This window comes from Nocardia sp. NPDC056000 (assembly GCF_042269265.1).
GTDB lineage: Bacteria > Actinomycetota > Actinomycetes > Mycobacteriales > Mycobacteriaceae > Nocardia.
Window position 1 is genome coordinate 230,687 of sequence record NZ_JBHJXS010000016.1, and the last position, 46,066, is coordinate 276,752.

40 protein-coding genes, 3 tRNA genes and 1 riboswitch (1 of these 44 only partly in view) are annotated in these 46,066 nt (G+C 67.8%); of the genes, 20 read left to right on the forward strand and 23 right to left on the reverse strand.

The window, feature by feature from the left end; genetic code table 11:
• Nucleotides 1-816 carry the 3' portion of an AI-2E family transporter gene (locus tag ACFC4D_RS39315; protein ID WP_375966105.1) on the forward strand. It extends 351 nt beyond the left edge of the window, so only the last 816 of its 1,167 coding nucleotides appear in the window; its start codon lies off the left edge, out of view; the stop codon is at nucleotides 814-816.
• Here ACFC4D_RS39315 and ACFC4D_RS39320 read toward each other — a convergent pair.
• Nucleotides 749-1,624, reverse strand: coding sequence for a DMT family transporter (locus ACFC4D_RS39320; protein WP_375966102.1), 876 nt, complete (start codon nucleotides 1,622-1,624; stop codon nucleotides 749-751). The genes ACFC4D_RS39315 and ACFC4D_RS39320 overlap by 68 nt on opposite strands.
• Before the next feature lie 41 nt (nucleotides 1,625-1,665).
• Nucleotides 1,666-2,022: an Imm51 family immunity protein gene (locus ACFC4D_RS39325; RefSeq protein WP_375966100.1), complete on the reverse strand. Its 357-nt coding sequence runs from the start codon at nucleotides 2,020-2,022 to the stop codon at nucleotides 1,666-1,668.
• 74 nt (nucleotides 2,023-2,096) lie between these two features.
• On the opposite strand from ACFC4D_RS39325, the gene ACFC4D_RS39330 reads away from it, so the two are divergent.
• A complete protein-coding gene (locus tag ACFC4D_RS39330) occupies nucleotides 2,097-3,449 on the forward strand; it encodes a DUF2252 domain-containing protein (protein ID WP_375966097.1) in 1,353 nt (450 codons plus the stop codon).
• A gap of 13 nt (nucleotides 3,450-3,462) precedes the next feature.
• Here the strand turns inward: ACFC4D_RS39330 and ACFC4D_RS39335 are convergent, their stop codons facing one another.
• A complete protein-coding gene (locus tag ACFC4D_RS39335; RefSeq protein WP_376071151.1) occupies nucleotides 3,463-5,409 on the reverse strand; it encodes a BTAD domain-containing putative transcriptional regulator in 1,947 nt (648 codons plus the stop codon).
• A 109-nt stretch (nucleotides 5,410-5,518) separates the two neighbouring features.
• The gene (locus ACFC4D_RS39340; RefSeq protein WP_375966092.1) at nucleotides 5,519-6,301 is read right to left on the reverse strand and encodes an SDR family NAD(P)-dependent oxidoreductase; all 783 of its coding nucleotides are present in this window, start codon (nucleotides 6,299-6,301) and stop codon (nucleotides 5,519-5,521) included.
• Nucleotides 6,302-6,396: 95 nt separating this feature from the next.
• On the opposite strand from ACFC4D_RS39340, the gene ACFC4D_RS39345 reads away from it, so the two are divergent.
• The 6 genes from ACFC4D_RS39345 to ACFC4D_RS39370 all read left to right on the forward strand — a co-directional run bounded on the left by ACFC4D_RS39345 (nucleotide 6,397) and on the right by ACFC4D_RS39370 (nucleotide 15,501).
• Complete coding sequence (locus ACFC4D_RS39345; protein WP_375966090.1) at nucleotides 6,397-7,032, forward strand: TetR family transcriptional regulator; 636 nt, start codon at nucleotides 6,397-6,399, stop codon at nucleotides 7,030-7,032.
• A 63-nt stretch (nucleotides 7,033-7,095) separates the two neighbouring features.
• Nucleotides 7,096-7,274: riboswitch (M-box (ykoK) riboswitch) on the forward strand.
• A gap of 349 nt (nucleotides 7,275-7,623) precedes the next feature.
• Nucleotides 7,624-8,328: a hypothetical protein gene (locus ACFC4D_RS39350; protein ID WP_376071154.1), complete on the forward strand. Its 705-nt coding sequence runs from the start codon at nucleotides 7,624-7,626 to the stop codon at nucleotides 8,326-8,328.
• 36 nt (nucleotides 8,329-8,364) lie between these two features.
• Nucleotides 8,365-10,122, forward strand: coding sequence for an ABC transporter permease (locus ACFC4D_RS39355; protein WP_376071156.1), 1,758 nt, complete (start codon nucleotides 8,365-8,367; stop codon nucleotides 10,120-10,122).
• A 38-nt stretch (nucleotides 10,123-10,160) separates the two neighbouring features.
• Nucleotides 10,161-11,444 carry a nitrate/sulfonate/bicarbonate ABC transporter ATP-binding protein gene (locus ACFC4D_RS39360; RefSeq protein ID WP_375966082.1) on the forward strand — a complete coding sequence of 428 codons (1,284 nt, stop codon included), beginning with the start codon at nucleotides 10,161-10,163 and terminating at the stop codon, nucleotides 11,442-11,444.
• A 106-nt stretch (nucleotides 11,445-11,550) separates the two neighbouring features.
• A complete protein-coding gene (locus ACFC4D_RS39365) occupies nucleotides 11,551-12,939 on the forward strand; it encodes an SWIM zinc finger family protein (protein ID WP_376071159.1) in 1,389 nt (462 codons plus the stop codon).
• 171 nt (nucleotides 12,940-13,110) lie between these two features.
• A complete protein-coding gene (locus ACFC4D_RS39370) occupies nucleotides 13,111-15,501 on the forward strand; it encodes a hypothetical protein (protein ID WP_376071162.1) in 2,391 nt (796 codons plus the stop codon).
• Nucleotides 15,502-15,512: 11 nt separating this feature from the next.
• Here the strand turns inward: ACFC4D_RS39370 and ACFC4D_RS39375 are convergent, their stop codons facing one another.
• Nucleotides 15,513-16,304 carry an SAM-dependent methyltransferase gene (locus tag ACFC4D_RS39375; protein ID WP_375966074.1) on the reverse strand — a complete coding sequence of 264 codons (792 nt, stop codon included), beginning with the start codon at nucleotides 16,302-16,304 and terminating at the stop codon, nucleotides 15,513-15,515.
• Nucleotides 16,305-16,383: 79 nt separating this feature from the next.
• Nucleotides 16,384-17,202, reverse strand: coding sequence for a TetR/AcrR family transcriptional regulator (locus tag ACFC4D_RS39380; RefSeq protein WP_375966072.1), 819 nt, complete (start codon nucleotides 17,200-17,202; stop codon nucleotides 16,384-16,386).
• A gap of 160 nt (nucleotides 17,203-17,362) precedes the next feature.
• On the opposite strand from ACFC4D_RS39380, the gene ACFC4D_RS39385 reads away from it, so the two are divergent.
• Both ACFC4D_RS39385 and ACFC4D_RS39390 read left to right on the forward strand, forming a co-directional pair.
• Nucleotides 17,363-18,139, forward strand: a complete 777-nt coding sequence (locus ACFC4D_RS39385; protein WP_376071165.1) for an ABC transporter ATP-binding protein — start codon at nucleotides 17,363-17,365, stop codon at nucleotides 18,137-18,139.
• Nucleotides 18,136-19,473 (forward strand): FtsX-like permease family protein, encoded by a 1,338-nt coding sequence (locus tag ACFC4D_RS39390; RefSeq protein ID WP_376071167.1) that lies wholly within the window; start codon nucleotides 18,136-18,138, stop codon nucleotides 19,471-19,473. The genes ACFC4D_RS39385 and ACFC4D_RS39390 overlap by 4 nt, the downstream gene beginning before the upstream one ends.
• A 23-nt stretch (nucleotides 19,474-19,496) precedes the next feature.
• Here ACFC4D_RS39390 and ACFC4D_RS39395 read toward each other — a convergent pair whose 3' ends face one another.
• Both ACFC4D_RS39395 and ACFC4D_RS39400 read right to left on the reverse strand, forming a co-directional pair.
• Nucleotides 19,497-20,870, reverse strand: coding sequence for a cutinase family protein (locus ACFC4D_RS39395; RefSeq protein ID WP_376071170.1), 1,374 nt, complete (start codon nucleotides 20,868-20,870; stop codon nucleotides 19,497-19,499).
• 194 nt (nucleotides 20,871-21,064) lie between these two features.
• Nucleotides 21,065-21,138, reverse strand: a tRNA-Met gene (locus ACFC4D_RS39400).
• 150 nt (nucleotides 21,139-21,288) lie between these two features.
• Here ACFC4D_RS39400 and ACFC4D_RS39405 point away from each other — a divergent pair.
• Nucleotides 21,289-22,290 (forward strand): AraC family transcriptional regulator, encoded by a 1,002-nt coding sequence (locus ACFC4D_RS39405; protein ID WP_376071173.1) that lies wholly within the window; start codon nucleotides 21,289-21,291, stop codon nucleotides 22,288-22,290.
• A gap of 130 nt (nucleotides 22,291-22,420) precedes the next feature.
• Nucleotides 22,421-23,542, forward strand: a complete 1,122-nt coding sequence (locus ACFC4D_RS39410; protein ID WP_376071241.1) for an acyl-CoA dehydrogenase family protein — start codon at nucleotides 22,421-22,423, stop codon at nucleotides 23,540-23,542.
• Here ACFC4D_RS39410 and ACFC4D_RS39415 read toward each other — a convergent pair.
• The 4 genes from ACFC4D_RS39415 to ACFC4D_RS39430 form a co-directional block, all read right to left on the reverse strand.
• Nucleotides 23,523-24,080, reverse strand: a complete 558-nt coding sequence (locus ACFC4D_RS39415) for an ion channel (protein ID WP_376071176.1) — start codon at nucleotides 24,078-24,080, stop codon at nucleotides 23,523-23,525. The genes ACFC4D_RS39410 and ACFC4D_RS39415 overlap by 20 nt on opposite strands.
• 59 nt (nucleotides 24,081-24,139) lie before the next feature.
• Complete coding sequence (locus tag ACFC4D_RS39420) at nucleotides 24,140-24,571, reverse strand: hypothetical protein (protein ID WP_376071179.1); 432 nt, start codon at nucleotides 24,569-24,571, stop codon at nucleotides 24,140-24,142.
• Nucleotides 24,572-24,695: 124 nt separating this feature from the next.
• Nucleotides 24,696-25,946 carry an AI-2E family transporter gene (locus ACFC4D_RS39425; RefSeq protein WP_376071182.1) on the reverse strand — a complete coding sequence of 417 codons (1,251 nt, stop codon included), beginning with the start codon at nucleotides 25,944-25,946 and terminating at the stop codon, nucleotides 24,696-24,698.
• A gap of 103 nt (nucleotides 25,947-26,049) precedes the next feature.
• A complete protein-coding gene (locus ACFC4D_RS39430; protein ID WP_376071185.1) occupies nucleotides 26,050-26,637 on the reverse strand; it encodes a TetR/AcrR family transcriptional regulator in 588 nt (195 codons plus the stop codon).
• An 88-nt stretch (nucleotides 26,638-26,725) separates the two neighbouring features.
• Here ACFC4D_RS39430 and ACFC4D_RS39435 point away from each other — a divergent pair, with 88 nt between their 5' ends.
• The gene (locus ACFC4D_RS39435) at nucleotides 26,726-27,262 is read left to right on the forward strand and encodes an anthrone oxygenase family protein (RefSeq protein ID WP_376071188.1); all 537 of its coding nucleotides are present in this window, start codon (nucleotides 26,726-26,728) and stop codon (nucleotides 27,260-27,262) included.
• On the opposite strand, the gene ACFC4D_RS39440 is transcribed toward ACFC4D_RS39435, so the two are convergent.
• The 3 genes from ACFC4D_RS39440 to ACFC4D_RS39450 form a co-directional block, all read right to left on the reverse strand.
• Entirely contained in the window at nucleotides 27,169-27,696 is a 528-nt protein-coding gene (locus ACFC4D_RS39440; RefSeq protein WP_376071191.1) for a DUF779 domain-containing protein, read from the reverse strand. The genes ACFC4D_RS39435 and ACFC4D_RS39440 overlap by 94 nt on opposite strands.
• On the reverse strand, nucleotides 27,696-29,219 hold the full coding sequence (locus tag ACFC4D_RS39445; protein ID WP_376071193.1) for an aldehyde dehydrogenase family protein: 1,524 nt from the start codon (nucleotides 29,217-29,219) through the stop codon (nucleotides 27,696-27,698). Before ACFC4D_RS39445 ends, ACFC4D_RS39440 begins: the two co-directional genes overlap by 1 nt.
• Before the next feature lie 94 nt (nucleotides 29,220-29,313).
• Nucleotides 29,314-30,543 (reverse strand): transcriptional regulator, encoded by a 1,230-nt coding sequence (locus tag ACFC4D_RS39450; RefSeq protein WP_375966485.1) that lies wholly within the window; start codon nucleotides 30,541-30,543, stop codon nucleotides 29,314-29,316.
• A 428-nt stretch (nucleotides 30,544-30,971) separates the two neighbouring features.
• On the opposite strand from ACFC4D_RS39450, the gene ACFC4D_RS39455 reads away from it, so the two are divergent.
• Nucleotides 30,972-31,619 (forward strand): SDR family oxidoreductase, encoded by a 648-nt coding sequence (locus ACFC4D_RS39455; RefSeq protein ID WP_376071196.1) that lies wholly within the window; start codon nucleotides 30,972-30,974, stop codon nucleotides 31,617-31,619.
• 217 nt (nucleotides 31,620-31,836) lie between these two features.
• Nucleotides 31,837-34,323 (forward strand): ABC transporter substrate-binding protein, encoded by a 2,487-nt coding sequence (locus tag ACFC4D_RS39460; RefSeq protein WP_376071199.1) that lies wholly within the window; start codon nucleotides 31,837-31,839, stop codon nucleotides 34,321-34,323.
• An 8-nt stretch (nucleotides 34,324-34,331) separates the two neighbouring features.
• Here the strand turns inward: ACFC4D_RS39460 and ACFC4D_RS39465 are convergent, their stop codons facing one another.
• Complete coding sequence (locus tag ACFC4D_RS39465; protein ID WP_376071202.1) at nucleotides 34,332-36,983, reverse strand: AAA family ATPase; 2,652 nt, start codon at nucleotides 36,981-36,983, stop codon at nucleotides 34,332-34,334.
• Between the two features lie 204 nt (nucleotides 36,984-37,187).
• Here ACFC4D_RS39465 and ACFC4D_RS39470 point away from each other — a divergent pair, with 204 nt between their 5' ends.
• The gene (locus ACFC4D_RS39470) at nucleotides 37,188-38,246 is read left to right on the forward strand and encodes an AraC family transcriptional regulator ligand-binding domain-containing protein (RefSeq protein ID WP_376071204.1); all 1,059 of its coding nucleotides are present in this window, start codon (nucleotides 37,188-37,190) and stop codon (nucleotides 38,244-38,246) included.
• Between the two features lie 32 nt (nucleotides 38,247-38,278).
• A complete protein-coding gene (locus ACFC4D_RS39475; RefSeq protein WP_375966019.1) occupies nucleotides 38,279-38,710 on the forward strand; it encodes an SRPBCC family protein in 432 nt (143 codons plus the stop codon).
• A 52-nt stretch (nucleotides 38,711-38,762) separates the two neighbouring features.
• On the opposite strand, the gene ACFC4D_RS39480 is transcribed toward ACFC4D_RS39475, so the two are convergent.
• From ACFC4D_RS39480 to ACFC4D_RS39490, 3 genes are all read right to left on the reverse strand, one after another.
• Nucleotides 38,763-38,836, reverse strand: a tRNA-Met gene (locus tag ACFC4D_RS39480).
• A 63-nt stretch (nucleotides 38,837-38,899) separates the two neighbouring features.
• On the reverse strand, nucleotides 38,900-39,370 hold the full coding sequence (locus ACFC4D_RS39485) for a nuclear transport factor 2 family protein (protein ID WP_376071207.1): 471 nt from the start codon (nucleotides 39,368-39,370) through the stop codon (nucleotides 38,900-38,902).
• Between the two features lie 18 nt (nucleotides 39,371-39,388).
• Entirely contained in the window at nucleotides 39,389-39,781 is a 393-nt protein-coding gene (locus ACFC4D_RS39490) for a carboxymuconolactone decarboxylase family protein (protein WP_376071209.1), read from the reverse strand.
• 97 nt (nucleotides 39,782-39,878) lie between these two features.
• Between ACFC4D_RS39490 and ACFC4D_RS39495 the strand changes: the two genes are divergently transcribed.
• The gene (locus tag ACFC4D_RS39495) at nucleotides 39,879-40,727 is read left to right on the forward strand and encodes a helix-turn-helix domain-containing protein (protein ID WP_376071212.1); all 849 of its coding nucleotides are present in this window, start codon (nucleotides 39,879-39,881) and stop codon (nucleotides 40,725-40,727) included.
• Here ACFC4D_RS39495 and ACFC4D_RS39500 read toward each other — a convergent pair.
• The 3 genes from ACFC4D_RS39500 to ACFC4D_RS39510 all read right to left on the reverse strand — a co-directional run bounded on the left by ACFC4D_RS39500 (nucleotide 40,712) and on the right by ACFC4D_RS39510 (nucleotide 42,596).
• Entirely contained in the window at nucleotides 40,712-41,503 is a 792-nt protein-coding gene (locus ACFC4D_RS39500; RefSeq protein WP_364639356.1) for a protein phosphatase 2C domain-containing protein, read from the reverse strand. The genes ACFC4D_RS39495 and ACFC4D_RS39500 overlap by 16 nt on opposite strands.
• 143 nt (nucleotides 41,504-41,646) lie before the next feature.
• Nucleotides 41,647-42,414, reverse strand: coding sequence for a trans-aconitate 2-methyltransferase (locus ACFC4D_RS39505; protein ID WP_376071216.1), 768 nt, complete (start codon nucleotides 42,412-42,414; stop codon nucleotides 41,647-41,649).
• A 108-nt stretch (nucleotides 42,415-42,522) separates the two neighbouring features.
• Nucleotides 42,523-42,596 (reverse strand) — tRNA-Met (locus ACFC4D_RS39510).
• Between the two features lie 534 nt (nucleotides 42,597-43,130).
• Between ACFC4D_RS39510 and ACFC4D_RS39515 the strand changes: the two genes are divergently transcribed.
• Complete coding sequence (locus ACFC4D_RS39515) at nucleotides 43,131-43,670, forward strand: transglycosylase family protein (protein WP_375966001.1); 540 nt, start codon at nucleotides 43,131-43,133, stop codon at nucleotides 43,668-43,670.
• A gap of 111 nt (nucleotides 43,671-43,781) precedes the next feature.
• On the opposite strand, the gene ACFC4D_RS39520 is transcribed toward ACFC4D_RS39515, so the two are convergent.
• Nucleotides 43,782-44,633, reverse strand: coding sequence for an SDR family oxidoreductase (locus ACFC4D_RS39520; RefSeq protein ID WP_376071219.1), 852 nt, complete (start codon nucleotides 44,631-44,633; stop codon nucleotides 43,782-43,784).
• A 144-nt stretch (nucleotides 44,634-44,777) separates the two neighbouring features.
• Between ACFC4D_RS39520 and ACFC4D_RS39525 the strand changes: the two genes are divergently transcribed.
• Nucleotides 44,778-45,821 (forward strand): Lrp/AsnC family transcriptional regulator, encoded by a 1,044-nt coding sequence (locus ACFC4D_RS39525; protein ID WP_376071222.1) that lies wholly within the window; start codon nucleotides 44,778-44,780, stop codon nucleotides 45,819-45,821.
• The last annotated feature ends 245 nt before the right edge of the window (nucleotides 45,822-46,066 follow it).

Below are 46,066 nucleotides of genomic sequence, written 5' to 3' on the forward strand. Positions count from 1 at the left end.
GACGAATTGGTGTCCTGGGTCAATCACACCTTTCACCAGGATTTCACCGTGCATCAACTCCGGGACCGGCTTTTCAAGGACTCCGACGTCATCAGCTCGTACGCCGAGCGCGCCGCGAACAATGTCTGGGGACTGTCCAATACCGTGCTCGGCGGCTTCGCGCGGGTGGTCACCATCGCGCTCTTCAGCGTCTACATGACCGCGGACGGACCCAAGCTGCGCCGCTCGCTGTGCTCACTGCTGCCGCCCGCGAAACAGGGTGCGGTACTGCACGCTTGGGATCTGGCCATCGATAAGACCGGCGGCTATCTCTACTCCCGGGCGCTGCTCGCGGTCATCTCCGCCGTCACGCACGGGGCGTTCCTGTGGTTGATCGGATTGCCGAACGCTTTCGCCCTGGGCATCTGGTTCGGCGTCGTCGCCTCGTTCGTGCCGACCATCGGCACCTATATCGCGGGCATTCTGCCCGTGCTGGTGGCGCTGACCATCCGGCCCATCGACGCGGTCTGGGTGGTGCTGTTCGTCGTTGTCTACCAATGGATTCAGGACTATGTCCTGCAACCGCGCATCACCGCGCGCACGGTCGATGTGAACCCGGCCGTGGCGCTGCTGTCGGTCATCGTAGGCGGCGCGCTGCTGGGCGCGGTCGGGGCACTGCTGGCGATTCCCGCGACCGCGACCCTGCAGGCGTTCCTGAGCGAATACGTGACCCGGTACGACGTCACCGAGGATCCGCGCATCGATCGCGTCAGGCGGGGGCAGGCTCCCGCGCCCGATCCCGCGAACGCGCCGTCCCCAGAATCGAACCCAGAATGACCAGCGGGAAGCCGATCGCCATTCCGGCGGTCAGCGGCTCGCCCAGCAGGCTCACACCGATCAGCAGGGCCACCGCCGGATTGATGTAGGTGATGACGGTGGCGCGCGCCGGGCCGACCTCACCGATCAGCGCGAAGAACACCACGAACGCCAGCGCGGTGCACAGCAGGCCCAGCCCGACCACCGACCAGGTGGCATCGGCCGGGAAGTGAGACGGCCTGCGCCACACAGCGAATGGCAGATAGATGATCGCGGCGAACACCAGCGAGGCGGTGACCACGCCGATCGGCGGTAGCTCCTTGAGCTTGCGATCGATGATGATGGGGCCGAAGGCGTAGCCGACCGCGCTCACCGCGATGGCCGCCAGCGCACCGATATTCGACACATCGATATCGAGACCGACCAGCGCCGCCACACCGCCGATGCCGATCACCAGACCGGTGACGCGCCGCGCGTCCAGGCGCTCATGACCCAGGCCGGTCACCACCACGACCGCGATCAGCGGTACCGCGGCGAGCAGCAGGCCGACCGTGGAACTGGTCAGCGTGGTCTCGGCGGTGCCGATCAGCAGCCAGGGTCCGGTGATCTCCACGACGGTGTAGACCAGCACCCACTTCCACTGCCGCAGCACCGGTAGCAGCACCTTGGCGTACAGCGCCACCGGCAGCAGCACCAGCGCGCCGATGGCGGTGCGGCCGAAGGCCACCACCACCGGATCGAAATCACCGACGGCCACCCGGATCATGGCGTAGGGGACGCCCCAGATCACGCCCATGGCGAGGAACAGCACCCAACCGCGCTTACTCACCGCTCACCTCCGCCGCACCGGTACCGCATGGCGAACACCTCTCAGTCGAACCACTCCGGGTCGCCGCTCGCGATCAATTCGGCGAGCACGGCCCGCTCCTGGAAAGCCTCCCGGAGCAATAGGCCCAACCGCCGCAGGGCCTCCGCGTCTTCCCCGTACGCGACGAAAGTTCCGGCCTCGGGATCCAGGCCGAATTTTCCGTCGAGTTCGGGAGCGCGGGTGGCCACCGCGGACCGGGCGACACCGGCCCAGGCGTAACCGCCGCACTCGTAGCCGGACTCGGCGAAAACCTCTTCGAGCTCGACCATATGACTGTCCGACAGCATGAGGCAGTAGTTGCCGGGGTTGTGGTCGTATTCGAAGAACACCAGCGGGGCGAAGGTTTCGCGATCGGTCATAGCGGCGAACCTAGCGGGCGACACCGACAGGCGAGATGCGACGGTACGCGCCGCGCGCGCACTAAAGTTCGCACATGTCGACTTCCGAGCGGGTGGACGGTGCAGATGCGGCCGAAGCGGGGCGGGCCGCGCGTAAACAGGCGACGCGCACCCAGCTCGGCGAATGGCGACCCGGACCCGATCGCGCCGATCCGATCGGCATTCTGGAACAGCAGGCCACCACCCGCGTGCCGGAGCTGGTGCGAATCCGATACGCGCGCATGGCCGCCGGGCAGTTCCCGTTCTACCGGGGCGCGCCCGCGATCATGGCGGCCGATCTGGCCGCCGGACCCGATACCGGGCTCACCGTGCAGCTCTGCGGTGACGCGCACCTGTCCAATTTCGGGCTGTTCGCCTCACCAGAGCGCGCACTCGTGTTCGACCTCAACGATTTCGACGAAACCCTGCCCGGACCGTTCGAATGGGATGTGAAGCGGCTCGTCGCCAGCGTCGCGGTGGCCGCGCGCGCCAACGGCTGCTCCGATGCCGAGGCGGGGACCGCGGCCATGGCCGCGGCGACCGCGTACCGCGAGGCCATGGCACAGCTGGCCACGCTCGGCGAGACCGAGGTCTGGTACGAGATGGTCAATGCCGAGGACGCCGCCGCGGTGCTGCGGCCGCAGGACCGCAAGACCGTCGAGAAGGTGATCAACAAGGCCAAGACCCGCACCAGTCTGCAGGCCCTGGACAAACTCACCGAACCCGGGCCGGACGGTCAGCCGCGCATCAAAGCCGATCCGCCGCTGGTGCTGCCGATCTCGGAAATCGAAGAGGCGGACCTGGATTCGGTGCTCGCGGACTATCGCGCCAGCCTGCCCGAGGAGCGCCGGGTGCTGCTGGATCGCTATCAGCTGCGCGATCTGGCCATGAAGGTGGTCGGCGTCGGCAGCGTCGGCACCCGCTGCTTCATCGCACTGCTCACCGGGCACGCCACCGGCGATCCGCTGTTTCTACAGGTGAAGCAGGCCGAGACCTCGGTGTTGGCGAATCATCTGCGCGCCAGCGTATTCCGGCATCAGGGCCACCGCGTGGTGCACGGCCAGCGGCTCACCCAGGCCGCCGGTGACATCTTCCTGGGCTGGGCCACCGGCCCGAACGGACTCTTCTACTACTGGCGGCAACTCCGGGATATGAAGGGCTCCATCACCATCGACGATATGAGCGCCGAACAGCTGGCCAAATACGCCAACCTGTGCGGGCGCACCCTGGCGCGCGGCCACGCCCGCTCCGGCGACCGCATCGCGATCGCCGCCTACCTCGGCAGCGGTGACGTATTCGACCGCGCCATGGCCGATTTCGCCCTCGCCTACGCCGACCAGACGGCCACCGACTACGCCGCCCTGCTCACCGCCATCGATCTGGGCCGCATCGACGCCGCCACCGCCTGACGCCCGGCGGGGCTCAGGCGGCGGGAATCGCCCGGGGCATCAGGTGTTTGGCGAAGAGCCGGTGGATTTCCAGCATGACGTACTGCGGGCGCGCGCCGTCGTGGTCGGCGACGGTGAGCAGGTGGGCTTCCAGGAGTTCCTCCAGCGCGGCGGCCGGATCGGCGAGGCCGGGCAGGGTGACGGTGCTGAAACGCTCGCGCGGGGACAGGGTTGCGCCCAGATGGTGCAGCGCCCGGGTGGCGGACGGGCCTAGGCGGCGCACGGTCGAGGTGATGCCGTCGCGGATATCGGCTGTGCCGTAAGCGAATTCGCGCAGGCGGCGCTGTTCCTCGGACATCCTCCCGAGCTGCTGGGTGATGGTCCAGTCCGGGCGGGCGGCCAGCCGGGAGCCGACCGCGTGCAGGGCCAGGGGGATGCCGGAGCAGCAGCGGATGAGCGCGGTGGTGGCCCATTCCTCGGCGGCGACCCGGTCCGGGCCGACAATGGCGGACAGCATCTCCAGGCTCTCCGCCATCGGCAACTCACGCAGTACGACGGTGCGAAAAGACTTGGCGGGCAGCATGAAACGGCTCGTAATCAGCGTCGCGCTGCCGGGGCCCGGTGCGAGCAACGGAGCCAGTTGCGCCGTCGAGGCCGCATCGTCGAGCACCACCAGCACCCGCCGCTCGGCGAGTTCGGCGCGATAGCGGGCCGCGCGGGCGGGCAGATCGGCCGGTAGCGCGGCCGCCGGTACGCCGAGCGCGTCCAGCAGCAGCGCCACGATCTGCGCCGGATCCGCGGGTGTGGCGGTCGAACCACCGAGTTCGGCTCGCAGTACGCCGTCGGGGAACTGCTCGGCGACCAGCTCGGCGACGCGCACGGCCAAGGCGGACTTGCCGATTCCGGGACTTCCGGTGATCAGGACCGGTCGCGCTGTCGTACCGGAACGCTCGGCCAGCGCACAGCGGACCTGTTCGATCTCGGCGCTTCGGCCACGGAAACCGTTCGAGGCCAATATATCCGGGCCGTGCGTCGCTCCCGATGCGGAGTCCTCGGCGACCGCGCGATCCGGCCCGGGCGCTGATGTCGCCTCGGGTGCGGGGGTCACCTCGGCCGCTGATTTCACTCCGGGAGCGACGGTCACCTCGGCTGCGGACGCGGTGGACTCGGCCCGGGGTGCGGACTCCGATCTCGGCGCGGCGGTCTCGCCCCGCGAAATCGCCTCGCCCGGAGCGGTTTCGGTGGCGCGCAGCAATTGTGCGTGCAGTTCTCGCAGGCGTGGGCCCGGATCGACGCCGAGTTCGGTGGCCAGGGTGCGGCGCAACCGGTCGTAGTGCGACAGCGCTTCCGCGCCGCGGTTGTCCAGGTGATACGCCCGCAGCAGCCGCTCGTGCAGATCCTCCGCCAGCGGATGCTCCAGCAGCGCCTTGCGCAGATCGGCGGCCACCGGTTTCGGATTGCCCAGGCGCAGTTCGGCATCGGCCCATTCGGCGATCACCTCGTGGCGCAATTGTCGCAGGCTGTCTCGAAAGCGCCGCACCCAGTCGCTGTCCAATCCGGCCAGCGGTTCCCCGCGCCACAGCGCGAGCGCCCGGCTCAGAGTTTGCGCGCGGGCGGGATCGTCGAGGGCCAGCGCCCGGGCCCGGGCGACCAGATCGCGGAAGACGGACAGATCGATGCTGTTCGGCGGCGCCTCCAGCCGATAGCTGCCGTGCACCCGGCGAATCTCCGGGGTCGCGCCCGCGCGGCCGCCCGCGGTCCGCAAAATACGCCGCAACCTGGTCATATAGGTGTACACCGAATTCCGGATGGTCTCCGGTGGAGCGTCCCACACCCGCGCGACCAGGGTGTCGGTCGAGATGGTCTGATCCGGCTCGGCCAGCAGCGCGGCGACGATCCCGCGCTGTTTGGACGGCCCCAGATCGACGATGCGGCCATCCACCAGCAACTCCACGGAGCCCAGCAACCTGAATTCGATCATATCCTCCGCCGTGCCCCGAAACCCGTGGTGAGGTGCAAAAACTAACAGCCCCACGGGTGTTCGGCAAAGCCCCCACATCACACGGCAGTGCCGGGCGCGACGGCGCGGACTAGGTGTGCGCGGCGCCGTCGATGCGAATCTCGGTGCCGCTGATGAACTTGCCGTCATCGGAGACCAGCATGGCGATGACGCCCGCGACATTCTCCGGTCCCGCCATCTCGGCCGGATTATCCTGCGGCACAACGGCGATCAGACGGCTGAACAGCGACCAGTCCGAATCCTGTGGCAGGTAACCGGGAGTCGCGTCGGTGATACCGGATTTGATGCCGCCCGGCGCGACGCTGACCGCGCGCAGACCGCGCTTGCCGTATTCCAGGGCGAGCACGTGGGTCAGGGTCTGGATACCGCCCTTGCTCGCGGAGTACGCCGCCATGTACGGGTGCGCGAAGTTGGCGGAGGTGGAGCTGAAGTTCACGACGGTGCTGCTCGGGTTGGCCAGCAGTGCGGGCAGCGCCTCCCGGATGACCAGAAAGGTACCGGTGAGGTTGACGGTGATGATCTGGTTCCACAGGTCCAGCGAGGTCTCGTGGGTGTGCGCCGCGCGCAGGATGCCCGCCGCGTTCACCAGCGCGTCCAGCCCGCCGAGCGTGTCGACGGCGCTCTTGACGCCCGCGACGACATCGGCTTCCTGGCCGATGTTCATCTCCAGCGTGGTGAGGCGATCGGCCGAACCCGCCTCGGCGGCGTGCTTGCGCGTGAGTTCGAGGCCCTCGGCGTTCACATCCGCGCCGACGACGACCGCGCCTTCGGACAGCAGGCGGAGGACGGTGGCCTGCCCGATACCGGATCCGGCGCCGGTCACCAGGATGCGGCGCTGTTCGAGACGGTTCATTAGAGCTCTCCTGATCGATGCGAGTGTTTCTGACACAATATGCCGCAAATGGCACATTGCGCCATTAAATGTTTCCGGCTCGGTAGAGTCCCCCTGTGACCAGCGACCGAGACCGTACCGCGCCCGCACCCGGCCGTCCCGCCCTGAGCGCGACCCGCCGCGCCGCCACGCGCCGCGAAGTCGCCATGGTCGCCGCCCACCTCTTCGCCGAAAACGGTTACACCGCAACGACGGTCGACGATATCGCCGCCGCCGCAGGTATGGGCCTGCGCACCTTCTACCGCTACTTCGCCGGTAAAGAGGACGTGGTGGCCCCGCTGCTCGCCATCGGCACCCAGGCGTGGTCCGACGAACTCGCCTCCTGCCCACCGGAACTCCCGCTGCGCGAGGCCCTGGGCCACTCCTACCGCACCGCCACCGCCGCCGCCCTCGCCGATGAGGGCATCGCCGAATCCCTGCTCCGGCCACTGCTGCGCGCGGCCACCGAACTGCCCGCGCTGCGCGCCACCTGGCTACGCGTACAACACGATTGCGAACTCCGGCTCATCCCCATCATCGCCGCCCGCACCGGCCGCTCTCCCGACGATCTCGACGTGGCCCTGGCCGCCGCCATGGCCAACACCGCGGTCCGCCTGGCCAATGAACTCTGGGCCACCGGCAACCATCCCGGCTCCCCCGCCGACGCCGTCGACGCCTGCCTGGCGCGCCTGGCCGCGCACACCCTGCTGTAGCGGCGGAATTCCGCGGCATTTCTCAGGGAATTGACAATTTCGTAATGGGTTACTAGTTTTGGGCACGCACCTCGATAGGCGAGGCTCCTGCACGAACACAGGCCACTGATCTGACGACGTCGAGAGACGCCCAAGGTTAGGACAGATTTCTCCGGATTAAGGGGTTATCCGAAGTGGCTTTCCGATCCGCCCGGATCGGAACACGTCGTGCAGTGCCGAAGCTTTGACGAGAGGGGTGTCTGCCCGGATCGTTTCCGGGCGTTCCTCCCAGGTGCGCTGACGTATCGCGTTCTACCCGTTGGGAGGTGAGGCATCCGATGACCAGTGACGACGTTCCGGGATCTCCGGACCAGCCCCCTCCTGCGCGGGGCCGGTAACCAGCACACCACATCGCGTCCGATGATTCGGCGCGCATAATTCACACGCGCTTCGGCAGCGAATTCGGCTGCCGAATTATTCGCGTGCGCAATTCCGGGTGAATTCGTCTATTCGGCACCCGAATCCGAGCCGTCCGCATGACCGGTGCGCGACGGTGATCACTGCTGCCCCGGCAATTCCGCGGGCAACGATATGCAGAGGCATACCCTTCTCATGAGAACTCGTCTCATCACCCTGGCCGCGACCACGACCACCGCCGCCCTGGTGGGCATTTCGGCCACCTGTCTGGCCGATCCGGCGCAGGCCGCGCCCGTCCCCGCCGCGACCGGCGTGCACGGTCAGGCCCGCATCGACGGACAGTCGGTGCTGCTGCACACCGATCTCGGATCGCTCCGGGTCGTCGATCGGCGGCTGGAGATCGTCGATCCGAACAGCCTGGTGCTCGGCGCGATTCCGCTGACCGTCGTCAAGGACGGCACCGCGTATCCGGTGGACGCGCACGTCGACGGCGAAAATGCCACTCTCACACCACGATTCGATCAGGCTCGGCCGATCAACGCGGAAGAGACGCCCATCGCGGCCGGGGACAGCCCCGAGGATCGGCTCAATACCGCCATGGGGAACGTGAACAACGAGCTCACCGTGGCTCTCGCGGTGGGCACCTTGCTCGGCGCGATCATCGGCGCACCCCTGGGCTGCGTGGCGCTCGGACTGCTCGGCGGCGGGGCGGCCGGGGTGGCCACGGGCGGTCTGGCCGCGATCCCGGCCGCCGCCGTGGGCTGTCTGACCGGCGCGGTCACCGGCGCGGGTATGGGCGTGGTGGTGTTCAACCTGCTCATCGGCGTGCCCGCGCTCATCGCGTCCGCGGTCCACTTCTACAACGTCATGACCGCACCGCCCGCCGTCGCGAACGGCTGAGTCGCGGCGACGCAGTTCGGATACAGGAAATCAGCAATGACTGTCGATCTCGCAATTCCCAAGACCCCCAACCTCTCTCCCGGCGCACCGCGCGTCCGCAATCGGCTCCGGCCGGTCGACTATCTGCTCATCGGCGCGGGCGTCCTGCTGATCGTGGTGGTGCTCAGGCTCTTTCGCGATATGTCCGTGCCCTGGGTGCCGGGCGATTCCGCCGAATCGGTCTCGACCGATCCGTCGAATCTGCCGTACTACGCGGCGCGCACCACGCTGCGCATGTTCCTCGGCCTGGGCGCCTCGCTCATCTTCACGCTGATCGTCGGTCAGTGGGCGGCGCGGTCCCGGCGCGCGGAGAAGGTCATCATTCCGGCGCTGGACATTCTGCAATCGGTGCCGGTGCTGGCGCTGGTCTCGATCACGGTGACCGCGTTCATCGCCATGTTCCCCGGCTCGTATCTGGGCGCGGAAGCGGCGTGCGTTTTCGCCATCTTCACCGCGCAGGCGTGGAATATGAGCTTCGCCTATTACCAGGCGCTCCGGAATATGCCGCGTGAGCTGGATGAATCTGCGCGCATGATGCGGCTCACACGCTGGCAGCGACTGTGGCGGCTGGAGGTGCCGACCGCCATGGTGCCGTTGATCTGGAACGGCATGATGAGTTTCGGCGGCGGCTGGTTCATGCTCGCCTCGTCCGAGGTGATCAGTGTGTCCGGACGCGATCAGGCGCTGCCCGGCATGGGTAGTTTCATCGCGGCCGCCACCTCCGAGGCGAATGTCGGCACGCTCATGCTGGGCGCGCTGGTCATGGTGCTGACCATCGTGCTGGTGAACGTGCTGTTCTGGCGGCCGCTGACCGCCTGGTCGGAGCGTTTCCGGGTGGAGCACACCGAAAGCGCCTCCGCGCCACGCAGTCTCGTACTGGATCTGCTGCGGCACAGCACATTGCCCCGGCGCATCGGGCGCGCACTGCGACCGGTGTCGGAGGGAATCGACCGTGCCATGCGGGTTTTCGGGCGCAGCACCAAGCCCGCGTACTGGGACAACTCCGGAACCAATGCCGGCGATATCGTGTTCTTCGGCCTGCTGTTCGCGGGTATCGGCTGGGTGATCTGGCGGCTGGCAACGTATTTCGAGAGCACCGTGGGATTCGCGGAATTCGGCCCTACCTCGCTGATGGGCCTGGCCAGCCTGAGCCGGGTGGCGGTACTGCTGGTGTTCTCGACCATCGTCTGGGTGCCGATCGGGGTGTGGATCGGCATGAATCCGCGCATCTGCCGATTCGCACAGCCGGTCGTGCAGGTGATGGCCAGCTTCCCGGCGCAGTTCCTGTACATCTTCGTCATCGCCGCGCTCACCTACACCGGGATCTCGCTGAACTTCGGCGGTGTGGTGCTGATGGCGCTGGGTGCGCAATGGTACGTGCTGTTCAACGTCATCGCCGCCGCCGGGCAGATTCCGACGGATCTGCGCGAGGCCATGGACGATCTCGGCGTGCACGGCCGCGAACGCTGGAAGTCGTTGATACTGCCCGCGATCGCGCCCGGATACCTGGTCGGTGCGATCACCGCCTTCGGCGGCGCGTGGAACGCCACGCTGGTCGGCGAGGTCGTCGAATCGGGCGGCAAGCATATGGAGGCGTACGGGCTCGGCGCGTACATCACCGAGGCCACCACCAATGATCTGTTCGCGAAAGTGCTGCTGGGCACGGTGGTGATGAGCATTGTCACCGTCTTCATCAATCGCCTGGTGTGGCGACGCCTGCAGCGCATTGCCGAGAAGCGCTTCGCACTGCTCTGACCCCCTGTCTCATAACAGCTTTCGAAGGAGGACAGCCCATGTCCACCCCCATCGTCACCGTGGATCGCGTCACCAAGAACTTCACCAATCCCTCGGGCGAGCAACTGCCGGTGCTCTCCGATGTCAGCCTGGAATTGCGCGAGGGCGAAATCGTCGCGCTGCTGGGCAAATCCGGCTCCGGCAAGTCGACCCTGCTGCGCATAATCGCGGGACTGGTATCGCCCTCGGCCGGGGCCGCGCGTCTGCGCGAAGCGGATATCACCGAGCCGAATGCCGCCACCGCCATGGTCTTTCAGAGTTTCGCACTGCTGCCGTGGCTGACCGTGCGGCAGAATGTCGAACTCGGCCTGCGCGCCCAGGGCGTGCCCGAACCCGAGCGCAGCGAGCGGACCCTCGCGGTGATCGACATGATCGGCCTGGACGGCTTCGAAAACGCCTATCCCAAGGAGCTTTCCGGCGGGATGCGGCAGCGCGTCGGCTTCGCCCGCGCCCTGGTGGTGCAGCCCGAGGTGCTGCTCATGGACGAGCCGTTCTCCGCACTGGACGTGCTGACCGCCGAGAATCTGCGCGGTGAACTGGTTCGGCTGTGGGATCAGACCGCCTTCCCCACCAAGACCGTGCTCATGGTCACCCACAATATCGAGGAGGCGGTACAGCTCGCCGATCGAATCCTGGTGCTGGACAACAATCCCGGGCGCATCAAGGGCGAATTGCAGGTGCGGCTGGAGCGGCCCCGCGATACCCGGAACCGGCATTTCCTCAATATCGTGGATCAGGCGTACCGCATGCTCACCGATGGCGCGTTCGACGGCGGCCACGCCATCGCGCCCACCCCCACCACCCGGCCGCTGCCCGATGCGGGCGTGGACGGTATCGGCGGCATGCTGGATCTGGTTGCCGCACAGGGTGGTCACGTCGATCTGCCGGAACTGGCGGGCGATCTGCGTTTCGAACTCGATGACCTGATGCCGCTGGTGGACGCGGCCGCCATGCTCGGGCTGGCGACCGCGTCCGGCGGCGATCTGGACCTCACCCCGGACGGCCGCAATTTCGCCGAGGCCGATATCGATGCCGCCAAGCGGATTTTCGCCCGCCTGGCCCGTGCCAACGCCCCGCTGGTCGGCACCATCGATCACGCCCTGAGCACCGCGCCCGACCATCGCCTGTACGACGGCTTCTTCCTCGATCTGCTGCGCCGCGGCTTCACCGAGGAGGCCGCCCAGCGTCAGCTGCGCACCGCCGTCGACTGGGGCCGCTACGCCGAGCTCTACGAATACGACGCGGCCGAACGCCTGCTCACCCGCGATTCGGCGGCCGCTTAGGAGGCGTTGGCACGGAACGGAATTCGGCCGTCCGGCGGGCACGGATTCCGGTGCACCGGTGCGCGCCGACACCGGATTGTCGGTACCCGGCTCTACCGTGCGTCGCATGAGTTCGACCGCACTGCATTCGCTCACCTACCTCCGCCCGTCGGGGCTCGACCGCTCCGGCGGGCGGGCGCTGCTGGGCCTGCAGACCAGCGGCGGCCGCACCCCCGCCGGGGCGGTCGCGAATCCCACCTTCTTCCGGGGATTCGTGACCCGGCCCGCGGTGGCGGCCGCCGGACTGCTTGCCGTGGCCGATGTGGCGGCGGCGCGCTACTACGATCCGCGCCGAATCCGTTCGGCGCTACTGGATCCGGTGGTCACCGCCAATGGCGATCGATTGCGGTTCGAATCGTTCTCCGGCTGCTGCGGCGTGCACGCCCGGCTCGATATCCTGGCCGCCGGACTCGACGGCGACACCGGGTACGGCACCACGAATGTGGATGTGAACACGCCACTGCGCGATGCGTTGAACGGCGTCACCGCCGGGGATCCGCTGCATTTGACCGTCGGTCCGGATGAGCTGGCGGTGGCGACCCTCGGTGACCGGGTGGTGGAGAAGAAGGTGCCGCTGCCCGACCGCTGGCTGCGCGGATTCGCCGAAACCCAAACCATCGCTGCGGAATTCGACCTGCGCGCCGAGGTCGGCGCCGCCGAGGCGGTGCGCTTCCTGCGCGCGCTTCCCCGTACCGGCGGCACCGCGGCGCGCGGCGGGCAGTGGGTGGTCGCCACCGCCGGGCGGCTGCGGCTCACTTCGCGACCGGTCCCCGGTGCGGTATGCCTGCCCGGACCGCAGCGGCTCGACGCTCTGCATCGTGTACTGCGGCAGGCGGATTCGCTGCGCCTGTACGGCCCGAAGGTCACCGCGGGCAGCCCGCTGCTGGCCTCCGCCTGGGAGATCGGGCTGCCCGGCATGCGGCTCACACTCACCCTGTCCCCCGAAGCCGGGCGCGGATTCTCCGGGGAGGGAACGGTTTTGAACGCGCTCGCGCACGAGGACACCGAATCCGATGCCGAACTGCTGTCGGTGCTGCTGGCCTGGGATCCGCGCATCGAGCTCGGCGAACTGGCGGCACGCTCCGGACTCACCGCCGAGCGGGTGCGCGCGGCGCTGATCCGCCTCGGCGTGGACGGCCGCATCGGCTACGACCTGGCCGAGGCCGCCCACTTCCATCGTGAACTCCCCTATGCCGCAGGCCGAGTCGAGCGGCACAATCCGCGATTGAAGGCGGCCCGTGAGCTGGTCACCGCCGGAAACGTGCGACCGGATCCGGAAGACGCGGACGCGGCCACCGTGACATCGGGCAGCTACACGCATCGCGTCCGGCTCGGCACGGACGGCCGCTTCGTCTGCACCTGCGACTGGTGGGCGGAGACGCGCGGCACCCGCGGCCCGTGCCGACATGCGCTGGCCGCCCGCATAATCCGCGCCACGGCGCGCACCGCCCTCTGATCCGAGCGCCACCGCGCCTTCACACGACCGCCGCGCTGTCAGCACGGTCGACACGCATCCTCAGCTCCGCCGTGCGGCTGGTTCGACCGCCGCAGGTCGCATGCCCGCCGCCGCTCGGCCCTCATACCGCCGCGCGTTCATCGTCGATAACCGTTGTCCCCAGGGGAATTCATGACCGAAACCATCGCCGCCACCACGCTGCCCGATCTGCGACCGGCGACCATCTCCAAGCAGATCGCCCTGTTGACGGTCGCTCAGCGCCGGGCCATGGGGCCCACACTGAAGCAGGCGCGCGCGGAGCTGACGCGGCGCAGTTGGTGGGAACCGGCCACCCGGAAGGACCGCGCGGTACAGCTGTGGGGCCTGGGCTGTCTGTCCACCCCGACCGCCGTGGCCCGCTGGCTGATGACCGGCGCGACCCGGCTGGCCGATACCCGGCCCGATCTGTTGATCGCGTGTCTCGAAGCGGGCGAACGGGATAGCGCGTGGCGGGCCGAACTCGCCGGACAGCTGGCGGCGGGCCGGGCCGAACGCTGGGGCGGGCTGCCGTACTTCCCGCTCATCGTGCATCTGGTGCGCACCTCGGACGCGGCGGTGCCGGATACCGATGAATTCGTGCGCGCCTGGATCAGCAGCCGAACGGGTCACGAGCACGTGGCCATCCCGTGGCGGGCGGCGCAACTTCCGGGCGGGGAGAATCTGCTGGCACGGTTGCGCGTCGACCCCTTCCTGCCGACCCTGGCGCGCCGGGCCGTCGAGCTGACCGGTATCGCGCTCGCGAACGATGCGGACGATCCGGAGAACTCATGGCCGTACGCGCTCGGCGTGCTGTCCGGGGAGGGCATCGTCGATCGCGAAGCACTGCACACCTGCACCCTGAACGCCCTGCTGCGCGGTGACGGCACCCCGTCCGACGCGGTCGGCCGCCTGAGCGTGCTCACCGCACTGCACGCCGAGTCCGCCGAATGCGCCGGCCGGATACCGGCTTACACCGAACTGCTGGTGCGCGGGCGCTCCACCGCGGCCGCGCACGCGCAGGGCGTGCTGATCGCACTGCACGGCGAGGGCCTGCTGCCCACCGCCGAGGTGGTGGTGCTGTCCGATGAGGTATTCGCCCGGCCGGAGAAGAAACTCGTTCGCGCCCAACTGAGTTGGCTCGAACGAGTGGTGCGCGCGGAGCCCGGGTTCACCTCCGACGCCGTGCGCGGCTGGGCGAGGGCTCTGCCCGCCATCGAGGACGCCACCCTGCGCGCCCGGTTCGAAAAACTGATCACCCGGTACCTGCCCGGGGCGGATGACGAGACCCGGATTGATCTCGCGGCCGCACCCGAACCGGAGCTCGAACCCGAAGTCCCACTGCCGATTCCGCCCGTACCGAATGCGCTCGAGGGTGTGCCCGCAAGTCCCGCCGACACCGCCGAGCTGTACCACTGGCTCAGCGCCCAGCCCTGGGGCGAGCCGATGCGCGGCGAACTCTTCTTCGACGGGCTGGTGCGCTTCACCCATTCCGATCGCGCCGCGCTGACGGCGGTGCTGCGCCCCGCGTTGGAGGTCGAACTGAGCGCCGATGATGCCCCCGGCCGGTGGCGCGCACACGGCTGGACTCCGCTCGTCACGGCGTCGATCGCCGTCGGCCTGCTCCGGGAGCAGCCGGGCGAGCGCACCGCACCGGACAGGTTGTCCGAGCGCATGATCGAATGGGGTGATCTGGTGCTCACCGGCGCACCGCTGCCACCCTGCGCGCTCGCCACCCCCACGTTCGAGAACGGGCAGATCGCCGCCGCCACCCTGCTGGACCGGCTGCGCGGCTACCGCGATGCCGGAATACGGCCCGGGCCAATCGAATTCGCGCAAGCCCTGGTTCGCCTCGCACCGGACGCCGATCGCGGGATACGCACCGGCGCGGCGGATCTCGGCACACCCGAGGGCCTGCGGCTGGCGGCGGCACTCGATGGCGAACCGTTCACCGACCTGCCCGCCGCCTTGGCGCTGACCTACGCCGGTCCCGAGGACGCGTGGAGTCTGCTTCCCATCGAGCCCCACGAATTCCCGAATCCGGAAGTGCTTGCGCAATGGCAGCTTTGGAGCGAATGGCGGGAAAGCGAGATACCGGTGCGGCTGGCCGAATTGCCCGGGCCGAAGGATCTCGCCGTGCACGGTCACGTGATGCGCGCGCTGTGTGCGGATAAGGCTCCGGAACGCGTCGCGGGTGTGGACGCGCTCGCGATATTGGCGAGCACGGGTCAATTGCGGACGGATCTGCTGGTCGCGGCGCTCCCCGCGCAGGTGCCGCTCAAACGCCTGGCCGGATCGCTCCGCGATACCGTGCTGGCGATCGGACCGCATCACGCCTGGCCGGTGATCGACGTACTGCTCACTCCACTTCTGTTGCGCGACAATACAACCGGGCTCGCGGATGTGCTGGCTGTGGCGGCCGACTGCGCCCGGCGGCACGGGGCCGCGGCGCATTACCCCGCGCTTGTTCCCCTCACCGAACGCCCGGGCTCGGGTCGTCTGGTCACCGAGGCCAGAACCTTGCACTCGGCGCTACGACATCCCTGATGGAGGCCGGATCAGGGTTTGCGGCCCACGGCGCAATAGCAGGACACCTTGGCATCCAGGGCGGCAGGAAGATCGGTCGCCCCCAGCAGTCGCCACCGATGTGGCGGCACCACACCAGGTTCCACCAGGTCGAGGTCCGCGAACCACGCGGTCACCTCCTCATGGGTGCGGACCTGCGCGGGCAGCTTGCGGACGCGGTAGACGTCCTGGCTGGCCAGCACCTGTTCGGGCGCGAAATCCGAGGTGATGGTGCAGATCACGAGATAGGAGCCGGGCGCCATGGCGTCCAGAAATGTTCGCACGATTCGCAAGATGTCGTCTTCGACGAAGTGCAGTAGCGCGATCATGCTCAACCCGATCGGCTGGCTCAGATCGAGTATCTCGGTCAGCTCCGGATCGCGCAGAATCGCCGCCGGATCGGTGACATCGCCATGGATGTAGGTGGTGGCCCCCGGCATACCGGCGGTCATCAGCGCGCGGGCATGCGCCAGCACCACCGGATCATTGTCGACGTAGACCACCCGGGCGTCCGGTGCGGTCTCCTGCGCGATCTGATGCAGGTTGGGCTCGGTCGGGATACCGGTACCGATATCGAGGAACTGCCGAATTCCGGCCTCGGCCAGGAACTTCGTGCTGCGGTGCATGAACTGGCGGTTGAGCCGGGCGGCGGTGCGGATATCCGGCCACACCTTCAGGATTTCCGCCGCTGCCCTGCGGTCGACCTCGTAGTTGTCCTTGCCGCCCAGGAAGTAGTCGTACACGCGAGAGGTATGCGGCTGATCCAACTGATGTTCGCTATCCATTCAATCACCGCCCCTTTCGCCTGTTCGAGGACACACCCTTCGGCATAGGCTAATCGGCCAACGGCCATACCGAGTAGTTTCATGGCGAAGCGTGCGCACTCCCGCCGGACACGATCCGCGCCACGCCATCCAGCAGACAGCCCAACCCGAAGTCGAAGATGCTCTGCGGTTCCGACGCCGCCAGGGCATCCGGACCGAAACGAGCGATCATCGGCAGGTTCCCGGCGGCGAACAGCGCGCGGGCCGGACCGTCACTCGCGGTCATCCACTGTTCGCGGGTGGTGTCCGATTCTCGCTCGCGCGCCAATTGATATGCGGCGCTTTGCGTATGTGTGGACAGGGTGATCGCGATGCGGACCATGGTGGGGAAATCGAGGCCGAGGCCGTCGATGGCGCGCAGTCGCCAATCGGTGTAGGCCATCATGGCGGGCGCCACCGGCGGACGCGTCGTGATCGCGAACAGCTGTGGCACCCAAGGATGTTCGAGATAGATCTGCCATTCCGCGCGCGCGGACAGCTCCAGTTTCGCGCGCCAGTCCGGCGGGCCCGGATCCGGGAGCGGATGATCACCGAACACCGCGTCGACCATCAGCCCGCCGAGTTCTTCCTTACCGGGGACGTAGCGGTACAGCGACATCACCCCGACGCCGAGTTCGGCGGCGGTGCGGCGCATGGACAGTCCGGCGCTGCCGTCACGATCCGCCAGCGCGATCGCGGCGCGCACGATGTGCTCGGTGGTCAAGGCCGCGGCCGGATCGGCGGCGGGATCGGCGATGCGCTGCTTATCGGCGACTCGTTCGCGATAGGCGCGCGCCCGGCAGGCTCGGGAGCAGTACTGCGCGGGACGGCCGCGCGGCGTCGGCTCCAGGGCGCGGCCGCACATCTGACAGTTCGCCATGGGAGCCTCTTTTCGTCACGATATTGGAGTTTCGTGACGAAAGCTTACCCGAAGTCTATTCGTGTCGATAATGCACCCCTGAGCGACCTTTAAAGCCGCTTGAGCTGGTCATTAGAAATTCATGTCGCGCGTCATGAAATTCGTCAGATACGGTGTATTTATGACTCGTACATCGTATCTGGAAGAGCCGCGACCAACGGCACTCTCCCCACATGCCGTGGCCCTGGCAGGTCTGGTCAAAACCTATGGAACGGGACCCGCGCGCACGACCGTGCTCGACGGCGTATCGCTGACCTTCCCGCATCGTTCGTTCACCGCGGTCATGGGTCCGTCCGGTTCCGGTAAGAGCACGCTGCTGCAGTGCGCGGCCGGACTGGACCGGCCGGACTCCGGTTCGGTGACGATCGACGGTATCGAATTGACCGCGCTCGACGAGGTCGCGCTCACCCGGCTGCGCCGCGATCGGCTCGGCTTCGTCTTCCAGTCCTACAACCTGATGCCGACCCTGACCGTCCGGCAGAACGTCACCCTGCCCGGTGAGCTCGCCGGGCGGCGGGTCGATGCGGGCCGGGTGGTCGAGCTGCTGACCCGGCTCGGGCTCGCCGCGCATCTGGACGACCGGCCCGCGAACCTGTCCGGTGGTCAGCAGCAACGGGTTTCGATCGCGCGGGCACTGCTGAGCGATCCGGCGGTGATCTTCGCGGACGAGCCGACCGGAGCGCTGGACAGTCGGGCCGGGGCCGAAGTGCTCGCACTGCTGCGCGAAGCGGTCGATACCGGCGGCCGGACGGTCGTCATGGTCACGCACGATCCGATCGCGGCCGCGGTGGCCGATGCGGTGGTCTTCTTCGCCGACGGGCAGGTCGCGGACTTCCTGTACCGGCCGACGGCCGAGACGGTGGCCGCCCGGATGGCAGCGCTGGGCGGTGTCCGATGATGGGGCGGCTCGCGCTGAGCGCGGTGCGCGCACACCCCTCGGCCTATCTGGCGGCGGCGGGCGTCATCGGCGTCGGCACCGCACTGCTCACTTCGTTTGCGGCACTGGCCGAAACGGGGCTGGCCGCGCCCGCGAACCAGGGTGAGTCGATGACCATGCTGGCCGCCATCATGGGCGGCTGGTCGGTGGCGATCGTGGTGTTCGGGATCGCCTCCACCGTCACGCTCGTGGTGCGGCAGCGCGGTCGCGAACTCGCGCTGCTGCGCACCATCGGGACCACGCCGCGACAGGTACGGCGCATGGTGCTGCTGGAAACCGGCATCGTGGCGCTGCCCGCGCTGGCGGTGGGGGTGCTGCCGGGTATCGGGCTCGGCGCGTTCCTGCTGACGCGAATGGTGGACGCGGGGGTGGTCACCGAGCCGGTCGATTTCGTAACCACATGGCGCACAGTTGTTTCCGGTGCGGCGATCGCGTTGCTGGCCGCCGTCGCGGCGGCGGTGATCGCGGGCGGGCGGGCCGCGAAGATCGCGCCGACGCTCGCCCTGGCCGAATCATCGGGCGGGACAGCGCAATCCGTGGTGTCCGCGCCGAAACTGGGGTTCGGGCTGCTCTTCCTGCTCATCGGACTCGGCTCGGGGATCGGCACGCTGTTCATGGCCGACGGACCGCTGCTGGCCGCTGCCGCCGGACCGGCCTGCGTCGGCGTCGCCATCGGACTCGCACTGCTGTGCCCCGTCCTGGTCGGCTGGCTCGGCCGGATCTCCGCCGTACTGCCGAACGCCGTGGCCCGCTTGGCGATTCGCAATCTCGCCGCCCGGGCGGCGGCATCGAGCACCGTGGTCGGCCCGCTCGCCATGCTGGTCGGCATCGCCACCGGGACGCTGTACATGCAGTACACCGAGAACGGCAGTCCGAAGATCGCGGGTGACGATATCGGCGCGCAATTCGCGGTCGCCAACTATCTGGTGGTCGGCATGATCATCGCGTTCTGCGGTATCGCGGTGACCAATTCGCTGATCGCGGCGACCTGGGAGCGGCGGCGCGAATTCGCGGGTCTGCGGCTGACCGCGTCCACGCGCGATCAGGTCCTGGGCATGATCACCGCGGAGAGCGCGCTGGCGGCGGCGCTGGCGATTCTGCTGGGGACGGTGGCGGCCGCGACCACCGTCATCCCGTACGCCCTGGTCAAGACGGGCTCACCGGTTCCGCACGGATCGGCGCTCAGCTACCTGGCGATCATCGGCGGCACCGCCGCGATCGCCTGCGTCACAACGTTTTCCACAGCTGTCAGGGCTACCCGGCCGCGTCCCGCGCTCGTACTCGCCACGGCGTGAGGCGCGGTACGCGAACCGCGGACCTACGAATTGACCTGGGAATCCAGGAAATTCAGCAGAATCTGGGCGTCGTCGCCGTAGTCCAGGTGCGCCTTCGAGGCGTAGAAGGTGGCCATGGCCGCACCCTGCCTGCTCAATTGCAGCAGATCGTTGATGGAGTCCGGGCCGCCGATGCTGATCAGGGTCTGCGCGGCGACCCGGAGGTCACCGCGCACGGCATCGGCGAAGGGGCCGATGACCGCACCGGCCAGGTCGATGGTGAGCGGGGCGAGCGCCGACGCCGTGGCGGCCGCGGCCAGCGGTCCCGAATGATCCATGGATTCGACGGCGCGCCACAGGGTTTCCTGCATCTGGCCGACATCCGCGGCGATGCGCAGAATATCGATTCCGGTCATGGCGTCGGCGATGACTCCGGCGGCGGCCGTCCACCCCGACGGGTCGACAGCGGCGGCAGCACGGATCACCGAGGCGACGAGCGGCAGATCCACCCCGGCGGCGGCCTTGACCAGCGGGGCCAGCGCGGCGTTCAAATCGCTCGCGACCTGATGCGCGGTGCGCAGATCACCGGATTCGATGACACCGGGCAGGCCGGTGAGACTGTCCAGAATCGCGGGCAGATTCGCGGCGGTGGCCGCCCAGCCCGCGCCGACCTGCACCACCTGCGCCATCAATTGGCCCGGATCGGTGGCTCCGGGCAGCAGCGCGGCGATCGGCGCGGGATCACCGCTGATGACACGGCCCAGCGCTGCGAGAAACGGTGAGGTGGCGGCATTGAGCGAGCAGTACAGATCACCATCGGCACACAGGGTGCGCACCCGATCGGTGAGCGCCCCGAAATCCTGCTCCCGGGATCCGGCGATCCCGTGCCCGGGCTGCGGATTACCAAGGGACAGCGTGGTATTCGGATCCCGATGCGGATCGGCCAGCAGTCCGACCCCCAGCACCCGCTCCGCGCCGATCGGCCCCGCGCCGTGCCCGATCTCGGTGGCGAAATCACCGATCCCGTCGGCCCCCTGGCTGTATCCGGCCAGCAGCACCCGAGTCGAGGCGCACAGCCCGCTCACCATCTGCCGCAACCGCGATTCCAGCGTGCCCAGCGACTGCGCATAGGTCAGCCCCTGATCGAAAGCACTCGCGGCATACGGCGCGTACAGCACCGTGATATCGCCCCCGAGCTGCCGCTGCAACCCATCCCCGATCGGCCTGAGCATCCCCACCGGCACCGTCGGATCCGCATCCGGCCGCGTCTCCCACGTCCCCGGCGCGAAAATCGCGGTGTACGGCGTGCACCCCCGCGTCCCCCGAGGCTGCGCCCCGGCGTCCCCTGCCACCACGGTCCCCGCCATGACTGCCACGGCCATCGAGATCGCCGCGCACGAGGTCGCCAGCCTGCTCATCGTCCAAATCCTCTGCCACCGAAGGGTTTCCGACCCACCCGGCAGGTCCCGAAACCCACCGCGCAGTTTCGGCCCATTCTCCCGGCCCACCCCCGGTTCCGCAGGCTTTTCAGACACATACCCGTTTCAAACCTTCGGGCGACTCATAACGAGAACGGCCCCGGAACCAGTGGTTCCGGGGCCGTTCCGTGTAGTAGCGGGGACAGGATTTGAACCTGCGACCTCTGGGTTATGAGCCCAGCGAGCTACCGAGCTGCTCCACCCCGCGTCGGGTGAAATGAACAGTACAGGGGCGGGGTGGATATACCAAAACGGGCGATTGGGGTCGGTGAGCTATCCGAATGGATACCGGTAGCGGGCGGTCGAATTCGCCGCCGCGGCGTCAGCGCGCTTCGGGCAGGTTGATACGGTCGGGCGGATGTCTGCCGAGGCCGGAAGCACCCTGCCCATCCAGCGAGTTCGGGCCATTGTCGAACTCGCCGGATTGCGTGGGTGGGATATCAGCGGCATGCTCGCCGATGCGGGGATTTCGCCGGATCTGTTGTCGGAGGGGCGATCCCGGGTCACCATCGATCAGGCGGTGCGGGTGGTGCAGCAGCTGTGGCGGGCCACCGATGACGAATTGCTCGGGCTCGGACTGCAACCCATGCCGCGCGGCACGCTGCGGCTGGTGTGTTTCGGGCTGATGGGCGCGCCGACGCTGGGGGCGGCGATTCGCCGGTTCGAGAGTTTCCGGCGGTCACTGCCCGGCCTGCCGCGGGCCTCGCTCACCGAGCGGGACGGGGAGGCGCGGGTCGGGTTCGATATGAGTGGGGCGGATCGCGCGCCCGGCATTGTCATCGACACCATGCTGGTCATCACGCATCGCTTTCTGGCGTGGCTGATCGGCGGGCGACTCCGGCTGCGCCGCGTCGAACTGCCCTACGCCCGCGATCCCGAAGTCGACGACTACGACGTGGTTTTCGGTGCGCCCGTGGTGTTTTCGGCCGCAGAACCGACGTTGATCTTCGATGCCGCGCTCTTGGATCATCCGATCGGGCGCACCGAGGAGGAGTTGCTGGAGTTCCTGCGCAACGCACCGTCGGGGGTGCTCGGCCCACGTGACTATTCGATCTCGCTGGCCGCGCGGGTGCGGCATATCCTGCAGCGCGGACTGGACGGCGAATGGCCCGGGGTCGAGGACATCGCCGCCGAACTGTCCATGAGCCCGCCCACCCTGCGCCGCAAACTGCGTGAGGAGCACACCGCGCTGCGCGAGATCCGCGAACAGATCCTGCGCGACGCCGCCATCGCGAGCCTGGTGCGCGGGGAGGAAACGGTGGCGACGCTGTCCCGGCGGCTCGGCTTCTCCGAGCCCAGCGCCTTCTCCCGCGCGTTCCGGCGCTGGACCGGCAGTCCGCCCGGCTCCTATCAGCACTGAGCGGCTGAGCGTTCCGGTCAAGAAGTCGAGCGAGGCGGTCATTGGGAAACCGGGCATATCGCCTTACCGTCACGGCAGAGCCTACTTAGAACAGAGGAGTTCACTCGTGGCCCTGCACCGCTCGCCGTGGATGGACGAGGACCTGGACGCGCTGTCCGATCTCGCGCGCAAGTTCTTCGAGAAGGAATGCGCCCCCAATGAGGACCGGTGGGCCCGCCAGCACCATGTCGACCGCGAACTCTGGAACCGCGCGGGCGAATTGGGCCTGCTGTGCCTGAGCATCCCGGAGGAGTACGGCGGTGGCGGCGGCACCTTCGCGCACGAGGCCGTGGTGCTCACCGAACAGGTACGCGGGCTGTCACCTAGCCTGGGCAATCCCGTGCACAGCGGGATCGTCGCGCACTATCTGAACGCGTACGGCACCGACGAGCAGAAGCGGAACTGGCTGCCGCGCATGGCATCCGGCGAGGTCGTCGGCGCGATCGCGATGACCGAGCCCGGCACCGGCTCGGATCTGCAGGGCATCAAGACCAAGGCGGTCAAGGACGGCGACGATTACGTCCTGAACGGCGCCAAGACCTTCATCACCAACGGCTACCTGGCCGATCTGGTGATCGTGGCCTGTAAGACCTCCGAGGGCAAGGGCGCGGACACCGTCTCGCTGGTGCTGGTGGAGACCGACCGCGAGGGCTTCCGGCGCGGCCGCAATCTGGAGAAGATCGGCCAGCACGGTCAGGACACCTGCGAGCTGTTCTTCGACAATGTCCGTGTGCCGCAGTCGAATCTGCTGGGCAGCGCGGAGGGTATCGGCTTCATCCAGCTCATGCAGCAGCTGCCGCAGGAGCGCCTGATCCTGGCGGTCATCGCCGCCGCCGCGATCGAGAAGACCGTCGAGGTCACCCTGGCCTACACCAAGGAACGCGAAGCCTTCGGCAAGCCCGTCTTCGCCTTCCAGAACACCCAGTTCACGCTGGCCGAATGCGACACCATCAAGTCCATCGCCTGGGCCTTCACCGATGACTGCGTCAACAAGCATCTGCGCGGCGAACTGGATGTGCCCACGGCCGCCAAGGCCAAGTGGTGGCTCACCGAACAGCAGTGCAAGGTCGCCGACGAATGCCTGCAGCTCTTCGGCGGCTACGGCTACATGGCCGAATACCCCATCTCACGCATGTACGCCGACGCCCGCATCCAGAAGATCTACGGCGGCACCAACGAGATCATGAAGCTCATCATCGGCCGGACCCTGTAGTACCCGATCGCAACTGCCGCTGCCGGACCCGGGCCGAACCCGTGATCAGGCGCAGGGCCGTGCCCAGCAGCAGCAGATTGCCGATCATCTGCACGAGAACGAAACCCCTGGCCAGCTGGCTGCTCGCCACAATGTCCCCGAATCCGACGGTGGCGAACACCGTCACGGTGAAATAGAGCGCATCCAGCTTGGTCAGCGAAACCCCGAAGTTCCCGATGTCATTGAGACTCAACAGGTAATAAACCGTGGCAAAGCCGATCAAATAGGCCCCGAAAATCGTAGCCAGCGCCTCAGCGGCCTGCTCGATCGGCCGCTCCACCTGCAACACCCGACTCACCTGCCATACACACAACCCGAACACCACCACCAGCCCCGCCGTCAGCAGAACGAACGCGGGCACATCATCCAGCCGATCGAACGGCAACAGGAAATACGCCAGCGTGAAGGCCGTGACGGTCAACGCCGACCGCCCCATCGCCCGATAGAACGACCATCTGGCGCGCCGCGAATTTCCGCCCCCACCAGACTGTTTCGGCATAGGAAAATGCTACGTGCCGGGTGGGGGTTCATCGCGTAAGGCAGATGGCCGAACTCGGATCAGAAATCGAAACTCTGGTAGCGGGCGCACGCACCGAGCAGATAGGTCTCCAGATCCTGGCCGACAATGCCCTCGCGTTTGGCGGTGCACTCGGCCAGCAGCCGCATCTGGAGGACGAGTGCGGAAGTCCACGTCCAGCGCGACCGGCCGGGGCGGGGTGCGCCCGGTCCGATCTGCTCCAGCACGAACGGCGCCATCGCGACCGGATTCATCGTCGACAACTGGCGCGGATACGCCCGGCGCAGACCTTCCAGGTACGCGATCACCTGGGCGTTGTTCTCATGACCGCTGAACGGGCGCTCCATCACATTGCGGAAGAAGGCGTTCAGGACGCCGACCGAGTGCTCGTCCCGCGCGAAATCCCCGGCCTGTCTGCCCTGCACGATGACGGCGTGCAGGGCACGGTGCGCGGCATCGATTTTCGAATCCATCTCGACTCCAGAAGGTCACGGCCAGCGCCCGGTTGGGCTCGGCCCGATCACTTCGGAAGCTATTGCGGGACAGCTGATCCGGATACCCCCATATGGCGCATCCGGGCAGGTCGGGAGGTTGTTCTCAGCTTTCCGGTCCGGAACCGGCCGACGCGGGCTCGGGTGTGGTGCGGGCGTCGATTTGTTCGCCGATGTAGCGGATGATCACCGCGGCGATGGCGGCGACCGGGACGGAGAGGAAGGCGCCGACTATGCCGTAGAGGGAGCTGCCTACGGTGATGGCGAGCAGGACTACGACGGCGTGCAGTTGCATGCTGCGGCTTTGCAGGATCGGTTGCAGCACATTGCCTTCCAGCTGCTGTACGACGACGATGATGGCCAGCACGATCAGGGCCGAGGTGAGGCCCTTGGTTACCAGGGCCACCAGGACGGCGAGGGCGCCCGCGACGAAGGCGCCGACGATCGGGATGAAGCCGCCGAGGAAGGTCAGGACGGTCAGGACCGCGGCGAGCGGGATGTGCATGATGACCAGGCCGCCGCCGATCAGCACCGCGTCGATGAGGCTCACCAGGGCCTGGGTGCGGATGAAGCCGCCCAGGGTGACCCAGATCCGGTTCAGGACCTCCTCGACGTGCCGGCCGCTGCGGCTGCCCAGAATCGAATGCAGCCAGGGCAGTAGGCGCGGGCCGTCCTTGACGAAGAAGAACGTCAGCATGAGCACCAGGAACAGGGTGACGATCGCCGAGGTCGCGGTGCTGACACCGCTGAAGACGCCGCTGGCGATGCGCTCGGCGCTGGACTGCACCTTGCTCACGATCGCGTCGACGGCCGAATTCAATTGTTCGTCACCGATATTCAGCGGCGGGCCGTGCAACCAGTCGCGCACCTTGTGCAGGCCCTCGGTGGCGCGATCCGCGAGCGCGGGCGATTGATCGACCACCGACGGCACGATCAGCGCGATCACCCCGGCCAGGATGCCGAGCAGACCGAGTGTGGTGATGGAGGCCGCCAGAGCGGGCGGCAGACCACGCTGGACGAGCCATCGCGTCGGCGGCCAAAGCACGGTGGAGATCACCAGCGCCAGCGCCACGGGCAGCACCGCGACCCAGAGCTTGCCGAGCACGATCTGGAGCACCCACGCACCGGCCGCGATGGCGACCAGGCACAGCGACCATTTGGCGAGCCAGAGCAGGCCCTTGCCGATGACAGCGCCTCGATCCGGCAGTGTCGCAGACGCGTTCGGCGCGTGCGGCACTCCGCCGGATTCCCGCCGCGCCGATTCCGTCAGCACCGACTCATCCCGCGCCGATTCATCCCGTTCGGACGACGCCCTCGCGGACCCGACCCCGTCATTCTCGTTCGCTGGCTCGCTCACGCCCACAGTCTGGCACGGTGCGCATGAGAAACCATGGAGCACGTTCGCCGCCGGTGACGCCGCCCACACCATCGAGCGATTCCGGCAATTCGGGCAGTCCGCATCACCCGAATACCCCCGCGTGCGCACCGGCCAATGCCAGCCGGGTCGCCGAATCGGCCGTCGCATCGGTCAGCCGCTCGCGGGTTATCAAGGCGCGGAAGTAGATCGGCGCGACCAGCGCCTTGACCAGCTCCACCGGATCGGTGCCGGCGGGCAGTTCCCCGCGCTCGGTGGCGCGCACGACGATCGGCAGCGCCTGGCGGATCCGATCGCGGAACACATGCCGGACCACCGTCGGCGGCGACGCCGAGCCCGCGGTCTCGGACACCATGACCGCCAGCACCGCCTGTCCCCCCGGGCTTTTCACCCATGCCACCAGACCGCGCGCGAGTGCGCGCAGATCATCCTCGACCGAACCGGTATCGGGCAGCGGAATCTCGGCCGCCGCACTGTCGGCGAGCGCATCGGCGATGAGCGCGTCGCGGTCCGGCCAGCGCCGGTACACGGTGGTCTTGTGCACCCCGGCGCGGCGCGCCACATTGTCGACGGCGAACCCCGCGTAGCCGAGTTCGGCCAGCTCGGCGACGGTGGCGGCCAAGACGGCGGTGCGCACCTTGGGTCCGCGACCGAGCGGCGCGTCAGGGCTCATTGCAACTCCTAGTTGCGATATCGAACGGGCACGGGCATGCTCGACCCTATCGCAACTCACTGTTGCGATAATTCAGGACGGGAGTCCCATGCTGTCGAAACTCGTTCGCGCGGCGGCCCTGCTGTTTCCGGGCCTACTGGCCGGAGCCTTCGGCTACGGCGCGGTCAATGTCCTCTACGCCTTCCGCGAGGTCCCGCTCGATGTCCGATTCACCTTCCATACCGCGCTCATGCGGGTCAACGGCCCGGTCATGCAATCGCTCATGGCCCTGACGATTCTGAGCACCCTGACACTCGCGATCCGCGGCCGAGGCGCGACCCGACTGCTGGCCGCCACCGCCTCGGCCCTGGCGGTGGCGTCCTTCCTCATCACTCGTTTCGGCAACGTCCCGATCAACCAGCACATCAAGGTGTGGGCGATCAGCGGCCCACCCGCCGACTACGCCGCCCAACTGCACCGCTGGGAGATGTTCCACTTCACCCGAACCGGTTGCGCCCTGGTCGCTTTCGTCCTGGCGATCGCCGCGGTCACTCAGCCCTGGCGGTCCGGAACCGGACAGGCGTCGACCGCCTCGGCGACCACCTGGGGCTCGATGGCGGCCGCCGGTCGGGCACCGAGCTCGTAGTCCGCGCCGGTGATGATCGCGGACGCGGCCAGTGCGCTCAATTCCTCCGGATCGTAAACCCTTCCGCGACTGAGGAATCGGAATCCCTCGGGGCTTTCGAGGCTGAATCCCGAACCGCGTCCGGGCACCATATCGAGTACCAGCTGGGTATGCCGCCAGGCGGCGAACTGCGGTCCCGAAATCCACACCGGCGCAATATCTTCCGGTGCAGGCTCGGTGTCGGGCAGCTCATCGGCCCGCAGCCGCAGATCCAGCAGCCCGAGCAGCACATCGGCATCGCCGACGATGAATTCCCCTGCGGGATAACACATCGGCGACGAGCCGTCGCAGCACCCACCGGACTGGTGCAGCATGAGCGGACCGTGCGAATCGCGGAGGCGACGGAGCAGATCCATCGCCGCCGCGGTGGCGCGCACGCGCCGGGGCTCGGGCATCAGAAGAAGCCTTGCGCCTTCGACGCATAGCTGACCAGCAGGTTCTTGGTCTGCTGGTAGTGGTCGAGCATCATGCGGTGGTTCTCGCGGCCGATACCGGACTGCTTGTAACCGCCGAACGCGGCATGTGCCGGGTACTGGTGATAGGTGTTGGTCCACACCCGCCCGGCCTGGATATCGCGCCCGGCCTTGTAGGCCACCCCGCCATCGCGCGACCAGACGCCCGCGCCGAGTCCGTACAGCGTGTCATTGGCGATCTTGATGGCATCGTCGTAATCGGTGAACGAGGTCACCGACACAACGGGTCCGAAGATCTCCTCCTGGAAGATCCGCATGGAATTGCTACCGGTGAACACGGTCGGCTGCACGTAGTAGCCGCCGGACAGATCGCCACCCAGATCCACGCGCTCACCACCGGTGAGCAGGGTCGCGCCCTCACCCTTGCCGATCTCGATATAGGACAGGATTTTCTCCAGCTGATCATTGCTGGCCTGCGCGCCGATCATGGTCTCGGTATCGAGCGGATCTCCCTGCCGCACAGCCTTGGTGCGCACCACGGCCGCGCTCAGGAACTCGTCGTAGATATCGGATTGGATCAGCGCGCGCGACGGACAGGTGCAGACCTCGCCCTGATTGAGCGCGAACATGGCGAAACCCTCGAGCGCGCTGTCCTGGAAATCGTCATTGGCGGCGAGCACATCGGAGAAGAAGATATTCGGGCTCTTACCGCCGAGTTCCAGCGTCACCGGAATCAGGTTCTGCGAGGCGTACTGCATGATCAGCCGCCCGGTGGTGGTCTCACCGGTGAACGCGATCTTCTTGATGCGCGGACTGGACGCGAGCGGTTTACCCGCCTCGACGCCGAAGCCGTTGACGATATTCACCACGCCCGGGGGCAGCAGATCGCCGATGATGCTCATCAGGAACAGGATCGAGGCCGGGGTCTGCTCGGCGGGCTTGAGCACCACGGCGTTTCCGGCGGCGAGCGCGGGCGCGAGCTTCCAGATGGCCATCAGGATCGGGAAGTTCCACGGAATGATCTGCCCGACAACGCCGAGCGGTTCGTGGAAGTGGTAGGCGACGGTCTGGCTGTCGATCTCGGAGATCGAACCCTCCTGCGCGCGAACGGCTCCCGCGAAGTACCGCAGATGATCGATGGCGAGCGGGATATCCGCGGCCATGGTCTCGCGGATCGGCTTGCCGTTATCCCAGCTCTCGGCGAGCGCGATGGCCTCGAGGTTCTCCGCGATCCGATCGGCGATCCTATTGAGGATGAGCGAGCGCTCGGCGACCGTGGTCTTACCCCAGGCGGGTGCGGCGGCGTGCGCGGCGTCCAGCGCGAGCTCGATATCCTCGGCGGTGCCGCGCGCGATCTCGCAGAAGGTCTGCCCGGTCACCGGCGTCGGGTTCTCGAAGTACTGCCCCTTGACGGGTGCGACCCATTCACCACCGATCCAGTTTTCGTAGCGGGACTGGAAGGACATGGCTGCCCCGGTGGTGCCGGGGCGCGCGAAGACGGTCATCGATACTCCTGAATCTGCTGACGGTTCCTGCGATGTCAGATGTGATCCAGGACACTACGAGCGCGCCTGTTGCGCTACCGTTGCATAAAACTGGTCAGATGCCCAATTTGCGGTCTATGAGCGCCAATTGCGCCTCGGCCTGGGCATACATCGGCGAATCCCGGTCCAGCGACGCCAGATACGCGGACCAGGCCGCGATATCCTCGCGCCCGTCCACCGAACTGGTCCAGCGCGCCAGCAAGCGCCGATCACCCGCCGCCAGCAGCGCGGCCCGCACCCGGCAGTGCAATTCGGCGCGCGCCTCCATGATTCCGGGCGCGAGCGAGCGCGGCAGCATCGGACCCGGATACGCGCGCAGCGCCGCCGCCGCGTCACCGTGCGCCAGCGCCCGGCGCACCGCACCGATATCGGTGTCCAGATCCAGCAGCAGCCGATACGGTCGCGACGCCAAACCGTTCGCGCCCACGATCTTTCGCACCCGGGACAATTCCGCGCGCACCGTCACCGGATCCAATTCGGACTCGTCGAGCAGCATCGCCAGATGGTCGGCGCTCAACCCCTCCGGATGATCGGCGAGCAACACCAGAATCTCGGCGTGCCGCTGCGACAGGCGAATTCGCTCACCATCGACGGTGAGCACCGGACGTCCCGCACCGAGCACCTGTAATCGCGCCAATGCGGAATCCGGCGGCGACGGCGCGCCGAGCAACCGCAGTCGCAACTCCGATTCCGCCGCCACCACCGTCGCCCGGATCAACGACAGCATCTCCGGCCCGGCGACTCGCGGCCCGCCGGTGATATCGATCGCGCCGATGACCCGGCCGCTGCTCGGATCGTGCACGGGCGCTGCGGTGCAACTGAATTCGTGCACGGCCCGGCTGAAATGCTCGGCCCCGAAAATCTGGACGTGATGATCCAGCGCGAGCGCGGTTCCCGGCGCATTGGTGCCGACCCGATCCTCACTCCAGTCCGCGCCCTCGACGAAATTCATTCCGGTGGCGCGATCCTTGACCCGGCGATCACCCTCCACCCAGAGCAGTCGGCCCTGTGCGTCACTGATCGCCACCAGCAATCCGGCATCGGCCGCGTCCTCGACGAGCAGTTTGCGGACCACCGGGCGAATCGACGCCGTGGGATGGGTTGCCCGATAGCGCTTCAACTCGGGTGCGGTCAAATCCACCGCACCGCCGAAACCATCCGGATCCACCCCGTTGCTGCGGCTGCGCCGCCACGAATCCAGCACCACCGACCGCACCGAATCCCCGCCCGGGCGCACCGTCGGAAGCTGGCGGCCGTCGATAAAGGAGTTGTGCGCGAACGACATTCGCAACGCCAGCTGCGTGACGTCGTCATCCGGCCGGACGGCAACCCACGGGCTGCCCTGCGCAACAGTGCTCAATCGCTGTCCTTCACGTTCCCCCGTCTTCCACTGTAACGCCGAACGCGAAAGTGGCGGGCGGCCTTCGCCGATCGCCGCGTGTCGAGCGGGCACACCGAATTTCGCCGGTGTTAGCATCGCGCGTGCCATCGGAGCGACCTATTCGCCTATTCGATTCGGCATTCCATGATTTCGACCTGAGTCATTTCGCGCACGGTTTCGAATAACCCAAGAAAGGGCCGAATACATATGCTGGCGCTCCTCGGAATAGCGGTCGTCTCCGTGATGACCCTCATGCCCCAGGCGGTCACGGAGACCGTCACCAGGGTCCTGGCCTTCATCGGCTGATACCGGTCCGCCGTAGGCTCGTAATCATGCGAATCGCAATCATCGGCGGACACGGGCAGATAGCACTCCAGCTCACCGGACTGCTCAGCGAACGCGGGCAGCAGGTGGTGGGCGTGATCCGGAATCCGGACCACGCGGCGGAGGTCGAGGCGGCGGGCGGCGAGCCCGTCGTGCTCGATCTCGAACAACGGGGCGCGGCGGAACTCGCGGCCGCGCTGCAGGGCGTAGACGCGGTCGTGTTCGCGGCCGGTGCCGGACCCGGCAGCGGGACCGAACGCAAGTACACGGTCGACCGGGACGGGTCGGTGCGGCTCGCCGAAGCCGCCGAACAGGCCGGAATCCGGCGATTCCTCCAGATCTCCACCATGGGCGCGGGCAAACCCGCCACCGGGGGCGACGAATCGTGGATCGCCTACATCGACGCTAAAACCCAGGCGGAGAACGATCTTCGCGCCCGCGACCTGGACTGGACGATTCTGCGGCCGGGACGGCTGCTCGATGACGCTCCCACCGGGGCGGTCCGGCTCGCCGACACCGTCCCCGCCGGAAGCATTCCCCGCGCCGATGTGGCGGCCGTGCTGTCCGAATTGCTGGTCACCGGCGCGGGAGCGGGCCGGGTCCTCGAATTGATCAGCGGCGACAGCACCGTCGAGGACTCCGTGAAGGCGCTGTAATCGGCGACGCTCTCAGAGCAGCGTGACCGCGTCCGGTCCGTCGCCGATCGTGGCGATCAGGACCGGACGGGTAGCTCGTCCGACGGGTGATCGGTTGTGCCCCAATCGATCCGCCGCGATCCGGACCGCCGCCCGCTGCCCGCAAGCCGAACGGCTGGATGAGCGGGACGCGCCGAAGCGGTAGGGTTCGAAGGGTTTTGCGGTATCGAGGGGCCGAATGGTGCGTGCGGGCGAGGAATTCGCGGGATTTGTGATCGAGCGCCGACTCGGCGGGGGCGGGATGGGCGAGGTGTATCTCGCCCGGCACCCGCGACTGCCCCGGCTGGTGGCGATCAAACTGCTGGCGCGGGAACTGGCCTCGGATGGGCTGACCCGGGCCAGATTCGAGCGTGAGGCCGAACTCGTCGCCCGGCTGGACCATCCGAATATCGTCACCGTGCACGATCGAGGCGTCGAGGACGGGCGACTCTGGATCGCCATGCAATACGTCGACGGGGGCGATGCGTCCGCTGTCGATCCCTTCCACCTGCCGCCCCGGGACGCGGTGCGGATCGCGGCCGAGACCGCCAAGGCCCTGGACCACGCGCATTCGATGGGCGTACTGCACCGCGATGTGAAACCCGCCAATATCCTGCTGACCCGGGAGACACCGGGCCAGAAGCGGCGCATTCTGCTGACGGACTTCGGGATCGGACGCCTGCGCGACGATTCGACGGAATTGACCAGAACCGGCACCCTCGCCGCGACCCTCACCTATGCCTCCCCGGAGCAGCTCTCGGGTGAGGCGCTCGATCACCGCTCCGATCAATATTCGCTGGCGTGCACGCTGTTTCGCCTGCTCACCGGGTCGACGCCGTTCCAGTCCGAGACCGCGGCCGGGGTCGTCGCGGGGCATCTGCAGCATCCGGTGCCACGGCTCACCGATCGGCGGCCGGGGCTGCCCGAGGCATTGAACGAGGTGTTCGAACGCGGTCTGGCCAAACGGCCGGGCGATCGATTCGAATCCTGTCGCGAGTTCGCCGCCGCGGCCGCACGCGCCCTGACCGCCGATCCGGCGGCGACACCGGGGTTCGCACCGGCGACACGGCCCTTCGAGGTCGCCGAACCCGCGAACCTGGCATCCGCGCCGACCCTGGTCACGAGCGCACCGGGCGGCCCGGCCACGCTCGTCCTGCCCGTGGTCGGCGATGTCACCGCGCTGGAAGCGGCACGGCCCCGCAATGATTCGGAACTTCCGACCGACCCCGGAACGCGCACCGATGACGGCGCGGACCTCGACAACGGCAGGACCGCCCGCAACGGTTCGAGGTCCGATTCCGGAGCGCCGCCCGATACCGGATCGAGCGCTGACAGCGGCGCACCGTCCGACAACGGATCGAGGGCGGGCAGCGGCGCACCGGGCCGCACCGACGCCGGGTCCGCCACCGGCGCACGGCGCGATGGCGGCGTACCGGCCGATCGCGGCGCGCGACCGCGCACCCGGCGGATCGCGGCGGGAGCCGGAGCACTGGTCGTGGTGATCGCGGCGGCCTGCGGAATCTTCTGGGCGGCACATGATTCCGCCGCCCGGCCGAAGATCTCGCCACCGAACGCGGCAACGCATGCCGCGCTCTATCCCGGCTTCACCCCGCTCACCCGGATCGATGTGAACGGCAACCCGGTCGAGGAAACGAAATCGGTGCTGGATCCGGCCAATGACGGCAGGCTGTTCTGTAAACCGGTATCGATCGCGGCGGCGCTGCCGCTATCCGGTAAGGATGCGTCATTGGGGCGCAATGTGATCGGCGGCGTCCGACTGGCGGTCAACCAGTTCCTGCGGGGCGGGAACAATGCCTGCCCGGTCACCCTGCGCGAATTCGATACCGCCGGTGATCAGGAGACCGCCATGCAGGCGGCGGCACGCATCGCCGATGACGAATCCATTGTCGCGGTGATCGGTCCCGCGCTGTCGGGGGAGGTCATCGCGGCGGGCAGCACCCTGGACGAGGCGGGACTGCCGTTCCTCACCCCGGTGGCGACCAATCCCCTACTGGCGCAATGGCGCTGGTCCGGCTTCTTCCGCGGGCTGGCCAATGACCACGCCCAGGGCCCGGCCGTCGGCCGTTATCTGGCCGAGACGGCGGGCTTCGCACACGTCTGCGTGGTGCGGGACACCGGCGGCGGCTTCGGAAACGAACTGGCCGACAATGTGATCGAGGGCCTCGGCACGGCGAAGTCCTGCGAGGTCAGCATCGACCCCGACGCCGATCCGGCGGCGGCCGTGACCGCCCTCGCGGACGCCCACCCGGACGCGATCTACTACTCCGGCTATGCGAAGGCCGCGGCGAAGCTGCTGACCGAGCTCCGAAATGCCGGTGTATCAGCGACTTTCGTCCTCGGCGACGGTGGATACGATCCGCTGTTCCGCGGCGACGCCGGTGCCGCCGCCAAGGGCGCGATCGTGGCCTGCCCGTGCGGTCCTCCCACCGATCGCTTCCAGACCGACTACCGAACCGCCACCGGCGCGGCTCCGGCCCCGCACGCCGTCGAGGCGTACGACCTCACCGCAATCGTATTGCGAGGCATCGCCTCCGGCCGCGTCACCCGGGCGGACCTGCGCACGTATCTGCACAACTATCACGGCGACGGCATAGCGCACACCTACTCCTGGTCCGCCACCGGCGAACTCACCGACCCAAGCGTCTGGCTCTACCGACTGGACTGAGCCGAAGTTCACCGGCGCTGGAACGGTGGTCGAATATCCCTGCGGGAGTTGATCATCAGCTTGGACAGGATCGATGCGACCTGGGAATCCACCGTGCGCACGGAGGTGCCGCGCCGCGCGGCGATCGCGGCGTTGGTGAATCCCGCCGCGACCAGCGTTGCCACCTGTTGCTCCGCACTGGTCAGCGCACTCCACGCCCGCGCGTGTTCCGGAGAAGGGTTCGGCTCGGACGCGGTCGCAGGTGTGGACTCCAGCGAGTTCGTGAACCTGTGTGCCGACTCAAGCGCGGGCATGCCGGGTTGAGCGAGGTGATCAGTGTCGGAGCAGGCAGCAAGCAGTCGCCCGGCATCGGGGATCGCCGCACCCTCGCTCGCCACCGTCCGGAAAGCCCTGTCCCCCAGTACCTTCGTCGCCACCTCGACCGCTTCGGCGGTGATTTCCGCGAACGGACGCAGATTGGCGACCTCGAAACCCAATCGGCGGCGCAGTTCCGCGGTGCCGCCCAGCAGCCGCGCGATATCGAGCGCCCACGGCACCGCCCGAGCATCGAGGGCAGACGGCAGCGCGGTGATCAACCGGGAAAGAATCCACGCCCGGATATGCAGCCCCCACACCCCGCCCCAGTGATCGCGCATCGGAATCTGCCAGGCCAGCCCCGCATCACACAGTGCGAGAGCCGCTTTCGGATCACCGTGCGCGCACACCGCGATGGCGCGCGCGAATCGAGCCCACGTGATCGCCCATTGCGCCCCGGCCGCCACCATCCGCTCCGACTGCGCGCCGGTGACCGCGAGCGCCTGCTCGGCGGTGCCGTGGAACGCCGCCGACAGCGCCTCGAACAATCCGCTCATGGCGGCGCCACCGGGATCGCCCGCCGCCTCGAACTTATCGACCGCTCGCGAAAGCACCACCGCCGCAACGGGATCGGCATGCACCAACCACAGCGTTCCGCCCCATAGATACTCGACCGCGGCGGGCAGTCCGTGATCGACGGCCGGGTCCAGCCGGTCGGAGCCGGTCACCATGGCGCTGTCACGATCGGCAGTCGAATGCATTCGATCCGAACCGATTTCGGCCGTTCCACTGTCGTCGAGGACATCGGGCCGGATGCCGTCCGGCAGGCTCGCGGCCACGCATTCGGTCAGAATCTGCTCGGCCTCACCGGGCAGACCCTGACACAGGCTGAGCCAGCCGATCAGCGCGCGGGTCGACACCTCCAGTTCGGGCGGGCAGTGTCCCGATGCGCACGCCGCCGACAATGCGCGCTCGATCAGACTTCGCGATTCGCGTAAAGAGCCGCGCAGGAATGGGATTCGCGAGGTGGCGAGTCCGACCGCCATTTCCAGGCCGATGACCGCCCGGTCCGGATCGGCCAGACTGCCCTCGACGGCGCACAGGATGTTGTCCCACGCCGCCCGGGTCCGGACCAGCAGCTCCTGTTCGCGCGGGCTGACCCAGCCGGTGCTCACCGCCAGCACCTGATCTCGGTAATAGTCGCGATGCCGGGCGGTCAGCTCGAGCCATTCCCCGGACTCGATCAGGCGCTCCCGCGCGAATACCTGGAAGCTCTCCAGCAGCGAGAATCGCGCGGTCTCGCCGCCGAGGTGAATCGACACCAGCGAACGATCGACCAGCTGTTCCAGCAGATCTGCGATCTCATACCGCTCCAAGCCACCCGAATCGGCTCCGGCACAGACCGATTCGATCGCTTCGATATCGGCCCCGGTCTCCGAGGCCGAACCGCCGTCCCGATCGCCCCCGTCCCGATCGGCGTCATAGCCGGTCGCGAACACCGCCAGCCGCGCGAACAGCAGGCGTTCCTTCGGCTCGCACAGCTCATACGACCAGCCGATGACCGCGCCGATATCGCGATGCCGCTCATCGACGCCCACCCGGAACCCCGGCGACCAGCGCAGCCTGCGGTCTGCCTCGGCGCCGCCCAGATCGCGCAGCACCATCGCCGGAGACTGGTAGCGCAGTCGCGCCGCCGCCAGCCGGATGTACAGCGGGAAATAGTGCAGATGCCAGCAGATCTGCCGCACCACGGCGGTATCGCCCTCCCCCACCGGCCGCCCCGACAGCTCCGCACGCTGCCGGAACAGCGTCATCGCCTGATTCCAGGCCAGCGGGGGAACAACGGCGATGTGCTCCTCGGCCCAGCCGATCGCGGTCCGGCTGGTGGCCAGCACCGACAAACCGGGAATGGTTCCGAGCAGATCCGCGATCACCAGTCCCGCTGCCGCGAGCAGATGTTCGCAATTGTCCAGCACCACAACTGTTCGCCGGGCCGCCTCGTCCATGTCGGCTGGGCCGGCCGGGCGTTCGAGGGCGTCGATCAGCGCCTGTCGCCCGGTGCGTCCGGAGAAGTCGCCTTCCAGCACCGCACCGGCGATCTCGTCCATCACCACGGCCGCGCTCGCATCCCGGGGCAGTCGGGCCAGATGCACCCAATACACCGGCAGCCGAGGGTCTGCGCGCAGCTGCGCGGCGATCGCCATGGCCAGCCGGGTCTTACCGATGCCGCCGGGCCCGACCAGTGTCACCAGCCGCGCGGAGCCCGCGAGCAGGGTTGTCACGCGGTCCAGTTCGCTGTCACGCCCGATGAATCCGTCGGTGCCCATCGGCATACCGACGCCGAATGGATCAGGACCTACCGACACGAAGCGGAAGCCTAGAGGTTCGGAGCCGCGACGGCCCGTCCGACCTCGGACTACGTGCGAAGGACCGGTCGCGTAGGTAGCTCCCAGCGGCGATTGCGGATGTGCCCGGACCAGTTCTTCACCCAGGATCGACCAGACCCGTATCCACCGAACCGAAAGGTACGACATGCTTTCCGCGCGGTGTCACCGAGAATCCGGCCCGCGATGCCCGTGATCACCGGCACCACCTCGACCCGGCTGGCCGGACTGATCCGCACCACCGCGCTCACCGCCGGGGTTCCGGCCACCGAACTCGACGCGATCAGCCCGAGCGTGAACCCGGCCGTCCTGGCCGACGATCAGCTGCGGGTGCCGACCGAATGGGCCTGGCGGGCCTGGGAACTCATCGACGCGACCGCGGGTCCCGGCTCCGGCCTGCTCGCCACCGCCGCGGCCGGGCACGGCGGCCTGCACGTCTGGGATTACCTGTTCACCTGCGCCCCGACCCTGGCGGAAAGCGTGCGCATCGCGATCGGATTGCGCGGAGTTGTCACCGATCCCGGGGTCGACTGGGTGGTGGAGGAGGACGGGCGGCTGCTCACCATCCGGGAAACCACCGCCATCGAACCCGACGGGGTGCTGCCACCCATCCAGGAATTCATGCTCTCGATCATGCTGCGCCGCGTGCGCGAGGCCACCGGGCAGCGGCTGGTGCCGGTGCGAGTGGCGTTCAGCCACAACGCAACTCACCGCCACCGGCACCTGGTCGACGAATTCGGTACCACCCGAATCGATTTCGGCGCACCCTGCGCGGAGATCACCTTCCTGGACGCGGGCGACCTGCCCACCGGCACCGACCCGTACCTGGGCGCGATGGTCCGCAAGTACGCCGAGTTGCTGCTGACGACATCGCGACCGGCTCCGGACTGGCGAACCACATTGCACGACACCGTCATCGGCGCGCTCCACGACGGCGACACCAGCCTCGAGGGAGCCGCACGACGCCTCAAGATCAGCCCGCGCACACTACAGCGCCGACTGTACGAACTGGGCACCAGCTGGCGGCAGGAAGTCGAATCGGTCCGGCGCGACAATGCGATCCAGCTCATGCGGCACACCGATCTGCCGGTGCAGTCGGTCGCGGCCCGGCTCGGCTACACCGACGCCCGCACCCTGCGCCGCGCCATCCGCCGCTGGTCCGGCCAGGGCGTCACCGACTTCCGGCGCGACCTGCGCGACACCGATTCGATCGGATCCCCCGGGTCATCCGGGATCCGGCGTTAGAGCTACGCCATGTAACAGATACCATCTGGTTCGTGGCAAAGCTGAATGTCTCCGTAGACGTCCCCATCCCGCCCGATCAGGCTTGGGCACACGCCTCCGACCTGCCCGAACTCGACAAATGGCTGACCCTGCACGAGGGCTGGCGCGGTCCGATACCCGCCGACCTCACCCCCGGCACCCGCCTCATCGGCGTGGCCACCGTCAAAGGCTTCCGCAACCGCGTCACCTGGGTGGTGAAAACGGCCGAACCCCCGAACCGCCTGGTACTCAACGGTTCCGGCATCGGCGGCACCAAATTCGGCATCGAACTCCGCGTCGCGCCGAGCCCGTCCGGTTCGAAGGTCACCGCCGATTTCAGCCTCGGCGGCGCACCCCTGTTCGGCCCCATCGGCTCGGCCGTCGCCCGCGCCCTCCGCGGCGACGTCGAACGCTCCCTGGACAATTTCGTCAAGCTCTACGGCTGACCCGAAACAGAAGAATGGCCCGGAACCTGGGGTTCCGGGCCATTCTTCGTAGTAGCGGGGACAGGATTTGAACCTGCGACCTCTGGGTTATGAGCCCAGCGAGCTACCGAGCTGCTCCACCCCGCGTCGGGTGAAGAAGACGTTACCCCGGGGTGTACACATTCTCCAAAACGGGCGAAGGGGGCGAGGTCAGGCGGCTTCGGGGCGGACGCCGCCGGAGGCCAGGGTGAGGATTTCCTTGTTGCCGTCGGCCCAGGTGGGGGTCATGGCGATGTCGTTGATGAGCCAGCGGTCCGCGGTGCGGAGCAGGCCGATGCGGTAGGTGCCGCCCAGGGTCCAGCGGGGGGAGCCGAAGGGGTTGGCCAGCAGGTGAATTGCCTGGAAGACGGCGGTCAGGACGGCGGTGTCGCCGTCGATTTGGACCAGATGGTTGGCGAGCAGGTGCTGGGTGGCGTCGAAAGCGCCGAGCAGGCGAGACCAATCGGCGTGGATTTGTGCGGGGGTGACGTGGGCGGGGTCTCCGCCCCAGATGGCGGTGTAGTCGAGGCGTACGGAATCTGCGAAGACGGCGGGGAAGGCATCCCAATCGCGAGTGTCTATGCGCCACATCATGGTGGTGGCGGCATCGATCACGTCGGCACGATCCTGGGCTGAAGTCATGGCGGTACTCCTATGTAATCAGTTGAGGGGGAGAAGATTTCGGGCGTCGAAGACGCGGTGCGCCACGGTCATCGCGGCGAGCACCCGGGGGAAGCCCGCATACGGCAGTGCCTGGATGACCGTCTCGACCAGATCCTGCGGCGCGACACCGACATTGAGCGCGGTGATCAGGTGGGCTTCCAATTGCGGATCGGTGGAACCCAGGCCGATGAGGACGCCGAGGATCACCAGTTCGCGACGGCCGGCGTCCAGGCCGGGGCGGGCATGGATATCGCCGTAGGCGAATTCGACGGCGTAGCGACTCAGATCGGGAGCGATATCGGCGAGGGCGTCGTAGACGCGGTGGCGGGCTGCGGTGGGGCCGCCCAATTCGGCCAGGCGGGCCATACCTCGTTCGTAGCGGTCGGGCATGGGATCAGCGTGCCGGGTGCGCGCGGGCGGACCCAGATCCTCCTTGTTCCGGGTACTCCGAGGGCCAGGCTCACCGAATTCGGGCAGACTGGGCGGTATGGCCGCACACAATCCGCTGGGGGAATTCCTGCGCTCCCGGCGGGCCCGCATCACTCCCGAACAGGTCGGACTGCGCGCGGGCGCCTCGGGGCGGACGCGGCGGCGGGTGGCCGGACTGCGCCGGGAGGAACTGGCGCAGCTGGCGGGAATCAGCGTGGAGTACTACCAACGGCTCGAACAGGGCCGGGCCAATCACCCCTCGAACGAAGTTCTCGACGCGCTCGCCGAGGTACTGCGCCTGGACGCCACCGAACGCGGATACCTGGGCAGGCTCGCCAATCCGGCGCGAAATCAGCTGCCGCGGATCACTTCCGCCGAGGTGCGGCCGCAATTGCGGAGCATGCTGGACCTGGTCGACAAGGTGCCCGCACTGGTGATCACCGATCGATTCGATGTGCTCGCGGCCAACACGCTCGCCGGACGACTGTTCGAGCCGATCTCGAATGTGCTGCGGGACAATGGGAATCTGGCGCGCACCCTATTCCTGGAGACTGCCGCGCGGGACTTCTACGTGGAGTGGGACGAGGTGGCGGCGGCCACGGTCGCCGCGCTGCGACTCACGGCGGGCGACCATCCAGAGGATCTCGAACTGACCGCGCTGCTCGACGAGCTATCCACCGGCAGTGCGGAATTCACCGAACTCTGGTCGGCGGGCGAGGTCGCGGTGCGCACGCACGGCTCCAAGAATTTCCGCCATCCCACCGTCGGCGTCCTGACCCTGAATTACGAAAACCTGGAATTGCCGGGGGATCTGCGCCAGCGCCTGGTCACCTTCAGCCCGGATCCCGCCACCGCGACCGATGCCGCGCTCCGGGTGCTCGGGTCACAAACCTATGTGAGCCGCTGAACCGGAGACAGGCCCCGCAGCAGCTGCGCGTCCACGACCAGCGCGGTGGTGTTATCCCTGCCGCCATTGGCCAGCGCCGTCTCGACCAGCGCCTCGGCGGTGTGACCGGCCGAATTGTCAGCTGCCAGCAGAGCTTTGATCGCCACCATATCCAGCTTCTTGCCCACGCCGTCACTGCACAGCAGTAGTCGCCCGGCACTCGAACCGGTGGCGGCCTGACCGATCTGATCGGGTTCCACGGTGCGCGCGGATGTGGTCACCAGGTGGGCCATACCCGGCATCGGCTCATGACCGCGGGACCGGAAGTATTCGGCCACAGTGTGATCGGTGGTGATGCGCTGGAGCGCCCGGCCATTCCAGCGGTACGCCCGGCAGTCACCGACCCACGCGATATCGGTCGGGCCATCGGGCTGTCCGCCCGCCGGAAGCACCGCCACCACCAGCACGCTGTCGGCAGCCGACTCGGGCAGCTCGCGCAGCAATTCCTGCTGTGCGGCAAGGATTCCGGCGCGCGCACCGTGTACCACCGCCACCCGCGATGCGGTCCGGGCCACCAGCCGCGCGGCCCGCGCCGCCGCCAGATGATCGCCGACGCCGTCCGCGACGACGAAAGCCGTTCGGCCCGAACGTTCATCGGTGAAGGTGGCCACCGCGTCGGCGTTGATGGTGCGTGATCCGATCCGGCTCACCGCCGCACCCGCCACCCTGCCCAGCCACGCCTGGTCTGCGGGTTCCACCGGATCTCCGGCGCCGATCTCGAACGCCTCGCTGTGCATGGCCCCTCCTGGGACTCGGCCTCACGGGGTGCTGTGGACCAGCACTCCCTCATTCAACGGCCGAAAACCGTGCGCTACTCCCGATTTGCCTGTGTGATTGCTGTGGAAACCGGCAAAAGCCGAGATCAGAACGTTATCGGGGATCAGTGCGCGGTCTGCGCGACCACGAAGATCCGGCGGAACGGTAGCCAGGTCGCACCGTCCGGCTGCTGCGGATACGCCTCGCGCAGCAGGGGTGCGAGCTGGGCGCGGAACTCGGCCCAGGCCGTGTCATCGAGCACATCGCGGACGGGGGTGAGCGCCGTGCCGGTGACCCACTCCAGGACCGGATCCGGACCGGTCAATCGCTGCAAATAGGTTGTCTCCCAAGCGTCGACGGCACACCCCTGCGCGGTCAGCACCTGGGCGTATCCGGCCGGATCGAGTACCGCGCGCGGCTCCAGCAGCCCCGCGGGAGCCAGTCGCTCCCGCCACTGTTCCGTACCGGCCAATGTGCGAATCGCGAGATGTGAAGGCGCGTCGAAGTTTCCGGGCACCTGGAACGCCAGCCACGCCCCGGCGGGCAGCTCCCGCGCCCACGTCGCGATCAACTCCGGATGACCGGGCACCCACTGCAATACCGCATTGGTCACCACCACATCGGTATCCGGGCCGGGCCGCCACTCCCGCACATCCACCAGTCGCGCGTCGATACCGCGCGCCCGCGCCGCCGCCACCATCTCCGGAGAGGAATCGGAGGCCTCCAGCGCCGCGTCCGGCCACCGCTCCCCCAGCGTCAGCGTCAGATTGCCGGGGCCGCACCCCAGATCCACCACGCGGCGCGGCTGCTCGGCCCGCACCCGCTGCACCAGATCGAAGAACGGCCGCGCCCGATGATCATCGAAGGCCAGATACTGCCGCGGATCCCACATGGCAGCCACCCTAATCCGCCGGGTGCACGCGGTCGCGCGAGCGCGCGCGGCATATGCCGAAACGAGAGAAGGCCCTCGAAGAATGATCTTCGAGGGCCTTCTCGCTAGTAGCGGGGACAGGATTTGAACCTGCGACCTCTGGGTTATGAGCCCAGCGAGCTACCGAGCTGCTCCACCCCGCGTCGGTGAACACAACATTACACACGGCTCGCAGTCAGTACCAAATCGTATGGTCAGGGGCGGTTTCTTCGATTGCCGGTCCGATCTTGAAGGCGGCGCGGGGCGGGTTCCAACCATCCGGATGGTTGCAAAACGGAGGTCTTGGGCAGAAAAACCTCCGCCTGGGAAGCCCTTCCTGCGCGCGTGTCCCGCGAAACGCGCCCGAAACGTGACTGGAGTCACATTTTCACAGTGAGTTGAATCACATCACGAGCATGTAACAGACCGATCGGATCTACGAATTGCAGCATAGCCAACCTGCATGAAGGCTATTTTTTCGGTTATTCGCTTCATGCAATTCCGAAGTTATCAAGACGTGATCTGTCGAGATTCCCCCGTTATCGTCAGTCTCGGCCCGGATCAAACCCGTGATGGGCACCGCACCGAACCGCCGCACGCCGGAAACCCTGTCCCGCGGTTTGGTACCCAGAGCCCCTGGGGACAGGGACACGGCAGCAAAACGCCTGGTCGGTCGTTCGCAGGGAGGGAAAAACACCATGAAACAGAACCGGAAGATCAACACCCGCGCCCTCGGCCTCCTCGCCGTCACCGGTGCACTTGTTGCCGTCCCGTTCGGCTTCTCCGCGACCGCCTCGGCAGCCCCCGCCCACGACTGGGACGGCGTCGCCCAGTGCGAGAGCGGCGGTAACTGGGGTATCAACACCGGCAACGGCTACTACGGCGGCCTGCAGTTCTCGCCCAGCACCTGGTCGGCACACGGCGGCCAGGGCAGTGCGGCCAACGCCTCCAAGGCCGAGCAGATCCGCGTGGCCGAGAACGTGCTCGCGAGCCAGGGCGTCGGCGCCTGGCCGGTCTGCGGCCAGTACCTGCGCGCCGGTGCCTCCGAGCCCGAGCCGGAGCCCGTCGTCGAGCCCGCGCCCGCCCTCCCCGCGCCCGCCCCGGTCAGCGATAAGCAGGTCCTGATCGATCAGGCCAAGACCGCCGCCGGTGGCCTCGCCCAGCAGTTCGGCGTGCAGGATCAGTACCAGCAGGTGCTGGATCAGAACGCCTCGCTCATCGAGTCCTGGGGCCGCTGAGCGCCCCTGGCCCACTGAGCCCGCGCACTCCTTCCCCATACCGGAAGTGACAGGAAAGCGCTGCCGTCGCCCATGACGGCAGCGCTTTTCTTGTCCAGCAGGGCAATTCGCTCAGTTGGCGAACTCCGCGCGGTGCGCGAGCGCCCAGTCACGGAAGCTGCGCGGCGGGCGACCGGTCAGCTGTTCGACGGTCGGATGCACCACCGAGGTGAAGGACTCCAGCGCGGTGGCGCGCAAGGCCGTGATGGCATCGGCCATCTCCGGCGAGACGCCGAAACCGATGATGGCCGAGCGTGATTCGTCCGCCGAGGTCTCGACGTAGTGCAGCGGGCGGCCCAAGACCTCGGCGAGGATATCGGTCTGCTCACCCGGTGAGAGCGGCTGCGGGCCACTGAGGGTGTACACCTGGCCTGAATGTCCCTGTTCGACAAGGGATCTCCCCGCGACGGCGGCGATGTCCACCGGGTCCACCACCGCGATGCGGCCCTGGCCGAACGGGGCGCGCACCGTATCGGCGGCGCGGATGCCGGGAGCCCAGTGCAGGGCATTGGACATGAAACCCAAGGGGCGCACCATGGTCCACGGGATCCCGCTCGCCCGGACCGCGTCCTCACCGGCACGATGCCACATCGGGATCGGATCGGTCGCGGCATCGTCCCCGGCCCGGCCCGAGGACAGTTTCACGATCCGGCTCACACCCGAATCCGCCGCCGCGGCAGCGATATTCGCATCATGCTTGGGCAGTTCGGGTCCGCTCGACAACAGGAACACGCTCTCGACACCGCGCATCGCGGGGACCAGACTGTCCGGCTCACCGAGATCACCGCGCACCACCTCGACCTCGGCGGGCAGTCCCGCGGTCTCCGGACGGCGGACCAGCGCACGCACCGGCGCGCCCAGTTCGAGCAATCCGTCGATCACGGCTCGGCCAACGGTTCCGGTTGCTCCGGTCACAAGAATCATCACGCACTCCAGCTCTTCAGCGGCTCTTCGCGGGGTTGATCACCGCGCTGGAACCAGCCTGTTCCAAGCGCCGGGCAACATCCATGAACGAGATTCGAATCGCGGGGATATTCCATATCAGCCGCGAATGCGATGATTTCTTCCATGCTGGATGAGATCGACCGCGGACTGATCCACGCCCTGCACCTCGATGGGCGCGCCACTTTCCATCGGATAGGCGAGGTGCTCGGCGTCTCGACCCAAACCGTCTCGCGCCGCTACGCACGCCTGCGTGAGACGGCGGGGTTGCGCGTGGTCGGCCTCGCGGACCCCGCGCGCACCGGAACCACACAGTGGCTGGTGCGCCTCACCACGACTCCCCCGGCGTCCCGTCAACTCGCCGAAATCCTTGCCCAGCGCGCCGATACGACCTGGGTCATGCTCACCTCCGGCGGCACCGAGATCTTCCTGATAGTGGATGCCCCCGAATCCGGCACGCCCGAGCTACTCCTGCACGACCTCCCCCGCACCTCGGTGATCACGGGGATCTCGGCACACTATGTCCTGCACACCTACCTGGGCGGTCCCACCGCCTGGCCGGGTCGCCTCACCGTGCTCGACGCAGCACAGCAGTTCGCGCTGGCGGGGCGGCGGCTCGACTCCAACGCGCAAACCGACATCCACGCTGCGGCACAGCGGGATTCGGCCACGGCACCGGGAACGCGCACTGCCGCGCGACGCCCCGCCAGGGCCGAGGAAGAATCACTCCTCGCGGCTCTCCGCTCCGACGGCCGCGCGGGGTTGGCCCGCCTGGCCGACACCACCGGATGGTCGCAATCCACCGTGGCACGACGCATTTCGGAGCTGCGAGCCGACCGCGCGCTGTACTTCGATGTGGAGGTGGACGATCGCGGGCTCGGCGTCACCACCCGCGCGCTGCTCTGGGCCACGGTCGCTCCCAGCCAGCTAGACCGCGTCGCGAAAGCCCTTGCCCAGCATGAGGAATTGGCCTTCCTGGCCGCCACCACCGGCAAGTCGAACCTCATCGCCGAGGCGCTCTGCCCCGACCCCGCCAGCCTGCACACCTACCTGACCCAGCGCCTCGGCGCGTTCGACGCCATCCACACCCTCGAGACCACACCCGTCCTCGCCACGGTGAAGTCCACCTCGCAGCCCACCTCAACGCACCAATCGGCCCGACGCCGCTGAACGAATCTCGAAGGTCTTCACCACATCCGGCACAACATCCCCTCACCACGTCCGGCACGGCCCCTTCGTCATCCCGGCGTGTCCTTGGCCGGGATCCATACCACCGGTACTCCAACGAGATTCAGTGGATCCCGGCCAAAAGCGCGCCGGGATGACGGGGCTGGTGTCCGCCGATGCGCCTCAGGGGCGTGTGCTGGTGGCGAAGGAAAAGGCGCTGCCGTCGTTGTCGACGGCAGCGCCTTTTC

What these genes read in the sequence shown, in the direction of transcription:
- ACFC4D_RS39505 (WP_376071216.1), bottom strand. Translation starts at nt 42,414, where the DNA reads ATGTGGGATCCGCGGCAGTATCTGGCCTTCGATGATCATCGGGCGCGG.
- ACFC4D_RS39395 (WP_376071170.1), bottom strand. Translation starts at nt 20,870, where the DNA reads ATGAGCAGGCTGGCGACCTCGTGCGCGGCGATCTCGATGGCCGTGGCA.
- ACFC4D_RS39355 (WP_376071156.1), top strand. Translation starts at nt 8,365, where the DNA reads ATGACTGTCGATCTCGCAATTCCCAAGACCCCCAACCTCTCTCCCGGC.
- ACFC4D_RS39350 (WP_376071154.1), top strand. Translation starts at nt 7,624, where the DNA reads ATGAGAACTCGTCTCATCACCCTGGCCGCGACCACGACCACCGCCGCC.
- ACFC4D_RS39460 (WP_376071199.1), top strand. Translation starts at nt 31,837, where the DNA reads ATGGTGCGTGCGGGCGAGGAATTCGCGGGATTTGTGATCGAGCGCCGA.
- ACFC4D_RS39485 (WP_376071207.1), bottom strand. Translation starts at nt 39,370, where the DNA reads ATGACTTCAGCCCAGGATCGTGCCGACGTGATCGATGCCGCCACCACC.
- ACFC4D_RS39360 (WP_375966082.1), top strand. Translation starts at nt 10,161, where the DNA reads ATGTCCACCCCCATCGTCACCGTGGATCGCGTCACCAAGAACTTCACC.
- ACFC4D_RS39450 (WP_375966485.1), bottom strand. Translation starts at nt 30,543, where the DNA reads ATGTCGTTCGCGCACAACTCCTTTATCGACGGCCGCCAGCTTCCGACG.
- ACFC4D_RS39515 (WP_375966001.1), top strand. Translation starts at nt 43,131, where the DNA reads ATGAAACAGAACCGGAAGATCAACACCCGCGCCCTCGGCCTCCTCGCC.
- ACFC4D_RS39440 (WP_376071191.1), bottom strand. Translation starts at nt 27,696, where the DNA reads ATGCCCGAGCCCCGGCGCGTGCGCGCCACCGCGGCGGCGATGGATCTG.
- ACFC4D_RS39405 (WP_376071173.1), top strand. Translation starts at nt 21,289, where the DNA reads ATGTCTGCCGAGGCCGGAAGCACCCTGCCCATCCAGCGAGTTCGGGCC.
- ACFC4D_RS39500 (WP_364639356.1), bottom strand. Translation starts at nt 41,503, where the DNA reads ATGCACAGCGAGGCGTTCGAGATCGGCGCCGGAGATCCGGTGGAACCC.
- ACFC4D_RS39370 (WP_376071162.1), top strand. Translation starts at nt 13,111, where the DNA reads ATGACCGAAACCATCGCCGCCACCACGCTGCCCGATCTGCGACCGGCG.
- ACFC4D_RS39415 (WP_376071176.1), bottom strand. Translation starts at nt 24,080, where the DNA reads ATGCCGAAACAGTCTGGTGGGGGCGGAAATTCGCGGCGCGCCAGATGG.
- ACFC4D_RS39520 (WP_376071219.1), bottom strand. Translation starts at nt 44,633, where the DNA reads ATGATTCTTGTGACCGGAGCAACCGGAACCGTTGGCCGAGCCGTGATC.
- ACFC4D_RS39445 (WP_376071193.1), bottom strand. Translation starts at nt 29,219, where the DNA reads ATGACCGTCTTCGCGCGCCCCGGCACCACCGGGGCAGCCATGTCCTTC.
- ACFC4D_RS39420 (WP_376071179.1), bottom strand. Translation starts at nt 24,571, where the DNA reads ATGGATTCGAAAATCGATGCCGCGCACCGTGCCCTGCACGCCGTCATC.
- ACFC4D_RS39455 (WP_376071196.1), top strand. Translation starts at nt 30,972, where the DNA reads ATGCGAATCGCAATCATCGGCGGACACGGGCAGATAGCACTCCAGCTC.
- ACFC4D_RS39430 (WP_376071185.1), bottom strand. Translation starts at nt 26,637, where the DNA reads ATGAGCCCTGACGCGCCGCTCGGTCGCGGACCCAAGGTGCGCACCGCC.
- ACFC4D_RS39525 (WP_376071222.1), top strand. Translation starts at nt 44,778, where the DNA reads ATGCTGGATGAGATCGACCGCGGACTGATCCACGCCCTGCACCTCGAT.
- ACFC4D_RS39495 (WP_376071212.1), top strand. Translation starts at nt 39,879, where the DNA reads ATGGCCGCACACAATCCGCTGGGGGAATTCCTGCGCTCCCGGCGGGCC.
- ACFC4D_RS39410 (WP_376071241.1), top strand. Translation starts at nt 22,421, where the DNA reads ATGGACGAGGACCTGGACGCGCTGTCCGATCTCGCGCGCAAGTTCTTC.
- ACFC4D_RS39335 (WP_376071151.1), bottom strand. Translation starts at nt 5,409, where the DNA reads ATGATCGAATTCAGGTTGCTGGGCTCCGTGGAGTTGCTGGTGGATGGC.
- ACFC4D_RS39470 (WP_376071204.1), top strand. Translation starts at nt 37,188, where the DNA reads ATGCCCGTGATCACCGGCACCACCTCGACCCGGCTGGCCGGACTGATC.
- ACFC4D_RS39330 (WP_375966097.1), top strand. Translation starts at nt 2,097, where the DNA reads ATGTCGACTTCCGAGCGGGTGGACGGTGCAGATGCGGCCGAAGCGGGG.
- ACFC4D_RS39390 (WP_376071167.1), top strand. Translation starts at nt 18,136, where the DNA reads ATGATGGGGCGGCTCGCGCTGAGCGCGGTGCGCGCACACCCCTCGGCC.
- ACFC4D_RS39375 (WP_375966074.1), bottom strand. Translation starts at nt 16,304, where the DNA reads ATGGATAGCGAACATCAGTTGGATCAGCCGCATACCTCTCGCGTGTAC.
- ACFC4D_RS39325 (WP_375966100.1), bottom strand. Translation starts at nt 2,022, where the DNA reads ATGACCGATCGCGAAACCTTCGCCCCGCTGGTGTTCTTCGAATACGAC.
- ACFC4D_RS39365 (WP_376071159.1), top strand. Translation starts at nt 11,551, where the DNA reads ATGAGTTCGACCGCACTGCATTCGCTCACCTACCTCCGCCCGTCGGGG.
- ACFC4D_RS39385 (WP_376071165.1), top strand. Translation starts at nt 17,363, where the DNA reads ATGACTCGTACATCGTATCTGGAAGAGCCGCGACCAACGGCACTCTCC.
- ACFC4D_RS39380 (WP_375966072.1), bottom strand. Translation starts at nt 17,202, where the DNA reads ATGGCGAACTGTCAGATGTGCGGCCGCGCCCTGGAGCCGACGCCGCGC.
- ACFC4D_RS39435 (WP_376071188.1), top strand. Translation starts at nt 26,726, where the DNA reads ATGCTGTCGAAACTCGTTCGCGCGGCGGCCCTGCTGTTTCCGGGCCTA.
- ACFC4D_RS39340 (WP_375966092.1), bottom strand. Translation starts at nt 6,301, where the DNA reads ATGAACCGTCTCGAACAGCGCCGCATCCTGGTGACCGGCGCCGGATCC.
- ACFC4D_RS39490 (WP_376071209.1), bottom strand. Translation starts at nt 39,781, where the DNA reads ATGCCCGACCGCTACGAACGAGGTATGGCCCGCCTGGCCGAATTGGGC.